Raw genomic sequence first — 55,860 nt, 5'->3', positions numbered from 1 at the left:
GACCAGATGCCCGAGCCGCGCTACGTGATCTCCATGGGCTCCTGTGCCAATGGCGGCGGCTATTACCACTACAGCTATTCCGTCGTGCGCGGCTGCGACCGGGTCATCCCGGTCGACGTTTACGTGCCCGGCTGCCCGCCCACGGCCGAGGCGCTGCTTTACGGCATCCTGCAGCTGTCCCGCAAAATCCGCCGTACCGGCACGATCAAGAGGTAAGCGATGGAAGACCTCGCCGCCCATATCGAGATGAAGCGCCCCGATGCGGTGCTGTCTCAGACCATCGCGCATGGTGAACTCACCGTGACCGTGCCCTCCTCCGAGATGGCGGAGTTCGTGGAGTTCCTGAAGGTCGACCAGACCTGCCGGTTCACCAGCCTTGTCGACATCACGGCGGTCGATTACCCGGGGCGCGAGGCGCGTTTCGAGGTCGTCTACCACTTCCTGTCGATGTACCAGAACCACCGCATCCGGGTGAAATGCGCCGTGCGCGAGGACGAGATGCTCGCCTCGATCACCGAGGTGCACCCCTCGGCCGAATGGTTCGAGCGTGAAGTGTTCGACATGTTCGGCATCATCTTCACCGGCCATCCCGACATGCGCCGCATCCTCACCGATTACGGCTTCCGCGGGCATCCGCTCCGCAAGGATTTTCCCACCACCGGCTATGTCGAAGTGCGCTATGACGAGGCGCAGAAGCGCGTCGTCTACGAGCCCGTCAAGCTGGTGCAGGAATACCGGCAGTTCGACTTCCTCTCCCCGTGGGAGGGCGCGAAATACGTGCTGCCCGGCGATGAAAAATCGGAGGCGAAATGATGGACGGCGCCAAGGGGTTCGACGACGTCCGCACGGACGAGCAGCAGATCCGCAATTTCAACATCAACTTCGGCCCCCAGCACCCGGCGGCGCACGGCGTGCTGCGGCTGGTGCTGGAGCTTGACGGCGAGATCGTCGAGCGGTGCGACCCGCATATCGGCCTGCTGCACCGCGGCACCGAGAAGCTGATGGAAAGCCGCACCTACCTGCAGAACCTCCCCTATTTCGACCGGCTCGATTACGTCGGCACGATGAACCAGGAACATGCCTGGTGCCTCGCCATCGAAAAGCTGACGGAAACCGAGATCCCGCGCCGGGCCTCGCTGATCCGCGTGCTTTACTGCGAGATCGGCCGCATCCTGAACCACCTGCTCAACGTCACCACGCAGGCGCTCGACGTCGGCGCGCTGACACCGCCGCTCTGGGGCTTCGAAGAGCGCGAGAAGCTGATGGTGTTCTACGAGCGGGCCTCGGGCGCGCGGCTGCACGCCGCCTATTTCCGCCCGGGCGGGGTGCACCAGGATCTGACGCCCCAGCTCATCGAAGATATTGACTCCTGGTGCGAGACTTTCCCGTCGTTCCTCGACGATCTCGACGACCTCGTCACCGGCAACCGCATCTTCAAGCAGCGAAACGTCGATATCGGCGTGGTGACGGAAGAAGACATCCAGAATTACGGCTTCTCGGGCATCATGGTGCGCGGCTCCGGCCTTGCGTGGGACCTGCGGCGCTCGCAGCCCTATGAGTGCTACGACGAGTTCGACTTCCAGATCCCCGTCGGCTCCAACGGCGATTGCTATGACCGCTACCTCTGCCGCATGGCCGAGATGCGCGAGAGCGTGAAGATCATGCGCCAGGCGCTGGAAAAGCTCCGCAACGAGCCCGGCGAAGTTATGGCGCGCGGCAAGCTGGCGCCGCCGAAGCGGGCCGAGATGAAGACCTCGATGGAGGCCCTCATCCACCACTTCAAGCTCTATACCGAGGGCTTCCACGTGCCCGCTGGCGAGGTTTACGCCAGCGTCGAGGCGCCGAAGGGCGAGTTCGGCGTGTACCTCGTGGCCGACGGCACCAACAAACCCTACCGCGCCAAACTGCGCGCGCCGGGCTTTTTGCACCTGCAGGCGATGGATTACATCTGCACCGGCCACCAGCTCGCCGATGTCTCGGCCATCCTCGGCTCGCTCGACATCGTGTTCGGCGAGGTCGACCGCTAACGGAAAAGGCTTGCACGGCAGCAAATCTGCCGCCGATAGTTCAAGGGCCGGCCGCTCCCCAGCGGTCGGCCCTTTTTCATGAAAACCGGTTGCCCCATGCGCGTGCTTCTGACCCTCAGCTGTCTTCTTGCCTTCGCCGCCTGTGAGGAGCCGGCGGAGCCGTTGCCCGCACCCGCGCAGGATGAACCCGCCCCGCTCGCAGAGCCGAGCGCACCGGAGCAGGCTGCCGTCGAAGACCCCTATGTCGTCATCCCCACGGTCATCGGCCCCGGCGCGACAGAGGCCGACTTCATCGCCTCGCAAAGCGATGCTGAGCTCTATCCCGACCTCACGCCAGAAGGCGCGGCACTGGCGCGTGTGCTCTTCTACGAGCTGCCGCGCGATGCCTATGGCGCGCAGCTGCTCGCGCTCCTGCCGCTCTACGATTGCCGCGTGCCCGTCCGTGACGGTCCAGAAATGCTGGCTTTCGAGGATTGGGCCGGCACCACGGCCCTCATCGAGGCCGGCATGCCGGCGCAGGATATTCCGTCGCTGGCCGAGGAATACGGCTACCTGGTCGTCGGCGTGGGGAACACGCGCCTGGACGAAGACGTGTTCATCTATGACGACGACAGCGCCGTCACCGGCCTTCGCAGCTGCCAATAGGCGGCTCTCCCCCTTCTCGGCCATCGGCCCTTGCAACCCGGGCACGGGGCGCGGAAAACTGGCCCAAAGAGCAACAGCGGAGACAGGCATGAAAGCGGCATTTGCACTTATGGCGATCGCGGGCCTCGCGGCCTGTTCGGTCAACCCCGACAGGATCACGGGCGGCCCCGATCAATCGCCCCTCATCGAATTCAACGGCGGCCTCTTCGGCGGCACCACCACCAGCACCCCGGCCGCCCAGGCGCCCGAGACGCCGGTCGTTCCGGCCAATGCCGAAGACCGGCTCGTCGCCGCAATCGAGGCGAACGGCTGCGTGCTGACCGCCGGCAACGTCGATTCGGTGCTGCTGCAGGCCAACCTCACCACCGACCAGCTGCGTGCCGTGACGGAAACGCTGGTGGATGCCGGCCGCGCCGAGCTTTCCGGCGAAGGCGCCATCCGCGTTATGTCGACCAACTGCATTTGACACCGCCGGGCGGGGCTGGCATGTCCAGCCCCACCGGCCACCCGCGGCCCGCCGAGCGGAGCTCTACCCGATGTTGAGACGCCTTCACCCCGACCAACCCGACAGCTTTACCTTCACCGAGGCGAACCAGAAATGGGCCGAGGCGCAGATAAAGAAGTATCCCGAAGGCCGGCAGGCCTCGGCGATCATTCCGCTGCTGTGGCGCGCGCAGGAGCAGGAAGGCTGGCTCACCCGGGCCGCCATCGAGGGCGTCGCCGAGATGCTACAGATGCCCTACATCCGGGCACTCGAGGTCGCGACCTTCTACTTCATGTTCCAGCTGCAGCCGGTCGGCTCGGTTGCCCATGTGCAGATCTGCGGCACGTTGTCCTGCATGATCTGCGGCGCCGAAGACCTGATGGCCGTCTGCAAGGAAAAGATCGCCGCCGCGCCGCACCAGCTTTCGGATGACGGCAAGTTCTCCTGGGAAGAGGTGGAATGCCTCGGCGCCTGCGCCAACGCGCCCATGGCCCAGATCGGCAAGGATTATTACGAAGACCTCACCACTGAGTCGCTCGGTGAGCTGCTCGACCGCATGGCGGCCGGCGAGGTCCCCACGCCCGGCCCGCAGAACGGCCGCTATGCCAGCGAGCCGGCCTCGGGCCTGACCTCGCTGCATGAGCAGGGCGAGAACCGCATTCCCGCCAATGCCTCCGCCACTCTGGCGCAGGACATCGGCGACACGCTCAAGCGCATCGACGGCACCGAAGTGCCGCTGGTCGCGCCCTGGGTTCACCCTGCCGATGAAGAGGGCGCCGAGCCCGACTCGCCCGGCGAGGCGACCGAAACGCAAGCCCCCGGCACCCAGCCGGAGCGCGACGACGATTCCCCCGGCCAGCCGACCGATGTGGTCAACCAGCCGCTGGCCGAGGAAGTGCCCGCCTCTGACGAGGCCGAAGCGGCCACGCTGGGCGAAGAGGGCAAGGTCGGCCCCACGCCCGAAGTCGAGCCCGAGCGGCTGGAGGGCCCCCGCGAAGGCGGCGCCGACGATCTGAAGAAGATCTCTGGCGTCGGCCCGAAGCTTGAAGGCATGCTCCACGACCTCGGCGTCTGGCATTATTCCCAGATCGCCTCCTGGGGTGCCGAAGAGATCGCCTGGGTCGACAACCGCCTCTCCTTCCGCGGCCGCATCGAGCGCGACGATTGGGTGAGCCAGGCGCAGATGCTGATGAAAGACCAATCGCCGGAATGACCCGCGGCCGGGTGCTCGCATCGTGACTGTCCGCCCGGGCAAGGGGCGCTGCCGCGTCGCCTGCCTTGCGGGTGGTGCCGCCGGCGGGCTGGTTTTCTTCATCCTGCTCGGCTTTGGCCCCGCAACCTGGGGAACGGCGGCCCTGCTCGGCCTTGGCGCCGGCGCGCTGATGGCCGTGACCTTCCTCATGCTGTTCTGCCGCGCTGTTGGCGACCCGCCTGTGCGCGGCTCGAACACCGGCCGCCCGCTGGAAACCGGCGCCCCCATGGGCGAGGTCGAGGCAGCGTTGGCGGAAGACGACAAGCCCAGTGAGCCCCGCCATGGCCGCTAAGCGCCCACCCCCGCAGCCGCGCCCGAGCGAGGCGCAGCTCGCCCGCGCGAAAGCGGCGCGGACTGCGGGCCTTGTGATGGCCGGAACGGGGCTCTATTGGATTGTGGTGACCTTCGCAGGGGCGCAGCTGGCCTGGCCGAACAGGCTGAAGGCGCTTCTCGATCTCTTCGCCCTGGCCGGCTTCGGCATGGGGCTCTGGATGACCTGGCGGGCCTGGCGGCTCGGCCGCGACGAGTGAGGCAGCGATGCTGAAGGACGAAGACCGTATCTTCACCAACCTCTACGGGATGCACGATCGGAGCCTTGCGGGCGCGCAGAAGCGCGGCCAGTGGGATGGCACCGCCGGCCTTATCCAGAAGGGCCGCGACTGGATCATCGAAGAGATGAAGTCCTCCGGCCTGCGCGGCCGTGGCGGCGCCGGCTTCCCGACGGGCCTGAAGTGGAGCTTCATGCCGAAGGAAAGCGACGGCCGCCCCTCCTACCTCGTGGTCAACGCCGACGAGTCGGAGCCCGGCACCTGCAAGGACCGCGAGATCATGCGGCACGATCCGCATACGCTGATCGAGGGCTGCCTCATCGCCAGCTTCGCGATGAACGCCCATGCCTGCTACATCTACATCCGCGGCGAATATATCCGCGAGCGTGAGGCCCTGCAGGCCGCGATCGACGAATGCTACGAGAACGGCCTTCTCGGCCGCAACGCCGCCGGCTCTGGCTGGGATTTCGATCTCTACCTGCACCACGGCGCCGGCGCCTATATCTGCGGTGAAGAGACCGCCCTGCTGGAAAGCCTCGAAGGCAAGAAGGGCATGCCCCGCATGAAGCCCCCCTTCCCCGCCGGCGCCGGCCTCTACGGCTGCCCGACGACGGTGAACAACGTCGAGAGCATCGCGGTCGTGCCGACGATCCTGCGGCGCGGCGCCAGCTGGTTCTCCTCCTTCGGGCGCCAGAACAACGCGGGCACCAAGGTGTTCGCGATCTCGGGCCATGTGAACAACCCCTGCGTGGTGGAAGAGGAGATGTCGATCTCCTTCAAGGAGCTGATCGACAAGCATTGCGGCGGCATCCGTGGCGGCTGGGGCAACCTCAAGGCGGTCATCCCGGGCGGCTCGTCGGTGCCGGTGCTGCGCGCCGAGGTGATGGAAGACGCCATCATGGATTTCGACTGGCTGCGCGAGCAGAAGTCGGGCCTCGGCACGGCGGCGGTGATCGTGATGGATCAGTCGGTCGACATGATCAAAGCGATCTGGCGGCTGGCGAAGTTCTACAAGCACGAGAGCTGCGGCCAGTGCACGCCCTGCCGCGAGGGCACGGGCTGGATGATGCGCGTCATGGAGCGGCTGGTGAAGGGTGAGGCATCGGTCGAAGAGATCGACATGCTCTTCGAGGTGACCAAGCAGGTCGAAGGCCACACGATCTGCGCCCTCGGCGACGCCGCTGCCTGGCCGATCCAGGGCCTCATCCGCAACTTCCGCGACGAGATCGAAGACCGCATCCGCGGCCGCGGCGCCGCCATCGCGGCCGAGTAAGAGTGCGGCGGGGTTCTGCCCCGCCGTAGCTTCCTCAAATCGGGGACAAGATCCCCGCCTCACATCACCCGCCGGCCCCCGATGATCAGCCCAGCAATAGGCGACTGCTCCTCGGCCAGACCGAAGCTCTGCAGCCCCAGCCGGCCGGCGGCGCGGCGCTCCTGCTCCGTCAGCGGCGCCGTCTTGATGATATCGGCGTAATGCCCCGCGGCGCGGATGCCCCATTCGGCGCGCAGCATGGCCATCAGCCGCACATGCGCCTCCATCCAGACCGCCCGCGAATAGGCGCCGCGGCGGGCCAGCGCCTCGGCCTTCGTTGCCATCTCCCACGTCACCGCGCTGAGCCAGAGGTAGAGAAGCTCCTCACCATCAACCTCGCGCCGCTCCATCTCGTTGCCCGGCTCGGCGATCACCCAGTCGAACAGCGGCCCCTCGCCCTCGACATGCGCCGCTCCATCGCCGGGCGACGTCTCGGGGAAGGTGAAATCGGGGCAAGGCTGGCCGAGCCTGGCCAGCGAGAGCCGCACCTCCGCCTCGACCTCGGCGCGCCTCATGCGGCGCCCTCCTGATAGAGCGCGCCCACTTCGGCCCGGATGATGCGGCCGATGAGCGCGATGTCCTCCAGCGAGAAGGTCAGCGGCAAGCGCAGGTCGATCAGCCCGGCCAGCGCCGCATCGGTCTGCGGCAGCTCCTGCGGGGTGGCATAACCCCAGTGCACATAGCGCGAGGTGAAGCCAACCGCCTCCGCCGCGCCGAACCACTTCAGCTCCACGCCCCGGGCCGCGCAGCGCGAAACCAGCGCCGCCGCCTCATCCGCCGCCCAGCCGGGCAGCTGGAACTGGAAGGACGAGCCGACATAGGCCTCCTCCTCCGGGCGCGGGATCAGGCGCAGCCCCGGCGTGCCGGCAAGCTCAGCCTCCATGGCGCGGTAGCGCTCGTTCCAGCGCTCTACCTGAGCGGGCAGCGCCGCGAGCTGCGGGCGCAGGATGGCGGCGCGCAGATTATCCATGCGGCCGGAGATGTTAGGCACTTCGTCCCGCAGCCCCTCGAACGCCGCCATCGGCGGCCGCGCCCTATGGCGCTCGTAGAGCATGTAGGAGCCAGAGAGCAGGATCGCGCGCGCCATCGCCTCGTCATCGGAGGAGGTGAGCAGCCCGCCCTCGCCGGAATTCATATGCTTGTAGGTCTGCGTCGAATAGCAGGCCATCACCCCGTGCCGGCCCGAGGGCACGCCCGCCCAGCCGCCGCCCATCGTATGGGCGCAATCCTCGATCACGATCAGCCCGGCGGCATCGGCCAGCGCCATCAGCGCCTCCATATCGGCGATATGGCCGCGCATATGGCTGAGCAGCAGCACCCGCGCCTGCCCGGCCTTGGCGGCGAGATCGCCAAGGTCGATGACCAGATCCTCCGTCACCTCCACGAAGACCGGCCGCGCCCCGAGGGCCGCGATGGCCCCCGGCACCGGTGCCAGCGTGAAGGCATTGGTGAGCACGGCGTCGCCCGACCGCACGCCCACGGCCCGCAGGGCGGTGGTGATCGCGACCCCGCCGGAGGCCAGCGCCAGGCAATAGGGCGCGCCGGTGAAGGCGGCGAACTCCTCCTCAAGCAGCGCCACCTCGCCGGCTTCGCCGGGGCTGGTGTTGTATCGGTGAAGCCGGCCATGGCGCAGCACCGCCAGCGCCGCCTCGATGGCCGCGTCGGGGATGGGCTCTTGCTGCGTGAAGCTGCCGGTAAACCTCTCAACCATGGGCGAAACCCTTGCGCCGGGCGAGGCTGCCGTCAAGCGCGCTCACAGCTCCAGACTGTCCACGATATTGGGCAGATCGGCGTAGGAGGGCACCAGCGCTGCGGGTTCCAGCCCCGGCATCTCGTCCGCCGCCGGGCCGAAGGCGACCAGCAGCGAGGGGGCGCCGGCGGCCCGGGCTGTCTCCCTGTCGGTCACGCTGTCGCCGACCAGGCAGGCCCGGCCGCGCGCGCCGCCCGCCCGCGCAATCGCCTCGAAGAACGGCGCCGGGTCGGGCTTGCGGCTGGGCAGCGTGTCGGCGCCGATGATCGGGCCGAAGGTTTCGAACTCCCCCAGCGCCTGCATCAGCTTCACGGCCAGCCCCTCGGGCTTGTTGGTGCAGATCGCCAGCGTATAGCCCCGCCCTCGCAGCTCCGCCGCCGCCTCGACAGCGCCGGGATAGAGGCGGCTGCCCACGCAGATGTTCTCGCCATAGGCATCGAGCAACAGCGGATATTCCCGCTCCACCGCCTCATCGCCATAGCCCTCGACCCGGGAAAACCCGAGGCGCAGCATGGCCTTGGCCCCCCTGAGCGCCGTGTAGGCGTCGCGGCCGGGGTCGAGCAGGTCGCCCAGGCCGAGGCCCCGGAAGCAATGGTTCGCGGCCGCGATCAAATCGGCAGAGGTGTCGGCAAGGGTGCCGTCCAGATCGAAGATGACGGAGCGCATGGGGGAGGTGTAACGATTGGTAAGGGGATGTGAAGCCCGGCCGTCTTGTGCGAGGGTGGCGGCGCGATAAAAGGCTGCGAAAAGGCAGCCGAAGAACGGCAGCGCCGGCAGAGCGCACGAGCAAAAGGGCAACGGGCAGATGAGCAACCACGTCATCATTCTGGCGGCCGGTCAGGGCAGCCGAATGGCCTCTGACATGCCGAAAGTGCTGCACGAGATCGCGGGCTTTCCCCTGATCGCCCATGCCCTCCGCGCCGCCGAGGCGCTGGAACCTTCCCGCATCATCGTTGTCACCGGCCACGGCGCCGAGGCCGTCGAGGCCGCCGTCGCCGAGCATTCCCCCGCTGCGGTCTGCGTGCGGCAGGAGGAGCAGCTGGGCACCGGCCACGCCGTTCTGCAGGCGGCGGGCGCGCTGGAGGGCGCCGAGGGGCAGGCCTTCGTGCTTTACGGCGATACGCCCTTCATCGGCGAAGACACCCTCGCCGCCATGGCCGCCGCCCCCGCCGATTTCGCCGTGCTCGGCTTCGAGGCCGCGCCGCAGATGCGCTACGGCCGACTGGTGACCGAGGGCGACGTGCTGCAGCGCATCGTCGAATGGAAGGATGCCGACGAGGCGACCCGCGCCGGAACCTTGATGAATTCCGGTGTGTTGCGCGGCGATGTTCAGCTGATGCTGGAGCTGCTCGCCGAGGTCGGCAACGACAATGCCGCCGGCGAATACTACCTCACCGACCTGCCCGCCCTCGCCGCCGCCCGTGGGCTCACCACCCGCGTCGTGCGCTGCGACGAGGCCGAGACCCTGGGCATCAACACCCGCGCCGAGCTTGCCGCCGCCGAGGCCGCCTTTCAGGCCCGCGCCCGTGCCGCGGCGCTGGAGAATGGCGTCACCCTCGTCGCCCCCGACACCGTGCATTTCGCCCTCGACACCTGGATCGGCCGCGACGCGCTCATCGAGCAGAACGTGGTCTTCGGCCCCGGCGTCACGGTGGAAAGCGGCGCCCGTATCCGCGCCTTCAGCCATCTGGAGGGCGCCCATGTCAGCCGCAGCGCCACCGTCGGCCCCTATGCGCGCCTGCGCCCCGGCGCCGAGCTGTCGGAAGATGTGCATATCGGCAATTTCGTCGAGGTGAAAAACGCTCTGGTCGCCGAGGGCGCCAAGGTGAACCATCTCAGCTACATCGGCGATGCCGACATCGGCGCGAAGACCAACATCGGCGCCGGCACGATCACCTGCAATTACGATGGCGTCTTCAAGCACCGCACCGTGATCGGCGAGGGCGCCTTCATCGGCTCAAACACAATGCTGGTTGCGCCCGTGACCGTGGGCGACGGCGCCGTCACCGGCTCCGGCTCGGTCATCACGATGGATGTGGCGCCGGGTGACCTCGCCCTCGGGCGGGCGCGGCAGGTGGCCAAGCCGGGGCTTGGCGCGAAGATGATGGAGCGCCTGCGCGCGCTCAAGGCGAAGGGATAGGCCATGTGCGGCATCGTCGGCGTTCTTGGCAATCACGAGGTTGCCCCCCTGCTCATCGAAAGCCTCAAGCGGCTGGAATATCGCGGCTATGACAGCGCCGGCATCGCCACCGTCTCGGGCGGCGCGCTGGAGCGGCGCCGCGCGGTGGGCAAGCTCATTAACCTCTCCGACCTGCTGGTGCATGACCCGCTCGCGGGCCATTCTGGCATCGGCCACACCCGCTGGGCCACGCATGGCGCCGCGACCGAGGGCAACGCCCACCCGCACCGCGCGGGGCGTGTCGCCGTCGTGCACAACGGCATCATCGAGAACTTCCGCGAGCTGCGCGAAGAGCTGGCGAAGACCGGCCTGACCCCGCAGACCGAGACGGATACCGAAACCGTCGCCATGGTCACCGAGAGCCTGCTGGACGAGGGCCTCTCCTCCGAGGACGCCGTGCGCGAGACACTCTCGCGCCTCACCGGGGCCTATGCGCTGCTCTTCCTCTTCGACGGCGAGAGCGACCTGATGATCGCCGCCCGCAAGGGCTCCCCCCTCGCCATCGGGCATGGCGACGGCGAGATGTTCGTGGGCTCCGACGCCATCGCCCTCGCCCCGCTGACGGAGCGGATCACCTATCTCGAAGAGGGCGACTGGGCCGTCATCCGCCGGGCCGGCGCCGAGATCTTCGATGCCGCCGGTCGCCGCGCCGACCGCGCGGAAAAGCGCATCCATGCCGAGATGGGCGAGGTGACCAAGGCCGGCCACAAGCACTTCATGATGAAGGAGATCGCCGAGCAGCCGCAGGTGCTGGCCGCCGCGCTCGACCATCACGCGCCGGCCGGCGAGCTGACCTTTGGCGGGCAGGCGCTGGACTTTGCCGGTATCGAGCGGGTGACGATGGTCGCCTGCGGCACGGCCTCGTTCGCCTGCCACGTGGCGCGCTACTGGATAGAGCAGCTCGCCGGCATCCCGGTCGAGGTCGATGTGGCGTCTGAGTATCGCTACCGCGAGCCCCCGGTGCCCGAGGGCACCATGGCGATCTTCGTCAGCCAGTCTGGCGAGACCGCCGATACCCTGGCCGCGCTGCGCTATGCCAGCGGCAAGGCGGCCAAGATCGTCTCCATCGTCAACGTGGCCGAAAGCACCATCGCGCGCGAGAGCGACATCGCCCTGCCCATCCTCGCGGGGCGCGAGATCGGCGTCGCCTCCACCAAGGCCTTCTCCTGCCAGCTCGTCGTGCTGGCGCTGATCGCGCTGCAGGCCGCCCGCGCCAAGGGTCGGCTGACCGAGGCAGAGATGGCCGAGCGGCTGGCCGAGCTGCGGCAGATCGCCGGGCTCTTCAACCACGCCATGGCCATGGCGCCGGCCACGCAGCGCGTGGCGGTGGAGCTGTCGGAAGCGCGCGACATCCTCTTCCTCGGCCGGGGCCGGATGTACCCTCTGGCGATGGAGGGCGCGCTGAAGCTGAAGGAAATCAGCTACATCCACGCCGAAGCCTATGCTTCGGGAGAGCTCAAGCACGGCCCGATCGCGCTGGTCGACAAAGAGGTGCCCGTCATCGTGATGGCGCCGCATGACGAGCTCTTCGACAAGTCGGTCTCGAACATGCAGGAGGTAATGGCCCGCGGCGGCAAGGTGCTGCTGATCACTGACAGGGCCGGGGCAGAAACGGCGAGCGAGGGGTGCTGGCGCGTGCTGGTGATGCCGGATGTGCCGCCCCTCTGGGCGCCGATCCTCTACGCCCTGCCGGCGCAGCTGCTGGCCTATCACACCGCCTCGGCCAAGGGCACCGATGTGGACCAGCCGCGCAACCTGGCGAAGTCCGTCACCGTGGAATAGGCGCCTGCGCGGGGCGTTCCCGCGCAGGCCCTTGGGTTAGTCGACGGTCGTCAACTCGCCGTCAGCGTTGCTGTCCGCACCCTCGGCAGGGGCATCGGCCTCGGCGCCGGTGGCCGGCGCGGAGGAGGCGCTGTCCTCGTCCGGCTCCGGCACTTCCAGCGCCTCGCGCACCTCGGCGATGGCGCTTTCCAGCGCCTCCGGCTCCTCGGCATCGCTCGCTTCCTGCAGAGAGGCGACAAGCTCGGCCTTCTCGACCGTCGGCAGGTCCGACTCGTCGATCAGCTGAGTGGCGCCGTCGAGGTCGAAACCATCCACGCTCAGCACCACCTGCGGGTCGGGATCGGCGGGGCCCGCCTCGGTCGCCAGACGGTCCGTCGCGTCGTTTTCGTCGGGAGCTTCGGAGAGATCGCTGCTGGCGCCTTCGGCCTCGGCAGAGGCTTCATCCTCCGAGGCGGGCGTCCCTTCGGTGGCGGGCTCTTCAGACATGGGCGTGGCCGTCTCGGCGCTTCCCTCTTCAGCCATAGCAGCGTCAGCGGTGCTCTCGTCCGTCTCCGGTTCCGTGCCCTCAGCGGCCGGCGCCGTGTCGTCGGCCATTGCGCCCTCTTCTGCTGCGCCGTCCTCCGCGGTGCCCTCGACGGGCGTCACGTCGACGGTCGCGTCTTCGCCCGAGGCGTCGCTCTGTGCAGTCTCGGCGGAGGACATCTCTTCCGACCCGTCTTCACCGGCAGCCGCGGCGTCGTCTTCGGGGGCGGCCATCGCAGAATTGGCCTCCTCGTCGCCAGCGTCCGCTGCCGCACCTTCTTCAGCCGCCGGCTCTTCTTCTGCCGGCTCGGGCTCGACGGCCTCATCCGCCGTGGCGGCATCGGCGCCGGTCTCTTCCGTCGTCGGCTCATCCGCAGCCGCGTCAGCCTCCGCCTGTCCAGCGGCAGCATCACCCTCGGCCTCCATGCCCTCAGGCGCGTCGGCATTGGCGGTGCTGGCGCTCTCTTCACCCGGCAGGGCCGGAGCTTCGGGGGCGTCGGCGGTGGATTCCTCCGAGGCCGCTTCCATCTGGTCGGCGGCGTCCTGCGCCTCGCCCGCCATCTCGGCGGCGGTGGCAGCGGTCTGCTCCGCCTCGTCCGCAGCCTGGGCGGCCTGATCGGCGGTGTCTTCGGCGGCCTGCGAGGTTTCGGCGGCCAGCTCGCGGTTGCCATCCTCGGCGGCAGCGGCAGCCTGATCGGCCAGCGCGGCGGCTTCGGCGGCCAGGCGCTCGGCCTCGCTCGCCATCTCTTCGGCGGTGTCGGCCACCGCGGCTGCGGCGTCTGCCGCAGCTTCAGGGGCGTTCTCTAGCAGGTCGGCAGCCTCGTCGGCCACGTCCTCGGCAAGATCGGTGGCGGTGTCGACCGCATCGTCCACCACCTCAGCGACGGCTTCGGCGGCGTCGTCCACGGCGTCGGCGGCTTCTTCGATGAGGCCATCGCCCTCTGCAGCCACGGCGGCGGCCTGCTCTGCGGCGGCATCGGCGGCGGCGGCAGCGGCCTCCGCCTCGGCCTCGGCAGCCGCGGCAGCCTCTTCGGCGGCGAGCTGCGCTTCTTCGGCGGCCTGCTGGGCGTTGCGGTCGCTCACGTACCAATAGCCGGCCCCGGCCAGTACAATGATCACAACGATGATCGCGATCGATCTCATGATTCCATCCTCTCTCATGATTCCCGGCCGGCGCGGCCCCTATGAGGCAAAGATGGCAGAGGCCGAAAAGTTTGCATAGCGCAGGGCAATGAGTCGCCAGATGCCCCCTGGCCGGGCCCCCGCAGCCGCCGTTTGCGGTTGATTGCGCCCTCGGGCGCGCTTACTTTACGCCATCTAGAGAGATAACGGCAGAAAGGACGCCGCCATAGCCCGCAGACCCCACAACGCACCCCCTGTCCGCGACACCGGCCCCCGTGTGAACGATCGTATTCGCGCCACGGAAATCCGGCTCATCGGCGCCGAAGGCGAGAACGTTGGCGTCGTGACGCCCGCTCGCGCCATGGCGATGGCCGAAGAGGCGGGCCTCGATCTGGTAGAAATCTCGCCTAACGCGACGCCGCCCGTGTGCAAGATCATGGACTACGGCAAGTTCAAGTACGAGACCCAGAAGAAAGAGGCCGAGGCCAAGAAGAAGCAGAAGATCATCGAGATCAAGGAAGTCAAATTCCGCCCGAACACCGACAGCAACGACTACGACGTCAAGATGCGCAACGTGTTCAAGTTTCTCGAGAACGGCGACAAGGTGAAGGTCACCCTGCGCTTCCGGGGCCGCGAGATGGCACACCAGGAGCTTGGCCGCGATCTGCTGCAGCGCGTGGCAGAGGACACCAAGGAAATCGGCAAGGTCGAGAACATGCCGAAGATGGAAGGCCGCCAGATGGTCATGATGATCGGGCCGACCAAATAAGGGTCTGCGTTGGCGCGCGAAAACGCCAGAGCGCATGAAGAAGGCCGCCCCTTGGGGCGGCCTTTTGGTTTTTCCGGGATCGTAGCCGCTTGCCTTAGATCTGGCCGCGCAGCAGGCCGGTGATGTTGCGCACCGCAGCCCGGCGGTTCTGCCGCTCGGCATCGGAGGTTTCGACCTTCAGGTCGGATTCGCCGTAGCCCTGCGTCACCAGGTTTTCCGGCGGCACATCGAAGTACTGGCTCAGCGCCAGCGCCACCGTCTCGGCCCGGCGGTCACTGAGCGCGAGGTTGTAGGCGGCATCGCCCACCGCGTCGGTATGGCCCTCGATCAGGAACACCTGACCCGGGTCTTCCTCCAGGATCGAGCTGATGGCGAGGCCGAGGTCGGTGATCTCGTCGGCCTGGCTCGGCTGGATGGCGGCAGAACCCGTCTCGAAGGTGATCGCGTCGATCTCCACCTGCGGGGCAAGCGCCCGCACGGCGCGGATCTCGCGCACCTGGCGCAGCGAGAAGGTGCGCCCGACGTCCGAGGCGATGCGGGCCGTCAGAGCGGCGCGCAGGGCAGCCTCATCCGAGCTGGCCGAGGTGCTTTCCATCAGCTGCGGCGCCGGCAGGGCAGAGACCGTCACCGGGTCAATCTCGGCGGTGTCGTCGAACAGCATGGTGCGGGTGCCATCGGCGCTGATCAGCGTCCGGCGAAGCGCGGTGCCATCGGCGGCGCGGATCGTCACGACCTGGCTGCCATCGGCGCGGGTGACGGTGGTGCGGGTCGAGCCGTCGTTGAACGTTTCGGTCTGCACCTCAGAGCCCGGTGTGCGCAGCAGCGCATCGTCGTTCTTCAGCACGCGCAGTTCGCCGTTCGAATTGACGACCACGCGGTCGCCGGAGTTCGAGACGACCTCGTCACCGTTGTTGAGGACAGAGCCGACAGCCACAGCGCCCAGGCCAAGGATCAGGGCCTTCTGGAAGTTGGTGAGGCCTTCATCTTCGTCCTCGGCAGAGGCATCCACCTCGGCATCGGCAGACTCGTCAGCAGGGGCCGCATCGTCACCGGTGGCGGGCGCCATGGTTTCGGCCATCGGCGCGGTGTCGAAGTCTTCGTCCGCACGGCGAACGTCGTCTTCCTCGACCGTCTCGGTGGTCACTTCGCCTTCGATGGACTCGTCGGCAGCGACAGAGGCCGCGGCGCTGGCGCCGGCAGCTTCGGCGGCAGCCGCTTCATCGGCCTCTTCCTGAGCCTGATTGGCCTCCTCGGCAGCCGCATCGTCTTCGCCCGCCGCGGTGTTGTCGGCGGCGGCATCGGCAGCTTCGTCATCGGCGACGGCGGCACCGGCGGTGACCTCGTCGGCCATCTCGGCTTCGCTCTCAGGCGCGTCGGCGCTTTCGTCCGCCATCTCGCTGTCGTCAGCGGTCGGGGCCATGCCTTCTTCGGCCGTGGCCTCGCTGTCGACGGCTTCACCGGCGTCGGATTGGTCCAGCTCCAGCTCGTCTGCCACCTCTTCGGCGCTCATGTCGCTGTCGCTGGCGGCTTCCTGCTCGGTATTGTCGGCAGCCTCAATGGCGGCCTCATCGTCCGCCACAGCAGCGCCGGCGGTGACCTCTTCAGGCATCTCCGCTTCGCTCTCGGGGGTGGTGTCGGACATGTCGGTTTCTTCGGCGGCCTGCTCGATGGCATTGCCGCCGCCCTCCGCCATCGCGTCGGCGGTGTCAGAGGCGGCATCTTCGGCGGCGCTCTCATCCTCGACGGCGGCACCGGCGGTCACATCGGGCTGCATGCCCATCGCGTCTTCGCTATTGCCCTCGTCGAGGCCGAGCTCATCGGCCACTTCGGCGGCGGTTTCGTCGGTCGCGGCATCGGCAACCGGCTCATCCGTCACGGCATTGTCGACCGACTCGGCTACGGCATCGGCGCCTTCACCCGCCATCCCGTCGGCCGGCTCGCCCGGCATGTCTTCGCCAGAGGAGACCTCAGGCGTGCCGATGCGCGAGATGATCTCATCCGCCGCGTCACCGGTGACGCCGAGTTCCTCCAGCCCGGCACGGAAGTCATCCTGCGTCTCGATCAGGGTGCCGTTCGGCCCGATGCAGGGAAGTACCGGCTCGTCGATGCCGCAATCGGGCGCCGCGCCCGCATCCTGTGCGGCGAGCTGCACCGGCGCACCGGTCAGCGCGAGAGCAAGAGCGGTGCTGGTCTTGAGAAAAACATGTCGCATAGGGGATTGTCCTGTCTTCTGCGGCGGAGCCCCGCTCCGCATTCGGCCCCTCCCTCGGGGCTGTTCTGGGCAGGAAACGGGCGGGAGCTGCAGAGCGTTCCAAGACGGTCTTCACAACGGCGAAGGGCCGCCGGTTTCGGCGGCCCTTTGGCAATTTTCGTGAGGGTTGGGGGCGCTCAGGCGGCGCCCGCGACTGCCCGGCGCAGCATGACGCCGGCCATCCGGGCACGATAGTCGCGCCCGCCGTGCACATCGGCGATCAGGTTGTGCTCGGGCAGCGCCAGCTCGGCCACCGCCTCGGGCGTGAAGCTGGCGGTGAGCGCCTCTTCGGCCTCCGTCCAGCGGAACACGCCATCTTCAGAGGCGCCCGTCACGGCCACGCCAACGCGATCCGCGTATTTCGCCACGAAGACACCGACGAGAGCGAAATGCGAGGCGGGTTGCACGAATTTCTCATAGGCCGAGGCCTCGGGGATCGGCAGCGAGATGCCTGTGACGATCTCGCCCTCTTCCAGCGCCGTCTCGAAGAGACCGGTGAAGAAGTCATCCGCTGCGATCTCGCGTTGCGAGGTGCGGATGGTGGCGCCGGTGGCGAGCGCCGCCGCCGGGTAGCAGGCCGAGGGGTCGTTGTTGGCGATGGAGCCGCCGATGGTGCCGCGCGTGCGCACTGCCGGGTCACCGATGCGGGAGGCCAGCGAGCGCAGGCCGGGGAAGCTCTCGCTGCCCGCCACGATCTGCGCATGCGTCGTGCCGCCGCCGATGACGAGCGCGCCGCCTTCGGAGGAGATGCCCTTCAGCTCGTCGATATGCATCAGCGAGACGAGCGTCTCGGGCATCGCCAGGCGCGCCTTCAGCGAGGGGATCAGCGTCTGCCCGCCAGAGAGCGGCTCGGCGCCCTCTTCGGCCAGCAGGGTCAGCGCTTCGGCGAGGGTTGTGGGGCGGGCAAGTTCGAAATCGTACATCTCAGGCCTCGACCGCTTTGGTGCCCGTAGGCTCCTGCCCCGAGGCCGCCTGCACGGCCCGCACGATGTTGTGGTAGCCGGTGCAGCGGCAGAAGTTGCCCTCCAACCATTGCCGGATCTCGGGCTCGCTGGGCTTGGGGTTCTGCGCCAGCAGCGCCGTCGTCGACATCACCATGCCGGGGGTGCAGAAGCCGCATTGCAGGCCGTGGAAGTCCTGGAACGCCTGCTGCACGGGCGACAGGGTACCGTCTTCGGCCGCGGCGCCTTCGATGGTGGAGATCTCGCAGCCCTCGGCCTCGAGCGCGAGGATCGAGCAGGATTTCACCGGGGCGCCATCGACGAGCACCATACAGGCACCGCACTGGCTGGTATCGCAACCGACATGGGTGCCGGTGAGACCGAGGCCATTGCGCAGAAGGTCCACCAGCAGAGTGCGGCCCTCCACCTCCCTGGTCACGGCTGTCCCGTTCACGCTGAGCGATACGTCCGGCATCGGCGGCCCCTTCTTTCCTGATCCGGGCGAGACCCAAGCACGGACGGGAGGGGATGAAAAGAGGGGGCGGGGCGCTGGGATGCAGGGGCGGCGGTCTTGGCGCGATGGCGGCCATCGGGTGCAAGGGTCGCGCCCGGTTCGTGGGTGGGCGGACGCGCCGCTCGTGCTGCGCGCTTTATCCCCGAAGCTCCGAACGAGCTCTCGGCTCCGAGCGACATCGCCATGCGCCCGCCCGGGGGGGGGCGGGTCGGGCGCGGCCCGCGCTTGATCAGCGCGGGCCCGTCCGTTGAGATGTCACTCGACGCCCCGGGCTATGGGAATTTGGAAAAGCTAGCCCAGTCTCAGCTCAGCCCGCCGCGCGCGATCTGCCGGGCGAGCTCGGCCATGGCGTACCCGCGCGCCGCCGCGATCTCTGCCGCGCCGGCATCCACCGCCAGCGGGGTGGTGATCGCGAAGAGGTGCGCCGAATCCCGGGCCGAGCCATCCAGCGCCGCGATGAAATACTGACCCGAAAGGCGGAACTCCCCGCTCCGCGCCGCGATCATCTCTTCCACCCGAACTTCCACGCGCGCGGCCGGATAGGGGTCGAACGGCCAGGGCTCCCCCGCCACGATCACCCCGGTCAGCGCCGAAAGCGCGCGCGTCAGCTCCAGCGAGGCGGCGCGGGCCGGGTCGTCGGCCCAGAGCAGGCCTTTCTCGGCCATCAGCGTGCCGTCGGCGCTCTCAACATAGATCTCGTCGTAATTGGCATACGATGGCAGCGAGACGTCGCGCACCTCCACCGACGAGAAGGCGATCGGGATCCGCTCCGACGGGGTGACCTGCGGCACGGCGTAAAGCTGGTCGGGGCCCGAGAGCACCGAGCAGCCCGACAGGCCGAGGGCGAGGAGAAGCGGCAGGGCAGCATGTCGCATGTCTAACGTCCAAGTATGAGGGAATTGGGTTGGCGTTCGATGGCGCGCGCCAGCTGAGAAACCGCCTGCGCCGCCCGGCTGATTTCGCGCAGGGCCGAGCGGGCCTCGCGCAGGGCCGGGCTTTCGGAATCGTAGCCCTGCAGCACCGTGCTGGCCGTGTTCGTCAGCGCATCGGCCCGGGCGATCAGCGCCGGCAGATCGTTCGAGGCTGCCGCAATGGCATCCGCCGCCGCGCGGGCGCTGTCGAGCGCGGCGTTGGTGTTCTCGATGGCGCCCCCGTCGCGCAGCTCCTCCAGCGCGGCGGAGAGCTCGCCGAGAGCGCTGTTCAGTTGCCCCGGAAGGGCCTGCGCCTGCTCGGAGGCAACCAGATCGGCGGCGGCAGAGGCGAAACGCTCCGCCTCGGCGCCGAAGGTCTCCAGCGGCAGGCTGTTGGCGCGCGCCACCAGGGCTCGGGCATCGTCCACCAGTTGCGGTAGCTCAGCAGAGCTGGTCTCAATGCTGGAGAGGGCCGAGGCGGCGGTGTCGATGGCATTGCTGAGCTGCGCCGCGACATCCGCCTCGGTGAGCGTGCCGATGATCTCGTTGGCGTTCGTCGTGGCTGCCGTCAGCTCTTCCAGCGCGGCGCTCACCTGGCCGGGGATGGCCTGCGTGGTCTCGCCGCCGATCAGGCTTTGCGCCGAGGTGACGAGCTGGCTCGCCTGAGCGCTGAGCGCCGGCAGCGCCATATTGCGCGCGTCCTGCGCCAGCGCCGTCAGCTCGTCGACGAGCGGCGAGATCCCCTCCAGCCCCGGCTGGGCGGAGGTCAGCGCCTGCGCGGCGGCATCGGCCGCCTCGGAGATGCGCGCCGCCGTCTCGTTCTCGTTGAGACCCGCGATGAGCTGCTCGACCTCGCTGACAGCGTCAGAGACACCGCTCAGCGCCGCGCTGATCTCGCCGGGCAGCGCCTGCGCGGTCTCGCCGCCGATCAGCGTCTGCGCCGAGGCGACCAGCTCGCCCGCCCGTTGGCCGAGCGCCGGCAGACCCATCGCGCGGGCCTCCTGCGCCACGGCCGTCAGCTCGTCCACCAGCGGCGGGATGCCTTCCAGCCCCGGGCGCGCCGCTTCGAGCGCCGCAGCAGCGGAATCGGCGGCGGCTGCCAGCCGCTCCGCCGTCTGGTTGTCGTTCAGCGTGTCGATGAGCTGCCCGGCGGAGGCCGCGGCATCTGTCACCTCGCCCAGCGCCGCGCTCACATCGGCCGGGATGGCCTGCACGGCCTCTCCCCCGACGAGCGCCTGCGCCGAGGCAACCAGCTCGTTCGCGCGCTGCCCCAGCTCGGCAAGGCCCAGCGCGCGTGCATCTTCGGCCAGCCCGGTGATCTGCTCGATCAGCTCCGGCACACCCTCGGCCGAGCTCTCCAGCCCTGCCGCGGCGGAGGAGACGGAATCCACCGCCGCCAGCACCCGCGCCGCCGCCTGCTGCTCTTCCAGCTCGGCGAGCAGGCCGGAGACATCCTCAAGCGAGGCCTGCAAATCGGTCATCACAGCCGCGATCTGCCCCGGCAGCGCCTGCACCTCGCTCGAGCCGGTGACGCCGCGCAGGTTGCCGAGCAGCCCGGCCAGCTCTGTCGGGACCTGCTTGATATCCTCGCTGCCCACGAGCGACGAGGCGGAATCGAGGAAGCTGACCGCGGCCTCCAGCAGCTCTTCGATCGGCAGCGCGTCGATGCGGGCCAGCGTGCCCTCGGCCGTGGCGCCCACGTCGATCAGATCGCCCGGCGCCGTCGGCAGCACCGGGTATTCGCCCGGCCGCTCCACCAGCAGCCCCGGCTCCAGGCCGTCGGGCTTCACCAGTTCCAGCTTGAGCCCGCCGGTCAGCAGGTTGGCGGTGGCGAGCCGGGCGCGCAGCCCCTGCCCCACCTGCTGGGCGAAGAACTCCAGCGCCTGGGATTCGCTGCCCTCGCCGTCAAAGCCCAGCCGCGCCGGCTGAATCGAGAAGACCACCTGCAGCCGCACCGCCGCCTCGCCGAAATTGTCGCCGTCGGCGATGCCGTTGAGGCCGGTCACCTCACCGATGCGCAGCCCTTCCAGCTCAACCGGCGCGCCGGGCGCGAGGCCGGTCACGTCCTGCTCGAAGACCGCCGCAAGGGTGAGCTCCACCCCATCGCGCCGGTTGAAGACGCTGGCGCGGGCGCTGCTTCGATCGGTGTAGACATCGAAGGTATCGCCCTGCTCGGCGAGCGTGCCGCCCGAGACGAAGGTGTCGAAGCTCACCCCCCCTGCGATCAGCGAGGCGATGCTGTCGAAGTTCAGCGCCGCGCCGGCGGAGCCGAGGGTGAAGGAGAAGCCCGAACTGTCCCAGAAACGCGTCGATTCGGTGACGAGGTTGTCGTAGGGCGCCTGCACGAAGGCCTGCGCCTCAACCGTCATGCCATCGTCAGAGACGCGGGCGGGGCCGATGCGGCCCACCTCGACCCCCTTGTAGAGCAGGGGCGCGTTGCCGGTGAGCGAGGTGCCGCTGGTGCGCAGGAAGATGGTCACGCCATCTTCGTCGCCCTCGTTGAGCGGCGGCTGCTCGTTGCCGGTGAAGGTGCGGGCAGCGTTGCCCTGCACATTATCCCATTGCCCGGCGAGGTAGACGCCGGAGAGCACCGTCTCCAGCCCCGTCACGCCCTGCGTGGTCACCTCGGGGCGCACCACCCAGAACTGGGAATCCTCGTCGACGTAATCTGCGACCTCCTTGTTGAGCCGCACGGTGACGCGCACCTGCTCCAGCCCGCTGGCGAAGGCCACCTCCTCCACCGTGCCCACCACCACGTCGCGATAGCGCAGTTGCGTCTCGCCGGCCTGAATGCCGGCGGCGTTACGGAAGAAGATCTCGATGGCAGGCCCGCGCTCAGCAAAGGTCTGCCAGGCGATGCCCAGCGCCACGACAAGCGCGGCGACCGGGATCAGCCAGACAAGCGAGACCCGCTCGAAGAACGAGCGGCGGGCACGCACCACGGGCACGTCGTCGATGCGGTCGTCGTCACTCATGACGCTCTCTCTTCAAGATGGTCGCGGCCGGCTCTCCGGGCTCCGGGGCCCTGGCCGAGGTTGTCCCAGATCATCCGGCTGTCGAAGCTCTGCGCCGACAGCATGGTAAAGACAACCGAGGCAGCGAAGGCGGCGGCGGCGGGGCCGGGGTGGATGGAGGCAAGGCCCTGCAACTGGACCAGCGCCGTCAGGATGGCAACGACGAAGACGTCGATCATCGACCAGCGCCCGACATATTCCACGATCTCGTACATCCGGTGCCGCGCATGCGCCCCCTCGCCGGCCCCGCGCTGCACCGAGACGGCCAGGAATGCGATGGCGATGAACTTCGCCACCGGGATCAGGACAGAGGCGACGAGAATGATGATGGTGATGCCGACCGCGCCATGGTCGGCCAGCTCCAGCGCGCCGCCCACGATGGTGTTCTTCGTCTCTTCCAGCAGCGTGTCGGTGACCAGCATCGGGTAGATATTGGCGGGCACGTAGGCGATGAGCCCGGCCAGCCAATAGGCCCAGACGCGGCTGATGCTGCGGGTATCGCGCGATTGCAGCGGCGCCTCGCAGCGCGCGCAGATGGTCTCTTCGATGGGCCAGACGCGACCGCAGCGCTGGCAGCTCACCAGCCCCGCCTCGCGCGCCGTCACCACCCCGCCGCTCATGCCTCATGTCCCCCCGCCGTGGAGGCCGCTTTGGGCGGTTTGCGGTTCGGCGCGGCCTCGTCGAGCGCCTGCCAGATCGTCCAGCGGCAGATCAGCGAATCCTGCGCGACGAGCAGCAGCGTCAGCAGCCCGAACATCCAGAAGGCCGGCCCGAAGCTGATCTGCGCGAGATCCGCCACCTTCACCAGCGCCACGGCGCAGCCGATCGCGAAGATCTCGGCCATCGACCAGGGCCGCAACCGCTCCGACCAGGCGAAGGCCCCGCGCGCCCCCGCCCCCGCTGGGCGGCCCAGGGCCATCGGCGTGAAGACATAGAGCAGCAGGATCACCCGGATCACCGGCACCAGCACGATCACGAACAGCGTCGCCAGCGAGAGCAGGAAATACGGCCCCCCCGTGAAGGCCGCCGCCGTCGAGAGGATCGAGGCCGAATGGCTCACGCCCGCCGCCCGGATGCTGAGGAAGGGAAAGTTCACAGCCCCGATGGTGAGGATCAGCACCGCCAGCGCCAGCGCGATAATGCGCGTCTCTGCCCCGAACCGCGGCGTGATCAGCACCTCATGGCAGCGCCCGCAGCGCGCCCGCTCACCGCGCCCCGGCGACACCACATGATAGAGCGCGTCGCAATTGGGGCAGGCGATCAGCTCTCTGGTGTCTGGTTCCGTGCCGCGCAATGCGTGCCCCCTGTCAGCTCGCCCCACTTCTACCGGCCTGCCGCCGCGAATACCACAAGCCGTTCGGTCCCGCCCCGGCGCGCCCCCTCAATTTCCCGCGCGCCCGCCCCACCTGCCCAATCTTACCCCAGGCGCCCCGTCACCGCGTCCACCAAGCCGCACCACCCCGATCCCAGCCGAGCGCGGCCTGCCCCGCCCCTGTCTTTGCTCCAACAAAATCCTCGGGGGGCTGGCGCAGCCAGCGGGGGGCAGACAGCCCCCCTCCTCGCGGCGCCATCGCGAAGGCGGCCGGGGCTGCGCGGCGAGGGGCTGCCGCCGGTGCGCGAGCGGCCCTCCTGTTGTGGCCGGCCCGGATATGATCCGGGCCGTTCGGCAGGGCGAGGGCGCCACTGGCGCGCTTGATTATCCTGCATGGTCCGAGGGGCTGCCCGCGGTGCGCGAGCGGCCCTTTCGTTATGGCCGGCCCGGATATGATCCTGCCTCACACTTGACCTTCCTTTCCGCCTCCCGCACCCATGCCTAAACCTCGAAGGAGAGCGGCAGATGTGGGATTTCTGGGTCGATCGGGGCGGCACATTCACCGATGTGATCGGGCGCGCACCGGATGGGCAGCTCCACCCGACGAAGCTGCTCTCGGACAATCCCGAAGCCTATGACGACGCCGCGGTGGAGGGCATTCGCCGCCTGCTCGGGCTGGAGGGCAAGGCCCCCCTGCCCCCCGGCGCCGTGGGCCGCATCCGCATGGGCACCACCGTCGCCACCAACGCGCTTCTGGAGCGCAAGGGCGCCCGCGTGCTCCTGATGGTGACGAGAGGCTTCCGCGATGCCCTGCGTCTCGGCTACCAGGCCCGGCCCGAGATCTTCGCCAAGGAGATCCACCTGCCCGAGATGCTCTACGAGCGCGTGGCCGAGGTCGACGAGCGGCTCACCGCCGATGGCTCGGTGCTGGAAGAGCTGTCCCCGGACAGCGCCCGCGCGGCCATGGAAGAGGCGCGCGCCGAAGGCATCACCTCGATCGCCATTGCGCTGATGCACGGCTGGCAGAACCCGGCGCATGAGATCGCGCTGGCCGAGATGGCGAAGGACATGGGCTTCACGCAGGTTTCCGTCAGCCACGAGGTCTCGCCGCTCATCAAGTTCGTCGGCCGGGGCGACACCACGGTGGCGGATGCCTACCTCTCCCCGATCCTCTCCGCCTACGTCGCCCGCGTGGCGAAAGCCCTCGGGACGCAAGGGGACGACGGCCCGCGGCTCGAATTCATGATGTCCTCCGGCGGCCTCACCGCCGCCGACCGCTTTCGCGGCAAGGATGCCATCCTCTCCGGACCCGCGGGCGGCGTCGTGGGCATGGTGCTCTCCGCCAAGGCGGCGGGCTTCGACAAGGTCATCGGCTTCGACATGGGCGGCACGTCGACCGACGTCGCCCATTCCGCCGGCGAGTACGAGCGCGCCTTCGACACCGAGGTCGCCGGCGTGCGCATCCGCGCGCCCATGATGCGCATCCATACCGTCGCGGCGGGCGGCGGCTCGATCCTGCATGCCGAGCCCGGGCGCTTCCGCGTCGGGCCGGACTCAGCGGGCGCCGACCCCGGCCCCGCCTGCTACCGGCGCGGCGGCCCGCTGACGGTGACAGATGCCAACCTGATGCTCGGGCGGCTCCGCCCCGAGTTCTTCCCCGCCATCTTCGGCCCCGATCAGGACCAGCCGCTCGATGCCGAGACGGTCGAGGCCGCCTTCGCCGAAATCGCGAAAGCCGAGGGCAAGGCCCCCGAGGAGGTGGCCGAGGGCTTCCTGCGCATCGCCGTCGCCAACATGGCGAACGCGATCAAGAAGATCTCCGTCCAGCGCGGCTACGACGTGACGCGCTACCTGCTCAACTCCTTCGGCGGCGCCGGCGGGCAACACGCCTGCGCCGTCGCCGATGCGCTGGGGATGAAGGCGGTGCTGGTGCACCCGCTCTCGGGCCTCCTCTCGGCCTACGGCATCGGCCTCTCCGGCATCTCCGCCACGCGCCAGCAGGGGCTGTTGAAGCCGCTGGCCGAGGGCGAGCTAGATGCGCTGACGGCGCTGGAGACCGAGCTGGCCGAGGCCGTTGAGGGCGAGATCACCGCCCAGACCGACGCGCCGCAGGGCCGCGCCACCCGCCTGCACCTGCGCTACGAGGGCACCGACACGGCGCTGCCGGTGACCTGGGCGGGCGAGATCGCCGCCGCCAAGGAGGCCTTCGAGGCCGCCCACAAGGCCCAGTTCGGCTTCATCACCCCCGCCCGCCCCCTGATCGTGGAAGCGGTGGAGGTCGAGGGCTGGGAAGTGCCCGACGACGCCGCCCCCGCCCGCGAGGAGCTCTTCGAGGCGCATGAGCCCGAGGCCCCCAGCAGGGCGCGCCTCTATGCCGGCGGCTGGCACGAGGCGGGCGTGTGGACCCGCGATGAGCTCTCCACCGGCGCCCGACTGAACGGCCCGGCGCTGATCATCGAGCCCAACCAGACGATCCTCGTCGAGCCCGGCTGGCAGGCCGAGCTGACCAAGGGCGACGAGATCCTCATGCGCCGGGTGCAGGCCGCGGCGCGCGAAGAGGTGCATGGCGCGGCAGAAGCCGACCCGATCCTGCTGGAGGTCTTCAATAACCTCTTCATGAACATCGCCGAGCAGATGGGGCTGGCGCTGCAGATGACCGCGCAGTCGGTCAACATCAAGGAACGGCTCGATTTCTCCTGCGCCGTCTTCGACAAGACCGGCGCGCTGGTCGCCAACGCCCCGCACATGCCGGTGCACCTCGGGAGCATGGACCGCTCGGTCGAGGCGATCATCCGCCAGAACGAGGTGGTGCGCCCCGGCGACGCCTGGGCCCTTAACGCGCCCTATAACGGCGGCACCCACCTGCCCGACATCACCGTCGTCTCGCCGGTCTTCGACGATGCCGGCGACGAGCTGCTCTTCTGGGTCGCAAGCCGGGGCCACCATGCCGACGTGGGCGGCACGGCCCCCGGCTCGATGACGCCGCTCGCCACGAACGTGGACGAGGAAGGCGTGCTGATCGACAACTTCCAGATGGTCGCCGCCGGGGAGTTCCGCGAGGAGGCGCTGCAAACCCTCCTGACCGACCACCCCTATCCCTGCCGCAACCCGGCGCAGAACATCGCCGACCTCAAGGCCCAGCTCGCCGCCAATGAGCGCGGCGCGGCGGAGCTGCGGCGGATCACCGAGGAGTTCGGGCTGGAGGTCGTGCAGGCCTACATGGGCCATGTGCAGGACAATGCCGCCGAAGAGGTCGCCCGGCTGATCGCCAGGCTGGACGACTGCGAGGCCGAGTACGAGACCGACAGCGGCCAGGTCATCCGCGTGAAGATCACGGTAGACCGCGAGGCGCGGCGGGCGACAGTGGATTTCACCGGCACGTCAGACGCGCGGGAGAACAACTTCAACGCGCCGGAGCCGGTCGCCCGGGCGGCGGTGCTTTACGCCTTCCGCGTGATGGTCGAGGCGCCGATCCCGATGAACGCCGGGTGCCTGCGGCCCATCGACATCGTCATCCCCGAAGGCTCGATGCTCCGCCCCGCCTATCCTCGCGCGGTGGTGGCGGGCAATGTCGAGACCTCGCAGCACGTCACCAACGCGCTCTTCCAGGCGCTGGGGGCGCTGGCGAATGCCCAAGGCACGATGAACAACACGACCTTCGGCAACGAGACCTACCAGTATTACGAGACCATCTGCTCCGGCTCGCCCGCCGGGCGGCTGAACGACGGCACGGGCTTTGCCGGAACCGCCGGGGTGCATACCCACATGACGAACTCGCGGCTGACGGACCCGGAGGTGCTGGAGGCGCGCTACCCGGTGCTGCTGGAGGAGTTCTCGCTGCGCGAGGGCTCTGGCGGGGGCGGGGCGTTCCCCGGCGGAGACGGCACGCGGCGGGTGCTGCGGTTCCTCGAGGAGATGGACCTCGCGGTGCTCACCTCGCATCGCCACCGCCCGCCGGAGGGCATCGGCGGGGGCGGCCCGGGCGAGACCGGCAAGACGGAGGTGCGGCGTTCGGATGGGACCGTGGAGGAGCTGGCGAACTGCGCGCAGACGCGGCTGGCGCCGGGCGAGGCGGTGATAATGACGACCCCGACGCCGGGCGGATACGGAGAGGCGTGACCCTCGTGGGGTGGGTTTTCAACCCACCCTCCCTTTCTGCTGGCGGGTTGCCCCACCAACGGTCGTCCCGCGGATTTCCTAAAGAGGGCTTCTGTGCGGCGTACCCCCTGCCCCGCACTAACGCCGCCGCTGCGTCCCCCGCGCGGAATCAAGGCCGGAGGCCGCCGCGCGAGCGCCGGCCCGTCCCGGCGGGCTGGCGCTCTGGCTGAGCTTGGTACTCAGCGCACCGCGGGGATGGGCTTGGCTGGCATAAAGCACTCCGGCTGCGAAGTCGGAGCGCCACCCCACCGACCGGCGTGAGACGTGGTCTCTCGCGGTAGCGTTTCTCAGCGAACGTGCCGATGAGAGAGGAGGCAACCGAACGCCCCTCTCCCGCACCCCTTACCCGCCCCCCAGATCCGCCGGCCCAATTGCAACGGACTTCACGATCGCTGTCAGCTCCTGCCCCTCCTCCAGCGCCATCGCCTCCGCCGAGCGGGCCGTGACGCGGGCGAGCAGCGCGTCCTCGCCGCAGCTCAGCCGCACCATGACGCCCGGGCCCTTGCCGCGATGCAGCTCTGCGACCCGACAGCGCAGCAGGTTGAGCGCCGAGAGGCCGCGGGGCTCCTCCAGCGCCAAGATCACATCCGAGGCCGCGATGCGCACCGGGATGCGGGCGCCCTGCCCGGCCGTGACGCCGGCCAGATGCAGGGTGCCGCCGCTCAGATGCACTTCCGTCAGCCCGTCGGGCGCAGAGGCCCCGACCCGACCCTCCAGCACCGCGCCGGCCTCGCGCGGGCCGAGAAGCTCCGCAGCCTCGGGGTCGGCCAGCAGCTCCGCCGCCGGGCCGGCGCGCAGAACCTGTCCGTCGCCGATCAGCACGAGGCGGGAGGCGAGGCGGGCGACCTCGGGCAAGGCGTGGCTGACGAAGAGGATCGGCAGGCGGGCATGATCTCGCAGACGCTCCAGATACGGCAGAATCTCTTCGCGGCGGGCGGCGTCGAGGGAGGCGAAGGGCTCGTCGAGCATCAGGACGCGCGGCTCGGCCAGGAGCGCCCGGCCGATGGCGACCCGCGCGGCCTCTCCGCCCGAGAGGCCAGAGGGGCGGCGGGGGAGGAGCGCGCCGATGCCCAGCATCTCCACCACCTCCGCCTCGCGGGCCGGGTTCGCCGGCAGGCGGAGCGCGCGGCGCCCGTAGCGCAGGTTCTGCTGGACGGAGAGATGCGGGAAGAGCCGCGGCTCCTGGAAGACCAGCCCGAAGCGGCGGCGATGCGGGGGCAGGTTCGCCCCCGCATCGCTGTCAAAGACCGCGGCGCCGTCCACCGCGATGCGCCCCTCGTCCGGTGTCATCAGCCCGGCGACGGCGCGGAGGACGGAGCTCTTCCCGGCACCCGAGCGGCCGAAAAGCGCGGTGACGCCGGGGGGTGCTTCGAAGGCGATGTCGAGTGCGAAGCCGGGCGACAGGCGGTGGCGGAAGGTGACGCCAAGGCTCATGGCGCGGAGCCTGTGGCACGGGCGGAGGGGGGCGCTGCCCCCCGCTGGCGCTCCCCCCGGGATACTTGGAGAAAAGCGAGCGAGGAGGAGCGGCTCATGTGCCCACCCGGCGGGATATCCTTCATGCGCCCACCCGGCGGGATACCCTTCATGCGCCCACCCGGCGGGATACCCTTCATGCGCCCACCCGGCGGGCGACGCGGGCGGCGAGCCATTCGGAGAGGAGGAGCGCGGCCAGCGATAGCGCGATGGAGACGAGGGTGAGGCGGAGGGCGGGGCCCTCGCCTCCCGGCGCCTGCAGGAAGGCGTGGATGGCGCTGGCGATGGTGCGCGTCTCGCCGGGGATATTGGCCACGAAGGTGATCGTGGCGCCGAACTCTCCCAGAGCCTTGGCGAAGGCGAGGACGAAGCCGGCGAGCAGGCCCGGCGCGATCAGCGGCAGCGTGACGGTGGCGAAGACATGCGCGCGGGCACCGCCGAGCGTGGCGGCTGCCTCCTCCAGCCGCCGGTCGACCGCCTCGATTGACAGACGGATGGCACGCACCATGAGGGGGAAGCCCATAACGGCGGCGGCGAGCACCGCGCCTGTCCAGCGGAAGGCGAGCGGCAGGCCGATGGCCTCCAGCGCGCGGCCCATCGGCGCCTCGGGGCCGAAGGCGAGGAGGAGCAGGTAGCCGGTGACGACCGGCGGCATGACCAGCGGCAGGTGCACGAGGGCGGAGAAGAGGCTGCGGCCTGGGAAGCGGCCCCGCGCGAGGGCATAGGCGGCGGCGAGGCCGAAGGGCAGCGAGACCAGCGCCGCGCAGATGGCGACGCGGAACGAGAGTGCCACCGCCTGCCATTCCTGCGGCCCGAGCCCCGTCACCGCGTCACTCCGGCAGCGGCAGGAAGTCGGCCTGGGTAAAGATCGCCAGGGCCTCCGGACTTTGCAGGTAGCTCAGGAAGTCTTCCGCCGGGCCGGGCGTGAGGGCCGCCCCGGGATAGGTGATCGGGGCGTGGCTCTCTTCGGGGAAGGTCGCGGCGATGCTCACGCGCGGCTCGGCGGCGGCATCGGTGGCGTAGACGATGCCATAGGGCGCGGCGCCGAGCGCGACGAGATCGAGCGCGGCGCGGACGTTGTCGGTTTCGGCGAGGCGGGGGGCGAGCGCCTCCCAGAGGCCGAGGTGGGTCAGCGCCTCGCGGCCGTAGATGCCGGCGGGCACGGCCTCTGTCAGCGCCATGGCGAGGCGGCCGTGGCCCAGCGCTACCGGCAGATCGGCGAGGGCGAGGTCTCCGGGGGCGCGGGCGACGAGGACGAGGGCGTTGCCCCAGAGATTGGCGCGGCTGCCGGGGACGATGCGGCCATCGGCCTCGACGGCATCCATCCAGTCCTCGTTGGCGGAGAGGAAGGCATCGGCAGGGGCGCCGGCCATGATCTGCCGGGCGAGGACGGAGGAGCCGGCGTAGGAGATGGCCGTGTCGTGGCCCGTCTCATCGGCCCAGAGCTCGGCTGCCTCGTCGAGCGGGCCGGCGAGGGAGGCCGCGGCGAAGATGGTGATGCGCTCGGCCAGGGCCGGGAGGGGGGCGAGACAGACCAGGAGAGCGAGCGTGCGGATCATGGCGCCATGCATCCCATCGGGCGGGCGCTATGGCAAGGCGGGCGTGGGGTGGTGCATGGATGTCAGCGCCTCACCGACGTTGACGATGTCGATGGCCCGTGCCGACCATGCGCGGGCCGCGCCCGACCTGCCCCACGAGCGGGCGTGTGTCGATGTCATTCGCAGCTCAGAGCTCGTCGGGGGCTTCAGGGATAAACCGCGTAGCAGGAGCGCCGTGTCCGCCACCCGCGGGTCGGGCCCGGCCCTTTCTCTTGCGGCAGCGGGGGGCTTAAGCGGCGCTTCCCGAGGTCAATGCGAACGGACATAGACCAGCCATTCTGGCGGTCACCAGCCCCCTACCCGAACAGTGAGAGCTGGTCGCCCGGCTTCGGCGGCACCGCGAACAGATCCGTCCGAAGCGGCGGCAGCTTGCGCGAAAGGCCGTGGCGCTCGGTCGCCAGGGCGAAGCGGTGGCGCAGGAGCTCGGCCCAGGTGCCGCGCCCCGTCATGCGGCGGCCCCATTCGGGGTCGTAATCCTTGCCGCCATGCAGCTCCTGCACCCGGCCCATCACCCGCGCGGCACGATCGGGGTAGTGCTCGGTCAGCCAGTCGCGAAAGAGCGGCGCGACCTCCAGCGGCAGGCGGAGGACGATGTAGCTGGCGGCGACCGCGCCAGCCTCGGCCCCAGCCTCAACCAGCTTCTCCAGCTCGTGATCCGTCAGCGCCGGCACCACCGGTGCGATCATCAGGCGGACGGGAATGCCAGCCTCCGACAACCTGCGGATCGCGGTCAGCCGGCGCTGCGGTACCGGCACGCGCGGCTCCATCGCGCGGGAAAGGCCCACGTCCAGCGTGGTGATGCTCAGGCCGACGCGCACCAGCCCCTGCTCGGCCATGGGGGCCAGCACGTCGATATCGCGTTCGATCAGGGTGCCCTTGGTGGTGATCGCCACCGGGTGGCGATGCGCGGCCAGCACCTCCAGCAGGCGGCGCATCACCTGGCGCTCTTTCTCGACCGGCTGGTACGGGTCGGTATTGGTGCCAATCGCGATCACCTGCGGCTTGTAGCCGGGCGCCGCCAGCGCCTTCTCCAGCAGCGCCGGGGCGCTCGGCTTGGCGACCAGCCGGGTCTCGAAATCGAGACCCGGCGACATTCCCAGCCAGGCATGGCTCGGCCGGGCGAAGCAATAGATGCAGCCGTGCTCGCAGCCCCGGTAGGGGTTGATCGAGATGTCGAACGGAATGTCGGGCGAGCTATTCTTCGCCAGGATCGAGCGCGGAAACTCTTCGCTCACCTCGGTGCGCAGCGGCAGCTCTTCCTCCGGCAGATCCCAGCCGTCCCACACCCGCTCTTTATGCGCGCGGTCGTAGCGGTTGGCCGGGTTGCCCCTTGCCCCGCGCCCGCGCCGCCGCTCCTGCTCGATAATGTCCATACACCCGAATATAGAACAAAACATGAACACATGAAAGAGCCTCATGATCGCCGCCCGGAGATTTCCATTGACCCCGCGTCGGTTGCATCTCAACTGAAGTCGTATTCTGGAAAGCCCCCCGCCCTATGTTGGCCCATGGGAAGGGGCGAGCCACTCTGCCGCGAAAGGGCGCCACATGTCCGACGAAGATGACGAGATCATCCTCTCCGAGCTCTCCGACGAGGATCTCGTCAATCAGATGTTCGACGACCTGTATGACGGTCTGAAGGACGAGATCGTCGAGGGAACGCAAATCCTGCTCGACCGCGGCTGGACGCCCTACAAGGTGCTCACTGAGGCGCTGGTCGGCGGCATGAAGATCGTGGGCGAGGATTTCCGCGACGGGATCCTCTTCGTCCCTGAGGTGCTGCTCGCCGCAGGCGCTATGAAGGGCGGCATGGCCATCCTCAAGCCGCTGCTCGCCGAGACGGGCGCCAAGACCATCGGCAAGATGGTGATCGGCACGGTGAAGGGCGACATCCACGATATCGGCAAGAACCTCGTCGGCATGATGATGGAAGGCGCGGGGTTCGAAATCGTCGATCTGGGCATCAACAACCCGGTCGAGAATTACATCGAGGCGCTGGAGCGCGAGCAGGCCGATATCCTCGGCATGTCGGCCCTGCTGACGACGACGATGCCCTACATGAAGGTCGTGATCGACACGATGAAGGAAAAGGGCATCCGCGACGATTACATCATCCTGGTCGGCGGCGCCCCCCTCAACGAGGAATTCGGCAAGGCCATTGGGGCGGATGCCTATTGCCGCGATGCCGCCGTGGCGGTGGATACGGCGAAAGAGTTCATCGCCCGCAAGCACAACCAGGGCGCGCCCCGCGCTGTCTGACGCTGGCTGACGGGGCGGTGCCTCGCGGCGATTGATCGGCCTCTTGCCAAAGGCTACTCCGGTGCGGCGCCCTGCCGCCCGGAGGCCGGCGCCAAGGAGAGACGCCATGCCCAGCCCCGAAGCCCAAGCCGAAATCGCCGCCATTCGCGCCCGGCCCCGCCCTGACAAGAGCGATCTGGCGGCAGACCGCGCGCGCTGGCAGGCCGAGGCCGCCGAAGAGCCGCTGCCCGAGGGCACGAGCATCACCGAAGAGCATATCGGCGGCGTCTTTTGCGAGCGCGTCACCGCCCCGCCCGCGGGCGAGGCCGAGCGCGAGCGCCTGGCTATCGAGGCGGCGCAATGGGCCGCCACCGGCGCCTCGGCCGGGGCCGCGCCGGGGGCCGTGGGTGAGCCAAAGGATGGCGGGCTGGTGCTGTTCTTTCACGGCGGCGGCTACATCAGCGGCGCGCCCCTGACGCATCGCAAGCTCGCCGCGCATATCTCCGCCGTCAGCGGCCTGCCGGTGCTGCTGCCCGATTACCGGCTGGCGCCCGAGCACCCCTACCCCGCCGCGGTTGAGGATGCGAAGGCAGTCTATGCCGCTCTGCTCGCCGACGGAGTGGCGCCGGAGCGGCTGGCCATCGGCGGCGATTCTGCCGGCGGCGGGCTGGCGGCGGCGCTGATGCTCTCCCTGCCCGAGGCCGGGCTGCCGCAACCGGCCTGCGCGATATTGCTCTCGCCCTGGACCGATATTCTCGCGCGGGGCGAAAGCTACGAGACCAACGTGCCGCACGACCCCTCGATGGAGGCCGAGGGCCTGCGCGACGCCGGGCGTCAGTACACCGGCTGCGCCGACCCGCTCGATCCGCTTGTCTCGCCGGTCGAGGGCTATCTCTCCGGCCTGCCGCCGCTGCTCGTCCACGTGGGCGGCGCCGAACTGATGCTCGACGATTCGCGCCTCTATGCCGAGCGGGCCGAGGCGGCGGGCACGCCGGTGACACTGAAGGTGTGGGAGGGCATGTGGCATGTGCATCAGCACGCCATGCTGACGGTGCCGGAAGCGCGGGACGCGGTGACCGACATCGGAGCCTTCATCACGGCACACCTCGGGAAGTAACCTCCCGCGCGCCGGACTTGTGCGGTGGCCGGCCAGACGTCATGCTCTTGAGGAACCAACCCGGTGGTCCGGCCGGGCGGAGGGCCCATGACGCAGACGGACAAATTCGCCGGTCTGCACGACCTGCGCGCGCAGATGACCCCGCCCATGATGCGGGGCCGCTGGCCCGGCTATATCAACACCTGGCTCGCCTGCCTCGCCACGGCCCTGCTGCCGCTGGCTGTGCCCCTCCTCGCCGGTCTTCTGGCCACGCCTGTGCCCTCTGCGCCGTTGGCCCTGGCGGAGGCAGACCTGCCCCCTGCCCTGACTGCCGGCAACGAGGCGAGAGCCGCGCTGCTAGACGATGCCGCTCCGACGCTCGCTGAAGACCCCGCCCTGCTCGCAGAGCAACTGGCGGCTCTGGAGGCCATGGCCGCAGCCGAGGCGGCACAGGGCGCGGCCGAGCCGCTCTATGACGAGGCAAGCGCCGCCGCGGCCCACCGGCTCTATCAGGCGCGCTCTCGGGTGCTGCTGGCGCTGGGAGCCTCCATCGCAATCTCGCTCAGCATGGCGCTTGCGCAATACCGCATCCTCAACCGCCATACCGAGGATTTCTGGCCGGCGGGCAATCGCGGCCTGCCCGTGAAGCGGGAGGGAGACCTCGTCGGGCACAGGCCCGTCTATCTCGTGCCGCATGTGCTGCTTGGCGGCGGGCTGGTGGCGGTGCTGCTGCTCGCCGGCGCCGGCATGGTGCCGCCCTGGCTGGCCGAGCCAGCTCCGCTCCTCGGCGAGCGGCTGCTCTGGGCCGTGCTGCTCGGCCTGGCGCTGGCCAGCTTCGTGACCGTCGCGCTAATCACGGCGCTCGGCGCCCGCATCTTCGCCGGCAATTACCCCGACATCGTGCGCGTGGAGCGGATCGGTGAGAAGCTCCTGAAGGGGTTGGAAATCCGGCAGGCCGAAAAGAACGACGCAACCGAGGCCGAGATCGCGACGATCCAGGCCATCCCGGTCACGGACCAGAAGTGGAAGGCGAGCGTTATCGCCGACGCGGCCGAAGAACTCTGGCGGCTGACGAAGAGAACCTCGCCAACCATCCCGGTCAACCGGGGCCTCGCCCCCCGTCATCTGAAGGCCGCGCTCGACGCGCTTATGGTGGCCCTGCTGCCCGCTCTGGTGGCGGGGCTGGTGGCGGCGGCGCTCTGGCTCGATCTGGCGGAGGCGGGGATGACGGGCAGCGACACCTACCTCGCCGCGCTCGGCGGCACCGACGATGTGCTGATGATCGCCGCCGGGCTTGGCAGCTCGGCCATGCTGGCGCTCATCTACCTGCCCGCCGCCACCCGGCTCGCCCCCTATGTCGCCGCCGAAGCGGACGCAGCCAAACGCCCCGCGCCCGCCAAGCCCGGCAACTGGCGCTTCGGCTCCATCTCTCCGCCGGCCCGCGACGACGAGGGCCGCACCGCCGAGCTGGCGATGTGGGAACCGGAAGCCGAGGCCGAGACGCCCGATTTTCCCCGCCCGATGCGCTTGCAGCTGGGCTGCTCGCGCGCCAAGTTCATCGCGATCATGCAGGCGGCGAAATACGGCGGCGGCCTGCACGAGATGCTCGGAGAGCTGGGATCGGCGCGGCTGAAGGAGGCCGCGGCCCTGCTCGCCCCCACCGCAACCGGATTTCTGCTGGCCCTGATCGGATGAGTACCCCCCTTCCCGACCTCAGCGACCGTATTCTCACCGAGAGCGGCCTGGCCCCTGAGGGCAATGGCCGCGTGCTGGTGATCGGCTGCGGCGCGCTGGCCCGCGAGATCCTGGCGCTGAAGGCGCAGGGCGGATGGGATCATGTCGATCTCGCCTGCCTGCCCGCCATTCTGCACAATCGGCCGGACAGGATCGCCCCGGCGGTGGAAGCGGCAGTGGAGGAGAACCGGGCGCGCTACGACCGGATATTCGTGGCCTATGCCGATTGCGGCACCGGCGGCCAGCTTGCTGCAACCTGCGCGCGGCTGGGGGTGGAGATGCTCGAGGGCCCGCATTGCTACGCCTTTTTCGAGGGCAATGCCGCCTTCGCCGCACGCGACGAGATCGACGCCTTCTATCTCACCGATTTCCTCGCCCGGCAGTTCGAGGCCTTCGTCATCAAGCCCCTCGGGCTCGACCGGCATCCGGAGCTGAAGGAGATGTACTTCGGCAATTACAGCAAGCTCGTCTATCAGGCACAGACCGACGACCCGGCCCTGACGGCGAAGGCCGAAGAAGCGGCGGCCTATCTGGGCCTCGCCTTCGAGCGGCGCGCCACGGGTTACGGAGAGCTGGCGCCCGCCCTTACGCGGCTTGCGACGAAAACGCCCTGATCCGCCCGATCATCGCTTTCAGCCCGTTCGAGCGCTGGGCGGAGAGGTTGTCTTCCAGCTTGAGCCGCGCCAGCTCGGCCTGCACATCGACATGCGCGACCTCGCGGAGCGTGAGCCCGGAATACAGCGCGTGCAGGATGGCGATCAGGCCCTTCACGATCATCGCGTCGCTGTCGCCCTTGAAGTCGAAGCGCGCCTCCGGCCCCTCGCCATTGATCTCGGGCACCATCCACACCTGGCTGGCGCAGCCTTCCACCTTGGTGGAGGGGATCTTCAGGCTGTCGTCGAGCGGCTCCATCGCCTTGCCCATCTCGATGACATGACGGTAGCGGTCTTCCCAATCGTCGAGGAAGTCGAACGTTTCTGCGATCTCTTCAAAGGCTTCGGTGGCCATGGGCATCTCCTTGCCCCCCGAGCTAATGCCGCCGGCCCGGCCCGTCCAGTGCGCGCTTTTCAAAGCGGGGGGATTGCGGTACCGAAATTTCGGCCCCCGGGGAGTGCCCTTGCGGGGATGAGGGAATGAGCCGGCCTGCCCCGGCCCGGAGGAGACGCGCATGCCAAGACCCGCCCGTATGCCCCGGCTGATGCCCGGCCTCATGCTTGTCGCGGCCCTGTCGCTGACCGGCTGCAGCGCCCTGCAATCCTCGCGCCTCAACCCGCTCAACTGGTTCGGCTCGGCCACGCAGGTGCGGCAGACGCTGCCCAATGGCGAGCCGCGCCCGCTGGTGCCCGAGGGCAGCGTCGCCGCGCCTGTGGATGCCCGGCAGCCCATCGCGCAGGTGACGAGCGTGGAGGTGGCGCGCAGCAATGCCGGCGCTATCGTGCGGGCCACCGGCCTTGCCGCCGGCCAGGGCTGGTACAATGCCGAGCTGGTGCGCATCGGCTACGAGGGCGGCACGCTTGTCTACCAGTTCCGCGCCGAGCCGCCGCCCGGCGCCACCGCCGGCGGTGCGCCCGCCACCCGCCAGATCACCGTGGCCGACGCGCTGAGCGCGGCCGAGCTTGCGGGCATCACCGGGGTGCGGGTGCAGGGTGCGGCCAATGCGATGCAGGCCTCGCGCTAGAGCCGGGCGGGGCTGCAAAGGTTTCTTAAGTGTGCTGTGCCAGGATGCATTTGGCCCGGCTCCACTCCTCCCCGGAGTTCGGGTCTGACTTCCTCCCTGTCAGACTTGCCGCGCCTTCGGGCGCGGCTTTTTTCGTTCTCCGCTCCGGCCCGCCGCAACACTCTCGCGCGAGGCCAGATCGGCGGAATTTTGCCTGTTGACCTGTGGTAGCCCTTCGCCTAGCCTTCGCGTCAATTAGTCGGCCAAGTCCGGCAGGGAGAAAGCGAAAAAGGGGCCGCCGCTCGGCCCCTTTTTCCATTTTCTCAACAGCTTGCCAGCCATCCCTCGCCTACCTCGCAGCTTCGTCAGGCCTTTGCCCCTGACAGAGCAGGAGCGAGGTGATAAAGGGCGAAAAAACCGATCAGGGAAGGCACGCAATGCATCTCAACTCGAAGCACTGGCTCCCCGCCACTCTCCTCTCGGCGGCCATGATCGCGGGCACGATGCCCGCTGCCGCTCAAGACGCCGAAGCCGACACGACCACCGCCGAATCGGCCGGTGACGCCCCCGCCGAGGCGCCCGCCGATGGCATCGACACCAGCCAGTTCGATCTTGGAACCCCCGCCGAGGGCGAGCTGTCGCCGGGCGACGCCTATGTTCGTGACGAATTCCAGGATTGGCAGATGCGCTGCCTCGTCGCGGAGGAAGGGCCGGACCCGTGCCAGCTCTACCAGCTGCTGATGAACGAGGATGAGACGCCCGTCGCCGAGTTCACGCTGGTCCCCCTGCCCGAGGGCAGCGAGGCCGTGGCCGGCGCCGTCGTGATCGTGCCGCTGGAGACGCAGCTCACCGAGCGGCTGACCATCGCCATCGATGGCGGCCAGGCCCGCCGCTACGAATACGACTTCTGCAATCTCGGCGGCTGCGTGGCCCGCTTCGGCCTGACCGCCGACCAGATCGCCGCCTTCAAGGCCGGCAGCGCCGCCACCGTTTCGATCGTGCCGGCTGCTGCGCCGGATCAGTCGGTGTCGCTGAACCTGTCGCTGGCCGGCTTCACCGCCGCCTTCGACTACAGCGAGTCGGACGCGCCGGCGGAGTAAGCGCCGCAGCTTGGAAGACTTGAGGGGGCGTTCGGAGAGATCCGGGCGCCCCTTTTGCGTGACATCCGGGGCGGGCCACAATTTCTGCGCGGAAATCGAAGCGGAATTCGCGCGAATTCCGCTGCAGCGGTGAGGTCAGGCCGCCTTCAGCGCCAATACGGCGTTGAGCCCGCCAAAGGCGAAGGCGTTGGAGAGCACGGCACTCACTCTCGCTTGCCGCGCCTCGTTCGGCACGACATCGAGCGCACATTCCGGGTCAGGCTCCTGGTAGCCGATGGTGGGCGCGATCACGCCGTCGCGCAGGGCCATCAGGCAGGCCAGCAGCTCCACCGCCCCGGTGCCGCCGATAAGGTGGCCATGCATCGACTTGGTCGAGGAGATCATCAGCGCGTCGGCGTGGGCGCCGAAAGCATGGGCCACGGCGCGGCACTCCGTCTTGTCATTGGCCGCCGTCCCGGTGCCGTGGGCGTTGATGTAGCCGATGGCCTCGCCCGGCAGCCCCGCATCGCGCAAAGCCCCGGTGATGGCCCGTTCGGCGCCCTGGGCCGAGGGGGTGACGATATCCGACGCGTCCGACGTCATCGAGAAGCCCGCAACCTCGCCCAGGATATCTGCCCCGCGCGCCTTCGCATGGTCCCATTCCTCGAAGACGAAGATCGCCGCACCCTCGCCCTGCACCATCCCGGTGCGGCCAAGGCTGAAGGGGCGGCAGGCATCTTTCGACATCACGCGCAGGCCTTCCCACGCCTTGATGCCACCGAAGCAGAGCATGCTCTCCGACCCGCCAGTGATCATCACCGGCGCGGCGCCCGAGCGCACCATCTGGAAGGCCAGCCCCATCGCATGGTTGGAGGAGGCGCAGGCGGTCGAAACGGTGAAGCCCGGCCCCTGCAACCCGTATTCCATGCTCACGTGCGAGGTGGCGGCGTTGTTCATGAGCTTGGGCACGATGAAGGGGTGAACGCGGTTCTTCCCCTCCTCATAGACTGCCCGGTAGTTCTCGTCCTGCGTGCGCAGGCCGCCGCCGGAGGTGCCGAGGATCACGCCGGTGCGCAACCCCAACTCGCCGGAGAAATCGAGGCCGGCCTGGGCGACCGCCTCGCGCGCGGCGAGCAGCGTGAACTGGGTGAACCGGTCGTAGAGCGCGATCTGCTGGCGGTTGAAATGGGCGGCTTCGTCGTAGCCTGTCACCTGCCCGCCGATGCGGATCGACAGACGCTCGACATCCCGCACATCCAGCGGGCCGATGCCGCAGCGCCCCTCGGCCATCGCGGCCTGGGTAGAGGGGACGTCGCCGCCCAGCGCATTGATCGTGCCCGCGCCGGTGATGGCGACCCGAAAGCCGCTGCTCATGCCTCGGCTTGCGCCTTCACCAGGTTGTCGACCTCACGGACGATGGACCCGACGGTGGAGATATCGAAGCCGCTGGCGCCCGGATCGTTGGCATTGAACGGCACGGAGATGTCGAAGGCTTCTTCGATTGCGAAGATGCTTTCGACCAGCCCCAGGCTGTCGATGCCGAGCTCGTCCAGCGATTGGTCCTCGCTGATATCCTGAGGTTCCAGCACCGCCTGCTCGGCGATGATGGCGATGACCTTGTCACGCACGCCCATGGCCGCCACTCCCACTTCTCGCCGCTGATGTAGAGGCTTGAGGCCGGTTTGAAAACCGTATTTCGGAGGGCGGGACGCCGCGGCTACTCGCCCCGTGAGGTCAGCTTCGCCAGCATGCGCGGCAGGCGGCGCAGCGCCTTGTAGCTGTCGATCTGGCGCGCCAGCGGCATCGCCGGATAACCCAGCATCACGCGCCCGGCCGGCACGTTCGCCAGCACGATGCTGCCACCGCCGAGCACCACATCGGCGCCGATCACCAGATTGTCGGCCACGCCGCCCTTGCCACCGATGACCGTGCGGTCGCCGACCACCGTCGAGCCGGCAACGCCCGTCTGCGCCGCGAACAGGCAATGCTCGCCGATGATGACGTTGTGCCCGAGGTGCACGAGGTTATCGAGCTTGCAGCCATTGCCCACGCGCGTGGCCCGCAGCGTGCCGGCATCGACAGAGCTGTTGGCGCCAATCTCGACATCGTCGCCGATCACCACCCCGCCCAGCGATTCAATCTTGTGCCAACTGGGGTCGCCCAGCTCCGGCGGCGTGCCCTCGCCCATGCTGGCGCGCGACAGCTCCAGATGGTTCGCCTCGGCGGTGGTGAACGAAAAGCCATCGGCGCCGATGACGACGCCCGGATGCAGGATGCAGCGCGCCCCGATCTGCACGCGCGGGCCGATATGCACGCCGGGATGCAGTACGGTGCCCTCGCCGATCACGCTACCCGGCGCGATGGTGACGTGCGACGAGATGCGCGCGCCCGCGCCGATCTTGGCGCCGGCGCCGATGATGGAAAACGCGCCCACGCCAGCGCCGGCGCCGATCTCGACGCCTTCGCCGATGCGGGCGCCGTCATCCACGCCCTCGGGCAAGCCATGCCCGGGGTAGAGAGCCTTCGACAGCCGCGCCATCGCCAGCCGGCCGCGCGGCGCGGTGACGGCGCCCTTCAGGCCCAGCGCCTGCCAATCCGCGCCTTCCCAGAGGAGCGCGGCCTCGGCGCGACCCTGCGCCAGACCTTCGGCCCATTTCGGCGAGAGCGCGATGGCCAGATCGCGCGGGCCGGCCGAGCCAGGCTCGGCGGCGCCCTCGATCACGAGGTCGCTCTGGCCCAGCACCTGCGTCGACAGGGCTTCAGCGATTTCGGCAAGGGTCAGCCTCATGACAAGCCTTTCGGGGACGTATGCGCCCCCGAGGACTTAGCTCTGCGGCAGCGCGATCTCCACCCCTTCGCGGGCGAGCAGCTCCCACAGCCGCGCGTCACGGCCGTAGATGTCGTTGCGGAACTGCAGCTCGCCTTCGACATTCGTGAAGGCGGTGAAATAGACCAGATGCACTGGGATCTGCGTCTCCAGCTCCACCGGCGTCTCGGCGCCGCTGCGCAGGCGCGACTGGAAGAAGCCGACGGGATCGTCTGTCTGCGGCTTCAACAGCTCGTAGGCGAAATCATAGGGGTCATCGAGGCGGATGCAGCCATGGCTAAAGGCGCGCACTTCGCGCTGGAACAGGCTCTGGCTCGGGGTGTCGTGCAGGTAGATGTTGTACTGGTTGGGGAAGAGGAACTTCACCTGGCCCAGGGCATTGCTCGGCCCCGGCGGCTGGCGCATCGAATAGGGGAAGGAGGCGGCAGTATAGCCGGCAAAGCTCTGCCCCCGGCTCACCACGCGGCCACGGCTGTCGACGATCTGCAGCTGGCCATGCGCGCCTGAATTGTTGCGCAGACCCGGCAGATATTCGTTCACCACGATCGAGCGGGGCACATACCACGATGGGTTGATGACCATCCGCTCCATCGTGTCGGAGAATTCCGGCGTCTGGCGGTCGGCAGAGCCGGCGCCGATGACGGCCTTCGTCTCGAACGTCACCTCGTCAAAATCGACAATGCGGGCGGTGAAATCGGTGAGGTTCACCCAGACGTGGCGGTCGCCGAGATCGTAGTTCATCCAGCGCAGCCGCTCCATCGCGGCATAGACGGAATGCAGGCGCTCCTGGGGAGAGACGTTGAGCGCGGCGATGGTGGATTCGCCGACGATGCCATCACTGACGATGCCGTGGCTCTCCTGAAAGCGCATGACGGCGGCGACCATGTCGGAATCGTAGGTCGTCAGCGCCGTGCGCGGCAGATAGCCCATCTCGATCAGGCGGTTGCGCAACGCCACCACCTGCGGGCCGGAATCGCCGGGGTCGAGCCGGCCAGAGCGCAGCTCCGGCCCCCAGCCGCCGGCGGCGATGGTGTTCTCCAGCCGCATGCGGGCGCGCATCAGCCGGGCGTATTCGGGATTATCGGGCGCCAGATCGAGCAGATAGGCGGCCGGGTCGTCGCTGGCGGCGAAGCCGGCAAGAATCGCGGCCCCATCGAAATCGGGCAGCTCGCGCTTGATGAGCGACGAGACGTCGGAGGGCTCGATCATGCCCCAACCCACGTCATGCGCATAGGCGAGGAAGGTGCGCGACAGCTGCACCTCCATCTCGCCCTTCTGCACATCGGTCTGCGCAGCCTGAAGGGCGGCGATCACGTTCTGCGGGTCGTAGAGATGCGCGGGGATGCCATGCAAGGGAGCATTGGCGAAGGCGGCGAGCAGCGCGTTGCGCCGCTCGATGGCGGCCTCATCAGAGCCCGACCAGATGGGGGCGAAATCGCGGCCGCGGTAGAAGGCAGCGACGGCATCGTCTCGCGCGGCTGTCTCTGCGATGGCCTGCCGGAAGGGGGAGATGACCTGGGCAGAGGCACCAGCGGCCGGCAGAGCGAGACAGGCGGAGAGGATAAGGGCTGTGACGTAACGGGGCATGAGCAGAACCAGGTGACCTTTCTTGCGATCGTCGCCGGGTTATGCCCGCCGTTTCAAAGACAAAAGACCCCGGCGCAGGCGATGGTTCCCTCGTGTTGCCATGCCGCCGCGTTCGGGGATTGCAAAACCACAAGCGGCGTGCCGATCCGGTTCCCTCACATCCGTGATTGATCGCTTTCTGTGCAACTTTCCGCCGATTTCCGCATCGGTAACCCTTCTGGGGTAAATCGCTCCTTGGTCGTCAAAACGACCTGTGGCATGAAGAGCGTGCATCTGGGGATGAGATTGCAAAAGGCTCGCGTAAGCGGGCAGTGGGCGGCAGGACAGGCTGAAACCATGACAAATACCGTGACATCGGGGTTTTCCCGGCGCGCGCTTCTGCGCGCATTTTCCGCAACGGCTGTGGCAGCGGCACCCACCTATGCCAAGGCAGCAGGGTTTCTTCGGGGCGGCGGCGACATTCGCCGACTCGAAATGTACTCGGGCCGCACCGGCGAGCGGATCAACACCATCTACTGGATCGACGGCGAGTATATCGGCGAGGCGATCCGTGAGATCACGCTGTTCATGCGCGACTGGCGCAACAACAAGCAGATCAACATCGACACCCGCACGATGGATATCATGGCCGCCTCGCACCGGCTTCTCGATACCTCGGCGCCCTACATGCTGCTCTCTGGCTATCGCTCGCCAGAGACCAACGCCATGCTGCGCGCCACCTCTTCGGGCGTTGCGCGCAACTCGCTGCACATGCAGGGCCAGGCGGCCGACCTTCGCGTCGAGGGCCGCTCGGTGAACCAGATCGCCGGCGCGGCGACGACCTGCCACGCTGGCGGTGTCGGCCGGTATTCCGGCTCGAACTTCGTCCATATGGATTGCGGCGCCGTTCGCAGCTGGGGCGCCTGAGCCCAAGCCAAGCGACCGCCAAGCTCAAACGCCCCGCCCGAGCGGGGCGTTTTGCGTTTCATTCGGCGGCTCAGCTGTCCGCGGCCACCCGCTGCCGCATGGCCCGCCCGTCCTGCCCCGGGGGCGCCCCGAAGAGGCGGCGATAGTCGCGGCTGAATTGCGAGGCGCTCTCGTAGCCGATGGCAAAGCCCACCCGCGCCACATCCGCCCCGTTGGCCAGAAGCAGGCGTCGGGCCTCCTGCAAGCGCAGCTGCTTTTGAAACTGCACCGGCGTCATCCCCGTCGCCGCCTTGAAGTGCCGGTGGAAGGTCGCCGCACTCATGCCCGCCAACGCCGCGAGCTCAGCCACGCTGATCGCGGCATCGAATTCTTCGCGCAGCCGCGTGATGGCGCGGCTGAGTCGCGCCATATGGCTATCGGCCAGGCCGATCTGTCGCAGTGTCGGCCCCATCGGCCCTTGCAGCAGGCGCCAGACGATCTCGCGATGGATCATCGGCGCCAGCACGGGCTGGTCGCCCGGCGCATCGCAAAGCGCCAGCAGCCGGCAGAGCGGCGGCACCAGATCGGGGCTGAGCGCATGGACGCCAAGCGCCGGCCCGGGCGACACTGGCGGCGAGGCCGGTTCGCCGGAAAACTCCACCAGCAGATCGGTCACGACAGCCGGCTCGATCCGCAGGCTGAACGCGACATAGGGCACCTCTGGCGTGGCCTGGGTGATCTCGGCCCGCACCGGCACATCCATTGAGGCGATCAGGCATTTGCCCGCGTCGTAGCGAAAGACGTGATCACCCAGCATCGAGGTCTTGGCACCCTGCAGCACGGCGCAGAGCGAGGGGTGATAGACGCTGTGCACCAGCCCTATCGGCTGCCGGCGCACCGTCAGGTTCAGCCCGGGCAGCGGCGACGCTGCGCCATGCGCCTCTTCAAGGCGCAGCACCTCGGCTTTCAGCTCGGTCAGGGTATCTCTCATGGCCTTCACTCTAGGCCGGTCTCGAACCCGCCGCACCCCTGCAGCGACCGCGATGAGAGGATCGGGCAGAAATTCGACAGGATCGCCGTCGCCGTAGCTGCAATGCGACGCCATCTTTCCCTCAGCCCGGCGGCCCCGGCAAAAGCGCCGCCGCCGCCGGCCATCACAGGAGCATCTCATGCGATATCGCAAACTCGGCCCCTCGGGCCTTCTCGTTTCCGAGCTTTGCCTCGGCACCATGACCTTCGGCGGCGAAGGCGACATGTGGGGCAAGATCGGCCAGCTCGGCCAGAGTGAGGCCAATGAGCTGGTGCAGACGGCTCTCGATGCCGGCATCAACTTCATCGACACGGCCAATGTCTACGGCCTGGGCAATTCCGAACGCATCCTCGGGCAGAGCCTGAAGGATCTGGGCGTGCCGCGCGATGACGTGGTGATCGCGACCAAGGTCATGGGCAGCATGGGCGAGGGCCCAAATGCCTCTGGCGCCTCGCGCCAGCATATCCTCGCGCAGGCCAAGGCCAGCCTCGAGCGAATGCAGCTCGACCATATTGACCTCTACCAGATCCACGGCTTCGACCGGCTCACGCCCATCGAAGAGACGCTGGACGCGCTGACCACGCTCGTTCAGCACGGGCATGTCCGCTACATCGGCCTCAGCAACTGGGCAGCCTGGCAGATCATGAAGGCCATCGGCATCGCCGAGGCGCGCAAGCTCGCCCCCATCCTCTCGCTGCAGGCCTACTACACGCTCGTCGGCCGCGACCTTGAGCGTGAGATCGCGCCGATGCTGCTTGATCAGGGCATGGGACTGATGGTGTGGAGCCCGCTGGCCGGCGGCTACCTGTCCGGCAAATACAGCGGCCCCGATGCCAGCGCCGAGGGCCGGCGCAAGGAGTTCGACTTCCCGCCGGTCGACCGCACCCGCGGCGACAAGGCCATCGAGGCGATGCGCCCCATGGCCGAGGCGAAGGGGGCCAGCGTCGCGCAGATCGCGCTTGCCTGGCTGCTGCACCAGAAGGTCGTCACCAGCGTGCTGGTCGGCGCCAAGCGCAAGGAGCAGCTGGAGGACAACATCAAGGCGACGGAGATCTCGCTCAGCGCCGATGAGCTGGCGCAGCTCGACGAGATCACAAAGCTTCCGCCGGAATATCCGGGCTGGATGCTGGAGCGTCAGGGCGCCTACCGGGCCGGCAAGCACCAGCCCTCCGAGTGAAGCCTGTTGGAGGGGTGGGCCTGGCCCATCCATCCGCAATCTTCGAAGAGGCCGGCGCTTAGTACAGGCCGCCGGAGGAGAGGGCGCCGTAGCTCGGGTTCGCGCCCACTGTCGCCGTCTCACCGGTCGAGGTGGTCACGTTGCGCGACGAGGCCATGACCTCGTCATAGAGCGGAAGGTCGGCCGCCATCGCGAAGCCACCGTCGAAGGTGATGCCGAACACCGGCTCTTCCCCGGCACGGAAGCATTCCGCCACAACGTTCGGGCCAGAGGCGCTGTCGGGCAGGCGGGCGCCGGTGAAGCGGTCGATCTTGATGAACTGGCAATCGGCCGGCACGTTGAACGGCCCGCCGCCGTAAGACTGGATCGCCGTCTCCATGAACTCCTGGAACACCGGCGCACAGACGCCGCCGCCGGAGCCGCCGGGGATCGAGCGAGGGGTGTCGTAGCCGATGTAGCAGCCCGCCGCGATGTTCGACGAGAAACCGACGAACCACACATCCTTGGCGTCGTTGGTGGTGCCGGTCTTGCCAGCGATCGGCACGGGCAGGTTGATGGCGCGCGCCGCCGTGCCGCGCTGCACCACGCCCTGCATCATCGAGGTCAGCTGATAGGCCGTCACCGCGTTCATGATGCGGTCGCGGTTGCTGCGGATATGCGGCGCCTCGCCGGCGGGAAGCGCGGCCAGGGTGCAATCGTCGCAAGAGCGGGTCTCGTGCCGGTAGATTGTGTTGCCGAAGCGGTCCTGCACGCGGTCGACAAGCGTCGGCTCCACCCGTTCGCCGCCATTGGCGAACATCGAATAGGCGGCCACGATGCGGAACAGCGTCGTCTCGTCAGCGCCGAGGGCGGAGGAGAGCACCTGCTGCAGGTTATCGTACACACCGAAGCGCTCAGCATATTCGGCGACCACGTCCATGCCGATTTCCTGCGCGAGGCGCACGGTCATCAGGTTACGCGATTGCTCGATGCCGGTGCGCAGCGGTGTGGGGCCATAGTACTGGTTCGACGCGTTCTGCGGGCGCCAGATCTCACCGCCCGAAGAAATCTCGATGGGCGCGTCGACGATGATCGTCGCGGGCGTATAGCCCGAGTCCAGCGCGGCGGCATAGACGAACGGCTTGAAGGCCGAGCCGGGCTGCCGGTAGGCCTGCGTCGCCCGGTTGAAGACGGAGTGCTGGTAGGAGAAGCCGCCCTGGATCGCGAGCACCCGGCCGGTGTTCACATCCATCGCCATGAAGGCGCCCTCGATCTCGGGCACCTGGCGGAGCGTCCAGCGGATGAAGGAGCCATCGCTGTCAGACGTCATGCGGCGAACCATCACCACATCGCCGACCTCGAAATTCTCGAAGAAGTCGCCGCGGATCCACGAAATGTCTTCTCGCGGCACCACCGGCGCCTCGGCGCTGTCCGTCGGCACCCCTTCGATGCCGAGGTTCAGCTGCTGATCCTCGATACCCAGCACAACGGCGGGCAGCCACTGGCTGTCGAGCGCGATGTCGCGCGGCGCGTTGGCGCTGCTCAGGGCCGCGCGCCAGCTCGCCTCGCTCTCCAGCGCCTCGGCCGGCAGCGTGATACCGGTGCCCCGCCAACGCCCCTGCCCCCGGTCGAAATTCTCCAGCGCGCGCTGCAGGGCGTGCGCGGCAGTGACCTGCAGATCGGGGTCGATGGTGGCGCGAACGGAAAGACCGCCGGTGAAGAATTCCTCTTCCGAGTAGCGGGCGGAAAGCTGGCGACGAATCTCGTCGGTGAAGTAATCGCGGGGCGGCAGCGCTTCGCGGAACGGAGCGAAGTCGCCCGATTGCACGGTGCGCAGCGGGTCGGCGCGGCCCTCTGCCTCTTCCTCGGCGGTGATGTAGCCGTCTTCCTCCATCCGGCCGAGCACGTAGTCGCGCCGGGCGATGGCGTCGTCGTGGTCGCGCACGGGGTGCAGGGTGCCGGGGCGCTGCGCGAGAGCGGCCAGATATGCGGCCTCGGCGGGCGTCACTTCAGAGAGGGGCTTGTTGTAATAGGTCTGTGCGGCGGCGGCGACGCCGTATGAGTTCTGCCCGAGGAAGATCTCGTTGAGATAGAGCTCGAGGATATGCTCCTTCGTCAGCGCCCGCTCGATGCGGGTGGCGAGGATCAGCTCCTTGATCTTCCGCTCGGCGGTGCGCGAGCCGTCGAGAAGGAAGTTCTTCATCACCTGCTGCGTGATGGTCGAGGCGCCGCGAATGTCGCGCCCGCGGCTTTCGATGGCATCGACAAAGGCCGCGGCCATGCCACGTACGTCATAGCCCGGGTGGGTGTAGAAGTTCTGATCTTCCGCCGAAACGAAGGCGTGCTTGACCAGCTCGGGGATCTCTTCTGCCGGCACGAAGATACGTCGCTCGGTGGCGAATTCGTCGATAATCCGCCCTTCAGAGGAGTAGACGCGGCTGATCGTGGCCGGGGTGTACTGGGCCAGCGTCTCGACGCTGGGCAGATCACGGCCATAGGCGAAGAAGATGCCGCCAAGGCCGATACCGGCCATGATGACGCCGAGCGTCAGCATCGAGAAGATGCCGCCGAAGAAAGAGAAGATGAATCGGAACATGACCAGCCGGTTATTGCGCCCCGCCATATAGGCCCTGGCGAGGCCCGGGTCAAAAGCACGATTGCGCCAGATGGCGCGATCTCGCCGGGCCCGGTTAACGGCGCAGCAAGGGCGCGCGCGCCTCTTCGCCCGCTTCCCAGCGGCGCAGAGCCGAGACAATGCCCGCGATGATTTTCGCCCTGCCCTCTTCGGTCGTCAGCTCGGCGCGGTCACGCTCTGATGAAAGGAAGCCGACCTCCACCAGCACGGCGGGAAAATCCGCCGCCAGCAGCACCGCCAGCAGCGCCTCGCGGCGGGGGTTGGTGCGCAGGCGTGCGCCCTCTTCCCGCAGCGCGGTGAGCAGCGCATCGGCCAGGCGCTGGCCGGCGGGGGCGGTTTCGGTGCGGGCCAGCTCCATCAGAATAGTGGCAATGGAATCGTCCTGCCCCGCCAGATCGACGCCGCCGAGGATATCGCCCCGTTCATGCCGCTCGGCCATGCGCGAAGAGGCCTCACTCTCGGAGCTGGCGGAGAGCGTGTAGATCGATGCACCGGAGGTGACGTCGTCATCCTCCAGCGCATCGGCATGCAGCGAGATCAGCACATCGGCCCCCGCGGCGCGCGCGATGGAGATCCTGTCGGGCAGCGGCACGAAGACATCCTCTGTCCGCGTCAGCACCGGGCGCATGCCGGCGCGTGTCACCGCCTCTGACAGCTCCAGCGCCAGCGTCAGCATGACATCGGCCTCGTTCAGACCGGCACGCTGTGCGCCCGGGTCGATACCACCATGGCCCGGGTCGATCACCACGACGAGCCGGTCGTCGGCCTCCGGCGCCACCGGCAGGGCCAGATCGCTCTCGGCCCCCGCCTCCCAGCCCGGCGTTTGCGAAATACCCGAGGCTGCGAGCGCGCCTTCCGCGGAGGAGGCGGCGAGGCCGACCTGCAGCACCGCCTCGCCGGAAGCCTCATCGACCTGCAGGCCCGCCACGTCGATGCGCATCGGCGCGCCCAGCTCGACGACGAGGCGCGACCAGCCGGGGCGGATGGTGCCGAACTGGACGCCGGCAGCATTGTCGGCATTCAGCAGCGCCGTGGGTGTGGCGCCGCGAAAATCCAGCTCGCGGAAATCGAGCACCAGCCGCCAGGGTTCTGCCAGCGTATAGGCGCGGTAAGGCACCGCCTGGCTGAGGTGCAGCTCCGCCCGCAGCCCGTCGCCCTCATCGTGGATCTGGCTTCGCGCCACGTCCAGCCTGGCAAGGGCCGAGAAATCCTGCGCTGCGGCGGGCAGCGCCGCCATCAGCCAGAGCAGTAGGGTCGCGACAAGCCTCATGCTGACGCCCGCGCGGCGAAGAACTGGCCGAGCCGGCTCAGCCCCTCTTCGATATCCGCCGTGCTGCGCGCGTAGGAGAAGCGCATCCAGAGGTGCCCCTCCTCCGGGTCGAAATCGAGGCCGGGCGTCACGGCAACGCCGGCCTCATCGAGGATCTCGCCGGCCAGCGCGAGCGAGTCGTCGGTGAACCCGCTGACATCCGCATACACGTAAAAGGCCCCATCGGGCGGCGCGATACGGCCAAGGCCCATGGCGGCAAGGCCCGCGACCATCTTCTCGCGGTTGGCCTCGTAGACGGCGGCATTCGCCTCCAGCTCGTCAGTGCAGTCGAAGGCATGCAGGGCGAGGCGTTGGGCCGCGTGCGAGGGGCAGATGAACATGTTCTGCGCCAGCCGCTCGACGAGGCGCACATGCCCCTCGGGGACAACCATCCAGCCCACGCGCCAGCCGGTCATCGAGAAGTATTTCGAGAAGGAATTGATGACATGCACCTCATCCGTCACCTCTAGGGCCGAGGTCGGGCTGTTGCCGATGCCGTGGTAAATCTCATCAGAAATCAGCGAGATACCGCGCGCTTCGCAGGCCTCCGCCATCCCGGCTAGCCGCTCCTTGCCCAGCATCGCACCGGTCGGGTTGTTCGGGCTGGCGAGCAGCAGGCCATCGAGGCTCAGCCCCTCCAGCTCGCCCGGTTCGGGCTGCATGCCCGCCTCCAGCCGGGTTCGGATATGCGCCGGCTCCAGCGACAGCGCCTTCAGGATCTGCCGGTACGAAGGGTAGCAGGGCAGCCCCAGCCCCACGCGGGCGCCGGCATCGAAGAGCGCGGTGAAGGAGAGCAGAAAGGCACCCGAGGCCCCGGCGGTGACGATCACGCGGCCCGGATCGAGGTCGACGCCGTACCACTCGCCGTAGTGTCGCGCGATGCGGGCGCGCAGCGCGGGAATGCCGAGGGCGACGGAATAGCCCAGCGGATCGCCCGCCATCTCTTCCCCCAGCCGCGCCAGCGCCGCCGAGGGCGCGCCGGTGCCGGGCTGGCCGACCTCCATGTGAATCACATGCCGGCCCGCCTCTTCCGCGGCCCGGGCTTTCTCCATCACATCCATCACGATGAACGGATCGACCGCCCCGCGCCTTGAAACCTGCATCTACCCGCCTCTATTGTCGCGCCAGTTCTGCCAAGGGCGGGGGCACCCCGTCAACGATGCCCGCCGGTGCCCTTATGGGCGCCGCAACCCGCCAAGAGGAAGACCCATGCGCCGTTTTCACGCCCTTCTGACCGGGGCTCTTGCCGCCGTCAGCTTCGCCCTGCCCGCAATGGCCGATGGCCTGACGGACATGACCGAGGCCGAGCGCGAGGTCTTCCGCGAGGAGGTGCGCGCCTATCTGCTGGATAACCCCGAAGTGCTGATGGAGGCCATCAGCGTTCTGGAGCAGCGCGAAAGCCAGGCCGCCAATGCCGCCGATCAGGAGCTCGCCACCGCCAATGCCGACTCGCTGTTCAACGACGGCTATTCCTGGGTGGGCGGCAATCCCGACGGCGACATCACTCTGGTGGAGTTCATGGATTACCGCTGCGGCTATTGCCGTCAGGCCTTCGCCGAGGTCGAGGACCTTGTGAACAGCGACGGCAACATCCGGTTCATCCTGAAGGAATTCCCCATCCTCGGCGAGCAATCGCTGCTGGCCTCGCAATTCGCCGTCGCGGTGAAGCAGCTGCATGGCGACGACCTCTACAAAGAGGTGCACGACGCGCTGATGGTGCTGCGCGCCGACATCACCCCCGACACGCTGGCGCAGCTGGCCGAGAGCTTCGGGCTGGAGCCCGAGCCGGTGCTCGATCACATGCTGTCGGACGAGGTAGAGGCCGAGATCCAGGCGAACCACGATCTGGCCAGCCGGATGCGCATCAACGGCACGCCGACCTTCGTGATGGAAGACCAGATGCTGCGCGGCTACGTGCCCCTCGCCTCGATGCAGGCGATCGTGGAAGAGCTGCGCGCAGAGGGGTGAATTGGGGCCGGGCTGAAGCCCGGCCTACGATCCCGTGGCCCCTTAGGGCGAGCTTCAGCCCGCCGTCGCCATCCTCGCCGCTCCGTCCTACGCGCGGGATGAAGGCAGTCAGGCCGCAGCCCCAGCCGCTTACTCCGCCGCTTCCTTCTGCGCGGCGAGCTGGGCGGCCTTCTTTTCGACCTCTTCGACGATGTGATCGATCATCCGGTCGTTATCCATCCGGTGGCTCTGCTTGCCCGCCAGATAGACCATCCCGTGGCCCGACCCGCCGCCGGTGAAGCCAACATCGGTCATCAGCGCTTCGCCCGGCCCGTTCACCACGCAGCCGATGATGCTGAGGCTCATCGGCTCCTTGATATGGGCCAGCCGGTCTTCGAGAATTTCGACCGTCTTGATCACGTCGAACCCCTGCCGCGCGCAGCTCGGGCAGGAGATGATGTTGACGCCGCGGTGCCTCAGCCCCAGCGACTTCAGGATCTCGTAGCCCACCTTCACCTCTTCCACCGGATCGGCGGAGAGCGAGACGCGCAGCGTATCGCCGATGCCCATCCAAAGCAGGTTGCCGAGGCCGATGGCGCTCTTGATCGTGCCGGACATCAGCCCGCCCGCCTCGGTGATACCGAGATGGATCGGCGCGTCCGTCGCGTCGGCCAGCGCCTGGTAGGCGGCGGCGGCGAGGAAGACGTCGGACGCCTTCACCGAGATCTTGAACTCGAGGAAGTCGTTGTCTTCGAGGATCTTGATGTGATCGAGCCCGCTCTCGACCATCGCCTCGGGGCAGGGCTCGCCGTACTTCTCAAGCAGATCCTTCTCGAGGCTGCCGGCATTCACGCCGATCCGCATCGAGCAGCCATGGTCCTTCGCGGCGCGGATCACTTCCTTCACCCGCCGGTCATCCCCGATATTGCCGGGGTTGATGCGCAGGCAGGCGGCGCCGGCCTCGGCGCTCTCGATGGCGCGTTTGTAGTGGAAGTGGATGTCCGCGACGATCGGCACCGGGCTTTCGCGCACGATCTCCTTCAGCGCCTTCGACGAGGCCTCGTCGGGCACCGAGACGCGCACGATGTCGGCCCCCGCCTCTGCCGCCGCCTGGATCTGGGCGATGGTGCCGGGCACGTCGGTCGTCAACGTGTTGGTCATCGTCTGAACCGAGATCGGGGCGTCGCCGCCCACGGGGACGGAGCCGACATGGATCAGGCGCGATTTACGGCGCTCGATGTTGCGCCACGGGCGAACGGGATTGTGGGTCATATCTCACCATCTGGTGCGTCCCCGGCCGCGGGGCAAGGAGTGTTTGGCCGCAAGGCCCGCACTACTCCGTCAGCCGGGCCTCGGCAACGCGCACATATTCCGCCAGATCGGCATCCTGAGTGATGTCGGCGGTGGCATATTGCTCCGTCAGATGCTCAGCCGACAGCTCAACGCCATCGGTCACCGCACCCTGCGGGCCGGCGGGGCCGTAATGCTGGCCGTTGACCGCGAAGTAGAGCGCGCCGCTTTCGCCCACGCGCACGGTGGCGGGCTCTTCCGTTGCGGGCAGTTCATAGGTTTGCCCGGCATCGAGGATGCCTTCGAAAATCACGGTGCCAGAGGCGGCCCGCACACGCAGCCAGGCCGGGCGAACGGCGACGAGCATCACTTCAGGCGCCTCGCCCGCGGTCACCTGAACGGGCGCATTCGGCCCTTCGGCCGAGGCGAGGGCCGCGCCGGCCAGCTCGCCGGTGCCGATGTCACCGGGGGTTGCCACATCCGGCCCGCTGGGCGCCGCGAGAACCGAGGCGAGCGTCTGAGCTTGACGGTCGACCGCACCGCCCTGCCCCGGCGCCAGTGCGCCGGAGGTGCGCGGGTCGAGCGAGGCGATGGGCCCGTCGCGGCGGGTGAGCACCGGCACGTCGAGCGCCTGCGGGCGGTAGAGCCGCTCCAGCGCCTCGGCCGAAGGCAGGTTCATCGCGGTGAGCGCGTCCTCACCGCCAGCGGACTGCGCCTCGCGCGAGGCGCCGGCAAGCGGGTCGACATCCGACAGCACGACAGGCGCCTGCTCGACGGGGGCGAACTGCACCTTCTGTACTTCCTGCAGAAGGGACCAGCCGCCATAGCCGAGCCCCACGATCAGCACGCCAAGCACCGCGACAGAGCCAAGCGCCCGCGGCTCGATGCCCGAGAACATGCGCTCACCGGCGGGAATGAAGGGTGTGGTGGAGGCGGAGAAGATGTCGCGCCCGACGGCGCCCGAGGCCAGACGCTCTTCGCGTGTCGGCTTCACGACAGAGGCCGCTTCCGACATGCCGTGCGCCGTGGCGAAGCCAGATTCGCGGCAGAACGTGTCGAACGCCCAGTCCGGGTCCATGTTCAGGTAGCGGGCATACGAGCGGACATAGCCGGCGATGAAGCCCGGCGTGTCGAATGCGGTGGGATCGCAATTCTCGATGGCAGCGATATAGGCCGCCTTGATGCGCAGCTCCCGCTGAACATCCAGCAGGCTCTTGCCCATCGTCGCCCGTTCGCCGCGCATAAGGTCGCCCAGCCGAAGCTCGAAGGCGTCGAAGCCGGTGGCTTCAACCTCCTGGGCATCCTTGTCCCGCCTGAAGCCGCGTCCAATCATGAGCGCGAGCCACCTTTCTGCCTGTTTTTCATCCCCCGGACACTCGAATCGTGAGAGTGCCGCCTGCCTGCGCCTAACATACACCAGGTGTCCCCGCACCCGCAGAAAAGATTCCGCTAATTGCTCGGCACAAACTCGCCAAACCTGGGGATAACCTGGATTTTGAGCTATCCGGCGCCGAATTTACGGGCGCCGGGCTGCTGTTGGATGCGCCAGGGAAGGTGCCGGCCGCCATCGCGCCCGGCCCGCCGTCAGCCGGCCAGCTCGATCCGGTTGAGGGCGCAGCGCGACCAGAGCGCGTCCAGCGCCCCGACCAGCGCGTCCATTTCCTTCGGCCCGTGCACCGGCGAGGGCGTGAAGCGCAGACGCTCGGTTCCGCGCGGCACGGTGGGGAAGTTGATGGGCTGCACGTAGATGCCGAAATCGGCCAGCAGCATGTCGGAGAGCTGCTTGGTGTGCACCGGGTCGCCCACGATCAGGGGGACGATATGGGTGCCGTGGTCGATGATCGGCAGGCCGAGGCCCTTGAGCCGCGTCTTGAGGATCTTCGCCTGGGTCTGATGCTTCTCGCGCAGCTCCGTATCACTCTTGAGATGATGGACGGAGGCGGCGGCACCAGCCGCGATGGCCGGCGGCAGCGAGGTGGTGAAGATGAAGCCCGGCGCGTAAGAGCGGATGGCGTCGCACATCTTGGCGGAGGCCGCGATATAGCCGCCCATCACGCCGAAGGCCTTGCCGAGTGTGCCGTTGATGATGTCGATGCGGCCGGCGAGGCCGAGCTGCTCGGAGACACCACCGCCGCGCTTGCCGTACATGCCCACGGCATGAACCTCGTCGAGATAGGTCAGCGCGCCGAATTCCTCGGCCAGTGCCACGATCTCTTCCAGCGGGCCGAAATCGCCATCCATCGAATAGACGCTCTCGAAGGCGATGAGCTTGGGCGCGGCCGGATCGTCGGCCTCCAGCAGCTCGCGCAGATGCGCCACATCGTTGTGGCGGAAGATGCGCTTGGCGCCGCCGTTGCGGCGGATGCCCTCGATCATCGAGGCGTGGTTCAGCGCATCGGAATAGATGATGAGGCCGGGGAACAGCTTCGGCAGCGTGCTCAGCGTCGCGTCGTTGGCGATATAGGCGCTGGTGAAGAGCAGCGCGGCATCCTTGCCGTGCAGATCGGCCAGCTCGGCTTCGAGCTGCTTGTGCCAGACCGTTGTGCCCGAGATGTTGCGCGTGCCGCCAGAGCCGGCGCCGGCGGCATCCACCGCTTCGTGCATCGCCTCTAGCACCACGGGGTGCTGGCCCATGCCGAGGTAATCGTTGCCGCACCAGATGGTGACCGGCTGCTCGGTGCCGTCGGGGCGGGACCAGCGGGCATGCGGAAAGTGGCCACGCTCGCGCGCGATGTCGATGAAGGTGCGATAGCGCCCCTCCTCATGAAGTGAGGTAAGCGCCTGATCGAGCATCGCATCGAATTTCACGAGGCTGTCCTTCCTTAA

50 protein-coding genes (1 of these 50 cut by a window edge) are annotated in these 55,860 nt (G+C 68.5%); 22 read left to right on the top strand and 28 right to left on the bottom strand.

The window, feature by feature from the left end; translation table 11 throughout:
- From ACXN5S_RS08295 to nuoF, 9 genes are all read left to right on the top strand, one after another.
- Positions 1–216 carry the final stretch of a NuoB/complex I 20 kDa subunit family protein gene (locus ACXN5S_RS08295; protein WP_458604951.1) on the top strand. It extends 390 nt beyond the left edge of the window, so only the last 216 of its 606 coding nucleotides appear in the window; its start codon lies beyond the left edge, outside the window; its stop codon occupies positions 214–216.
- 3 nt (positions 217–219) lie between these two features.
- The gene (locus ACXN5S_RS08290; protein ID WP_458604950.1) at positions 220–813 is read left to right on the top strand and encodes an NADH-quinone oxidoreductase subunit C; all 594 of its coding nucleotides are present in this window, start codon (positions 220–222) and stop codon (positions 811–813) included.
- Positions 810–2,027: an NADH-quinone oxidoreductase subunit D gene (locus ACXN5S_RS08285; RefSeq protein ID WP_458604949.1), complete on the top strand. Its 1,218-nt coding sequence runs from the start codon at positions 810–812 to the stop codon at positions 2,025–2,027. The genes ACXN5S_RS08290 and ACXN5S_RS08285 overlap by 4 nt, the downstream gene beginning before the upstream one ends.
- Positions 2,028–2,123: 96 nt before the next feature.
- Positions 2,124–2,672 carry a hypothetical protein gene (locus ACXN5S_RS08280; protein ID WP_458604948.1) on the top strand — a complete coding sequence of 183 codons (549 nt, stop codon included), beginning with the start codon at positions 2,124–2,126 and terminating at the stop codon, positions 2,670–2,672.
- Between the two features lie 88 nt (positions 2,673–2,760).
- Positions 2,761–3,138, top strand: a complete 378-nt coding sequence (locus tag ACXN5S_RS08275; protein WP_458604947.1) for a hypothetical protein — start codon at positions 2,761–2,763, stop codon at positions 3,136–3,138.
- 70 nt (positions 3,139–3,208) lie between these two features.
- On the top strand, positions 3,209–4,369 hold the full coding sequence (locus ACXN5S_RS08270) for an NADH-quinone oxidoreductase subunit E (protein ID WP_458604946.1): 1,161 nt from the start codon (positions 3,209–3,211) through the stop codon (positions 4,367–4,369).
- 22 nt (positions 4,370–4,391) lie between these two features.
- Complete coding sequence (locus tag ACXN5S_RS08265; RefSeq protein WP_458604945.1) at positions 4,392–4,700, top strand: hypothetical protein; 309 nt, start codon at positions 4,392–4,394, stop codon at positions 4,698–4,700.
- Complete coding sequence (locus tag ACXN5S_RS08260; protein ID WP_458604944.1) at positions 4,690–4,938, top strand: DUF5337 domain-containing protein; 249 nt, start codon at positions 4,690–4,692, stop codon at positions 4,936–4,938. The genes ACXN5S_RS08265 and ACXN5S_RS08260 overlap by 11 nt, the downstream gene beginning before the upstream one ends.
- 7 nt (positions 4,939–4,945) lie before the next feature.
- Complete coding sequence (gene nuoF, locus ACXN5S_RS08255; protein WP_458604943.1) at positions 4,946–6,229, top strand: NADH-quinone oxidoreductase subunit NuoF; 1,284 nt, start codon at positions 4,946–4,948, stop codon at positions 6,227–6,229.
- A gap of 59 nt (positions 6,230–6,288) precedes the next feature.
- Here the strand turns inward: nuoF and ACXN5S_RS08250 are convergent, their stop codons facing one another.
- From ACXN5S_RS08250 to ACXN5S_RS08240, 3 genes are read right to left on the bottom strand one after another with little or no spacing between them, the layout of a single operon-like run.
- Positions 6,289–6,783 (bottom strand): hypothetical protein, encoded by a 495-nt coding sequence (locus ACXN5S_RS08250; RefSeq protein ID WP_458604942.1) that lies wholly within the window; start codon positions 6,781–6,783, stop codon positions 6,289–6,291.
- Entirely contained in the window at positions 6,780–7,979 is a 1,200-nt protein-coding gene (locus ACXN5S_RS08245; protein WP_458604941.1) for a DegT/DnrJ/EryC1/StrS family aminotransferase, read from the bottom strand. The genes ACXN5S_RS08250 and ACXN5S_RS08245 overlap by 4 nt, the downstream gene beginning before the upstream one ends.
- Before the next feature lie 42 nt (positions 7,980–8,021).
- On the bottom strand, positions 8,022–8,684 hold the full coding sequence (locus ACXN5S_RS08240; RefSeq protein ID WP_458604940.1) for an HAD-IA family hydrolase: 663 nt from the start codon (positions 8,682–8,684) through the stop codon (positions 8,022–8,024).
- 139 nt (positions 8,685–8,823) lie between these two features.
- On the opposite strand from ACXN5S_RS08240, the gene glmU reads away from it, so the two are divergent.
- Both glmU and glmS read left to right on the top strand, forming a co-directional pair.
- Positions 8,824–10,158 carry a bifunctional UDP-N-acetylglucosamine diphosphorylase/glucosamine-1-phosphate N-acetyltransferase GlmU gene (gene glmU, locus ACXN5S_RS08235; RefSeq protein ID WP_458604939.1) on the top strand — a complete coding sequence of 445 codons (1,335 nt, stop codon included), beginning with the start codon at positions 8,824–8,826 and terminating at the stop codon, positions 10,156–10,158.
- A 3-nt stretch (positions 10,159–10,161) separates the two neighbouring features.
- Positions 10,162–11,979, top strand: a complete 1,818-nt coding sequence (glmS, locus tag ACXN5S_RS08230; protein ID WP_458604938.1) for a glutamine--fructose-6-phosphate transaminase (isomerizing) — start codon at positions 10,162–10,164, stop codon at positions 11,977–11,979.
- A 36-nt stretch (positions 11,980–12,015) separates the two neighbouring features.
- Here glmS and ACXN5S_RS08225 read toward each other — a convergent pair whose 3' ends face one another.
- Positions 12,016–13,644 carry a prolipoprotein diacylglyceryl transferase gene (locus tag ACXN5S_RS08225; protein ID WP_458604937.1) on the bottom strand — a complete coding sequence of 543 codons (1,629 nt, stop codon included), beginning with the start codon at positions 13,642–13,644 and terminating at the stop codon, positions 12,016–12,018.
- A gap of 256 nt (positions 13,645–13,900) precedes the next feature.
- Here ACXN5S_RS08225 and infC point away from each other — a divergent pair, with 256 nt between their 5' ends.
- Positions 13,901–14,392, top strand: a complete 492-nt coding sequence (gene infC / locus ACXN5S_RS08220; RefSeq protein WP_458604936.1) for a translation initiation factor IF-3 — start codon at positions 13,901–13,903, stop codon at positions 14,390–14,392.
- A 94-nt stretch (positions 14,393–14,486) separates the two neighbouring features.
- Here the strand turns inward: infC and ACXN5S_RS08215 are convergent, their stop codons facing one another.
- The 7 genes from ACXN5S_RS08215 to ACXN5S_RS08185 form a co-directional block, all read right to left on the bottom strand.
- The gene (locus ACXN5S_RS08215; RefSeq protein ID WP_458604935.1) at positions 14,487–16,604 is read right to left on the bottom strand and encodes an OmpA family protein; all 2,118 of its coding nucleotides are present in this window, start codon (positions 16,602–16,604) and stop codon (positions 14,487–14,489) included.
- A gap of 176 nt (positions 16,605–16,780) precedes the next feature.
- Complete coding sequence (locus ACXN5S_RS08210; RefSeq protein ID WP_458604934.1) at positions 16,781–17,566, bottom strand: FAD binding domain-containing protein; 786 nt, start codon at positions 17,564–17,566, stop codon at positions 16,781–16,783.
- A 1-nt stretch (position 17,567) separates the two neighbouring features.
- Positions 17,568–18,059 carry a (2Fe-2S)-binding protein gene (locus tag ACXN5S_RS08205; RefSeq protein ID WP_458604933.1) on the bottom strand — a complete coding sequence of 164 codons (492 nt, stop codon included), beginning with the start codon at positions 18,057–18,059 and terminating at the stop codon, positions 17,568–17,570.
- A gap of 341 nt (positions 18,060–18,400) precedes the next feature.
- Positions 18,401–18,973: a PqiC family protein gene (locus ACXN5S_RS08200; RefSeq protein ID WP_458604932.1), complete on the bottom strand. Its 573-nt coding sequence runs from the start codon at positions 18,971–18,973 to the stop codon at positions 18,401–18,403.
- A 2-nt stretch (positions 18,974–18,975) separates the two neighbouring features.
- Positions 18,976–21,984, bottom strand: coding sequence for an MlaD family protein (locus tag ACXN5S_RS08195; RefSeq protein ID WP_458604931.1), 3,009 nt, complete (start codon positions 21,982–21,984; stop codon positions 18,976–18,978).
- Positions 21,981–22,643, bottom strand: a complete 663-nt coding sequence (locus ACXN5S_RS08190) for a paraquat-inducible protein A (RefSeq protein ID WP_458604930.1) — start codon at positions 22,641–22,643, stop codon at positions 21,981–21,983. Before ACXN5S_RS08190 ends, ACXN5S_RS08195 begins: the two co-directional genes overlap by 4 nt.
- Positions 22,640–23,317: a paraquat-inducible protein A gene (locus tag ACXN5S_RS08185; RefSeq protein ID WP_458604929.1), complete on the bottom strand. Its 678-nt coding sequence runs from the start codon at positions 23,315–23,317 to the stop codon at positions 22,640–22,642. The genes ACXN5S_RS08190 and ACXN5S_RS08185 overlap by 4 nt, the downstream gene beginning before the upstream one ends.
- 543 nt (positions 23,318–23,860) lie before the next feature.
- Between ACXN5S_RS08185 and ACXN5S_RS08180 the strand changes: the two genes are divergently transcribed.
- Positions 23,861–27,454: a hydantoinase B/oxoprolinase family protein gene (locus tag ACXN5S_RS08180; RefSeq protein WP_458604928.1), complete on the top strand. Its 3,594-nt coding sequence runs from the start codon at positions 23,861–23,863 to the stop codon at positions 27,452–27,454.
- A 381-nt stretch (positions 27,455–27,835) separates the two neighbouring features.
- On the opposite strand, the gene modC is transcribed toward ACXN5S_RS08180, so the two are convergent.
- The 5 genes from modC to ACXN5S_RS08155 form a co-directional block, all read right to left on the bottom strand.
- The gene (gene modC / locus ACXN5S_RS08175) at positions 27,836–28,927 is read right to left on the bottom strand and encodes a molybdenum ABC transporter ATP-binding protein (protein ID WP_458604927.1); all 1,092 of its coding nucleotides are present in this window, start codon (positions 28,925–28,927) and stop codon (positions 27,836–27,838) included.
- Positions 28,928–29,102: 175 nt separating this feature from the next.
- Positions 29,103–29,792: a molybdate ABC transporter permease subunit gene (gene modB / locus ACXN5S_RS08170; RefSeq protein WP_458604926.1), complete on the bottom strand. Its 690-nt coding sequence runs from the start codon at positions 29,790–29,792 to the stop codon at positions 29,103–29,105.
- 4 nt (positions 29,793–29,796) lie between these two features.
- Complete coding sequence (modA, locus tag ACXN5S_RS08165; protein WP_458604925.1) at positions 29,797–30,525, bottom strand: molybdate ABC transporter substrate-binding protein; 729 nt, start codon at positions 30,523–30,525, stop codon at positions 29,797–29,799.
- A 27-nt stretch (positions 30,526–30,552) separates the two neighbouring features.
- On the bottom strand, positions 30,553–30,684 hold the full coding sequence (locus tag ACXN5S_RS08160) for a hypothetical protein (protein ID WP_458604924.1): 132 nt from the start codon (positions 30,682–30,684) through the stop codon (positions 30,553–30,555).
- A gap of 176 nt (positions 30,685–30,860) precedes the next feature.
- A complete protein-coding gene (locus ACXN5S_RS08155) occupies positions 30,861–31,937 on the bottom strand; it encodes a PA0069 family radical SAM protein (RefSeq protein ID WP_458604923.1) in 1,077 nt (358 codons plus the stop codon).
- A 175-nt stretch (positions 31,938–32,112) separates the two neighbouring features.
- On the opposite strand from ACXN5S_RS08155, the gene ACXN5S_RS08150 reads away from it, so the two are divergent.
- The 4 genes from ACXN5S_RS08150 (at position 32,113) to ACXN5S_RS08135 (ending at position 36,246) form a co-directional block, all read left to right on the top strand.
- The gene (locus ACXN5S_RS08150; protein ID WP_458604922.1) at positions 32,113–32,823 is read left to right on the top strand and encodes a corrinoid protein; all 711 of its coding nucleotides are present in this window, start codon (positions 32,113–32,115) and stop codon (positions 32,821–32,823) included.
- 106 nt (positions 32,824–32,929) lie between these two features.
- The gene (locus tag ACXN5S_RS08145; protein ID WP_458604921.1) at positions 32,930–33,919 is read left to right on the top strand and encodes an alpha/beta hydrolase; all 990 of its coding nucleotides are present in this window, start codon (positions 32,930–32,932) and stop codon (positions 33,917–33,919) included.
- Between the two features lie 87 nt (positions 33,920–34,006).
- Positions 34,007–35,593 carry a hypothetical protein gene (locus ACXN5S_RS08140; protein ID WP_458604920.1) on the top strand — a complete coding sequence of 529 codons (1,587 nt, stop codon included), beginning with the start codon at positions 34,007–34,009 and terminating at the stop codon, positions 35,591–35,593.
- Positions 35,590–36,246 carry a DUF1638 domain-containing protein gene (locus ACXN5S_RS08135; protein ID WP_458604919.1) on the top strand — a complete coding sequence of 219 codons (657 nt, stop codon included), beginning with the start codon at positions 35,590–35,592 and terminating at the stop codon, positions 36,244–36,246. The genes ACXN5S_RS08140 and ACXN5S_RS08135 overlap by 4 nt, the downstream gene beginning before the upstream one ends.
- On the opposite strand, the gene ACXN5S_RS08130 is transcribed toward ACXN5S_RS08135, so the two are convergent.
- The gene (locus ACXN5S_RS08130; RefSeq protein ID WP_458604918.1) at positions 36,218–36,640 is read right to left on the bottom strand and encodes a SufE family protein; all 423 of its coding nucleotides are present in this window, start codon (positions 36,638–36,640) and stop codon (positions 36,218–36,220) included. The two genes, ACXN5S_RS08135 and ACXN5S_RS08130, sit on opposite strands and share 29 nt — an antisense overlap.
- Positions 36,641–36,800: 160 nt before the next feature.
- Between ACXN5S_RS08130 and ACXN5S_RS08125 the strand changes: the two genes are divergently transcribed.
- Both ACXN5S_RS08125 and ACXN5S_RS08120 read left to right on the top strand, forming a co-directional pair.
- On the top strand, positions 36,801–37,310 hold the full coding sequence (locus tag ACXN5S_RS08125) for a hypothetical protein (RefSeq protein ID WP_458604917.1): 510 nt from the start codon (positions 36,801–36,803) through the stop codon (positions 37,308–37,310).
- A 416-nt stretch (positions 37,311–37,726) separates the two neighbouring features.
- Entirely contained in the window at positions 37,727–38,389 is a 663-nt protein-coding gene (locus ACXN5S_RS08120) for an invasion associated locus B family protein (RefSeq protein ID WP_458604916.1), read from the top strand.
- 135 nt (positions 38,390–38,524) lie between these two features.
- On the opposite strand, the gene ACXN5S_RS08115 is transcribed toward ACXN5S_RS08120, so the two are convergent.
- From ACXN5S_RS08115 to ACXN5S_RS08100, 4 genes are all read right to left on the bottom strand, one after another.
- Positions 38,525–39,742 (bottom strand): beta-ketoacyl-[acyl-carrier-protein] synthase family protein, encoded by a 1,218-nt coding sequence (locus ACXN5S_RS08115; RefSeq protein ID WP_458604915.1) that lies wholly within the window; start codon positions 39,740–39,742, stop codon positions 38,525–38,527.
- Positions 39,739–40,002: an acyl carrier protein gene (locus ACXN5S_RS08110; protein WP_458604914.1), complete on the bottom strand. Its 264-nt coding sequence runs from the start codon at positions 40,000–40,002 to the stop codon at positions 39,739–39,741. Before ACXN5S_RS08110 ends, ACXN5S_RS08115 begins: the two co-directional genes overlap by 4 nt.
- A gap of 83 nt (positions 40,003–40,085) precedes the next feature.
- Positions 40,086–41,156 (bottom strand): UDP-3-O-(3-hydroxymyristoyl)glucosamine N-acyltransferase, encoded by a 1,071-nt coding sequence (locus ACXN5S_RS08105; RefSeq protein WP_458604913.1) that lies wholly within the window; start codon positions 41,154–41,156, stop codon positions 40,086–40,088.
- 36 nt (positions 41,157–41,192) lie between these two features.
- A complete protein-coding gene (locus ACXN5S_RS08100; RefSeq protein WP_458604912.1) occupies positions 41,193–42,782 on the bottom strand; it encodes a L,D-transpeptidase family protein in 1,590 nt (529 codons plus the stop codon).
- A gap of 336 nt (positions 42,783–43,118) precedes the next feature.
- On the opposite strand from ACXN5S_RS08100, the gene ACXN5S_RS08095 reads away from it, so the two are divergent.
- A complete protein-coding gene (locus ACXN5S_RS08095; protein ID WP_458604911.1) occupies positions 43,119–43,688 on the top strand; it encodes a YcbK family protein in 570 nt (189 codons plus the stop codon).
- Positions 43,689–43,758: 70 nt separating this feature from the next.
- On the opposite strand, the gene ACXN5S_RS08090 is transcribed toward ACXN5S_RS08095, so the two are convergent.
- Entirely contained in the window at positions 43,759–44,658 is a 900-nt protein-coding gene (locus tag ACXN5S_RS08090) for an AraC family transcriptional regulator (protein WP_458604910.1), read from the bottom strand.
- Between the two features lie 178 nt (positions 44,659–44,836).
- Between ACXN5S_RS08090 and ACXN5S_RS08085 the strand changes: the two genes are divergently transcribed.
- The gene (locus tag ACXN5S_RS08085; protein WP_458604909.1) at positions 44,837–45,874 is read left to right on the top strand and encodes an aldo/keto reductase; all 1,038 of its coding nucleotides are present in this window, start codon (positions 44,837–44,839) and stop codon (positions 45,872–45,874) included.
- A gap of 58 nt (positions 45,875–45,932) precedes the next feature.
- Here the strand turns inward: ACXN5S_RS08085 and ACXN5S_RS08080 are convergent, their stop codons facing one another.
- The 3 genes from ACXN5S_RS08080 to ACXN5S_RS08070 all read right to left on the bottom strand — a co-directional run bounded on the left by ACXN5S_RS08080 (position 45,933) and on the right by ACXN5S_RS08070 (position 50,900).
- On the bottom strand, positions 45,933–48,449 hold the full coding sequence (locus ACXN5S_RS08080; protein WP_458604908.1) for a penicillin-binding protein 1A: 2,517 nt from the start codon (positions 48,447–48,449) through the stop codon (positions 45,933–45,935).
- Positions 48,450–48,543: 94 nt separating this feature from the next.
- On the bottom strand, positions 48,544–49,758 hold the full coding sequence (locus ACXN5S_RS08075; RefSeq protein WP_458604907.1) for an N-acetylmuramoyl-L-alanine amidase: 1,215 nt from the start codon (positions 49,756–49,758) through the stop codon (positions 48,544–48,546).
- On the bottom strand, positions 49,755–50,900 hold the full coding sequence (locus tag ACXN5S_RS08070; RefSeq protein WP_458604906.1) for a pyridoxal phosphate-dependent aminotransferase: 1,146 nt from the start codon (positions 50,898–50,900) through the stop codon (positions 49,755–49,757). The genes ACXN5S_RS08075 and ACXN5S_RS08070 overlap by 4 nt, the downstream gene beginning before the upstream one ends.
- A gap of 106 nt (positions 50,901–51,006) precedes the next feature.
- Between ACXN5S_RS08070 and ACXN5S_RS08065 the strand changes: the two genes are divergently transcribed.
- Complete coding sequence (locus tag ACXN5S_RS08065) at positions 51,007–51,765, top strand: DsbA family protein (RefSeq protein ID WP_458604905.1); 759 nt, start codon at positions 51,007–51,009, stop codon at positions 51,763–51,765.
- A 129-nt stretch (positions 51,766–51,894) separates the two neighbouring features.
- Here the strand turns inward: ACXN5S_RS08065 and ispG are convergent, their stop codons facing one another.
- The 3 genes from ispG to hemA all read right to left on the bottom strand — a co-directional run bounded on the left by ispG (position 51,895) and on the right by hemA (position 55,827).
- The gene (gene ispG, locus ACXN5S_RS08060) at positions 51,895–53,016 is read right to left on the bottom strand and encodes a flavodoxin-dependent (E)-4-hydroxy-3-methylbut-2-enyl-diphosphate synthase (protein WP_458604904.1); all 1,122 of its coding nucleotides are present in this window, start codon (positions 53,014–53,016) and stop codon (positions 51,895–51,897) included.
- 61 nt (positions 53,017–53,077) lie between these two features.
- The gene (locus ACXN5S_RS08055) at positions 53,078–54,367 is read right to left on the bottom strand and encodes a helix-turn-helix domain-containing protein (protein WP_458604903.1); all 1,290 of its coding nucleotides are present in this window, start codon (positions 54,365–54,367) and stop codon (positions 53,078–53,080) included.
- 251 nt (positions 54,368–54,618) lie between these two features.
- The gene (gene hemA / locus ACXN5S_RS08050) at positions 54,619–55,827 is read right to left on the bottom strand and encodes a 5-aminolevulinate synthase (RefSeq protein ID WP_458605164.1); all 1,209 of its coding nucleotides are present in this window, start codon (positions 55,825–55,827) and stop codon (positions 54,619–54,621) included.
- Between the last annotated feature and the right edge of the window lie 33 nt (positions 55,828–55,860).

Source organism: Pseudoroseicyclus sp. H15 (assembly GCF_054353345.1).
This window is presented reverse-complemented; position numbering and strand designations above follow the sequence as displayed.

Bases quoted from the DNA above. Each gene is read 5' to 3' on its own strand.
- ACXN5S_RS08070 (WP_458604906.1), bottom strand. From the start codon at position 50,900: ATGCAGGTTTCAAGGCGCGGGGCGGTCGATCCGTTCATCGTGATGGAT.
- ACXN5S_RS08190 (WP_458604930.1), bottom strand. From the start codon at position 22,643: ATGAGCGGCGGGGTGGTGACGGCGCGCGAGGCGGGGCTGGTGAGCTGC.
- ACXN5S_RS08135 (WP_458604919.1), top strand. From the start codon at position 35,590: ATGAGTACCCCCCTTCCCGACCTCAGCGACCGTATTCTCACCGAGAGC.
- ACXN5S_RS08095 (WP_458604911.1), top strand. From the start codon at position 43,119: ATGACAAATACCGTGACATCGGGGTTTTCCCGGCGCGCGCTTCTGCGC.
- ACXN5S_RS08280 (WP_458604948.1), top strand. From the start codon at position 2,124: ATGCGCGTGCTTCTGACCCTCAGCTGTCTTCTTGCCTTCGCCGCCTGT.
- ACXN5S_RS08160 (WP_458604924.1), bottom strand. From the start codon at position 30,684: ATGACATCGACACACGCCCGCTCGTGGGGCAGGTCGGGCGCGGCCCGC.
- ACXN5S_RS08205 (WP_458604933.1), bottom strand. From the start codon at position 18,059: ATGCCGGACGTATCGCTCAGCGTGAACGGGACAGCCGTGACCAGGGAG.
- ACXN5S_RS08090 (WP_458604910.1), bottom strand. From the start codon at position 44,658: ATGAGAGATACCCTGACCGAGCTGAAAGCCGAGGTGCTGCGCCTTGAA.
- ACXN5S_RS08075 (WP_458604907.1), bottom strand. From the start codon at position 49,758: ATGAGGCTTGTCGCGACCCTACTGCTCTGGCTGATGGCGGCGCTGCCC.
- ACXN5S_RS08100 (WP_458604912.1), bottom strand. From the start codon at position 42,782: ATGCCCCGTTACGTCACAGCCCTTATCCTCTCCGCCTGTCTCGCTCTG.
- ispG (WP_458604904.1), bottom strand. From the start codon at position 53,016: ATGACCCACAATCCCGTTCGCCCGTGGCGCAACATCGAGCGCCGTAAA.
- ACXN5S_RS08210 (WP_458604934.1), bottom strand. From the start codon at position 17,566: ATGTACGATTTCGAACTTGCCCGCCCCACAACCCTCGCCGAAGCGCTG.
- ACXN5S_RS08085 (WP_458604909.1), top strand. From the start codon at position 44,837: ATGCGATATCGCAAACTCGGCCCCTCGGGCCTTCTCGTTTCCGAGCTT.
- ACXN5S_RS08195 (WP_458604931.1), bottom strand. From the start codon at position 21,984: ATGAGTGACGACGACCGCATCGACGACGTGCCCGTGGTGCGTGCCCGC.
- modC (WP_458604927.1), bottom strand. From the start codon at position 28,927: ATGAGCCTTGGCGTCACCTTCCGCCACCGCCTGTCGCCCGGCTTCGCA.
- ACXN5S_RS08260 (WP_458604944.1), top strand. From the start codon at position 4,690: ATGGCCGCTAAGCGCCCACCCCCGCAGCCGCGCCCGAGCGAGGCGCAG.
- ACXN5S_RS08105 (WP_458604913.1), bottom strand. From the start codon at position 41,156: ATGAGGCTGACCCTTGCCGAAATCGCTGAAGCCCTGTCGACGCAGGTG.
- ACXN5S_RS08275 (WP_458604947.1), top strand. From the start codon at position 2,761: ATGAAAGCGGCATTTGCACTTATGGCGATCGCGGGCCTCGCGGCCTGT.
- ACXN5S_RS08245 (WP_458604941.1), bottom strand. From the start codon at position 7,979: ATGGTTGAGAGGTTTACCGGCAGCTTCACGCAGCAAGAGCCCATCCCC.
- modA (WP_458604925.1), bottom strand. From the start codon at position 30,525: ATGATCCGCACGCTCGCTCTCCTGGTCTGTCTCGCCCCCCTCCCGGCC.
- ACXN5S_RS08240 (WP_458604940.1), bottom strand. From the start codon at position 8,684: ATGCGCTCCGTCATCTTCGATCTGGACGGCACCCTTGCCGACACCTCT.
- ACXN5S_RS08115 (WP_458604915.1), bottom strand. From the start codon at position 39,742: ATGAGCAGCGGCTTTCGGGTCGCCATCACCGGCGCGGGCACGATCAAT.
- ACXN5S_RS08155 (WP_458604923.1), bottom strand. From the start codon at position 31,937: ATGGACATTATCGAGCAGGAGCGGCGGCGCGGGCGCGGGGCAAGGGGC.
- ACXN5S_RS08225 (WP_458604937.1), bottom strand. From the start codon at position 13,644: ATGAGATCGATCGCGATCATCGTTGTGATCATTGTACTGGCCGGGGCC.
- ACXN5S_RS08080 (WP_458604908.1), bottom strand. From the start codon at position 48,449: ATGTTCCGATTCATCTTCTCTTTCTTCGGCGGCATCTTCTCGATGCTG.
- nuoF (WP_458604943.1), top strand. From the start codon at position 4,946: ATGCTGAAGGACGAAGACCGTATCTTCACCAACCTCTACGGGATGCAC.
- ACXN5S_RS08270 (WP_458604946.1), top strand. From the start codon at position 3,209: ATGTTGAGACGCCTTCACCCCGACCAACCCGACAGCTTTACCTTCACC.
- ACXN5S_RS08145 (WP_458604921.1), top strand. From the start codon at position 32,930: ATGCCCAGCCCCGAAGCCCAAGCCGAAATCGCCGCCATTCGCGCCCGG.
- ACXN5S_RS08055 (WP_458604903.1), bottom strand. From the start codon at position 54,367: ATGATTGGACGCGGCTTCAGGCGGGACAAGGATGCCCAGGAGGTTGAA.
- ACXN5S_RS08215 (WP_458604935.1), bottom strand. From the start codon at position 16,604: ATGCGACATGTTTTTCTCAAGACCAGCACCGCTCTTGCTCTCGCGCTG.
- ACXN5S_RS08125 (WP_458604917.1), top strand. From the start codon at position 36,801: ATGCCAAGACCCGCCCGTATGCCCCGGCTGATGCCCGGCCTCATGCTT.
- hemA (WP_458605164.1), bottom strand. From the start codon at position 55,827: ATGCTCGATCAGGCGCTTACCTCACTTCATGAGGAGGGGCGCTATCGC.
- ACXN5S_RS08110 (WP_458604914.1), bottom strand. From the start codon at position 40,002: ATGGGCGTGCGTGACAAGGTCATCGCCATCATCGCCGAGCAGGCGGTG.
- ACXN5S_RS08120 (WP_458604916.1), top strand. From the start codon at position 37,727: ATGCATCTCAACTCGAAGCACTGGCTCCCCGCCACTCTCCTCTCGGCG.
- ACXN5S_RS08200 (WP_458604932.1), bottom strand. From the start codon at position 18,973: ATGCGACATGCTGCCCTGCCGCTTCTCCTCGCCCTCGGCCTGTCGGGC.
- ACXN5S_RS08290 (WP_458604950.1), top strand. From the start codon at position 220: ATGGAAGACCTCGCCGCCCATATCGAGATGAAGCGCCCCGATGCGGTG.
- ACXN5S_RS08150 (WP_458604922.1), top strand. From the start codon at position 32,113: ATGTCCGACGAAGATGACGAGATCATCCTCTCCGAGCTCTCCGACGAG.
- ACXN5S_RS08285 (WP_458604949.1), top strand. From the start codon at position 810: ATGATGGACGGCGCCAAGGGGTTCGACGACGTCCGCACGGACGAGCAG.
- ACXN5S_RS08180 (WP_458604928.1), top strand. From the start codon at position 23,861: ATGTGGGATTTCTGGGTCGATCGGGGCGGCACATTCACCGATGTGATC.
- ACXN5S_RS08140 (WP_458604920.1), top strand. From the start codon at position 34,007: ATGACGCAGACGGACAAATTCGCCGGTCTGCACGACCTGCGCGCGCAG.
- ACXN5S_RS08065 (WP_458604905.1), top strand. From the start codon at position 51,007: ATGCGCCGTTTTCACGCCCTTCTGACCGGGGCTCTTGCCGCCGTCAGC.
- glmS (WP_458604938.1), top strand. From the start codon at position 10,162: ATGTGCGGCATCGTCGGCGTTCTTGGCAATCACGAGGTTGCCCCCCTG.
- glmU (WP_458604939.1), top strand. From the start codon at position 8,824: ATGAGCAACCACGTCATCATTCTGGCGGCCGGTCAGGGCAGCCGAATG.
- ACXN5S_RS08250 (WP_458604942.1), bottom strand. From the start codon at position 6,783: ATGAGGCGCGCCGAGGTCGAGGCGGAGGTGCGGCTCTCGCTGGCCAGG.
- ACXN5S_RS08130 (WP_458604918.1), bottom strand. From the start codon at position 36,640: ATGGCCACCGAAGCCTTTGAAGAGATCGCAGAAACGTTCGACTTCCTC.